The following is a 54,994-nucleotide window of genomic DNA, read 5'->3' as shown; positions in this document are numbered from 1 at the left end:
GGTCGCGTTGAGGATCCTGCGCTCGATCTCCTCGTTGCCGGGGAAGAACGGCTCGGCCCGGGTGGGGATCGTGTTGACGTAGTCCGTGCTGCGCATCTCGGGCACGGCCACGCGCTTCTCGCGGGCCCGCTCGATCAGGCGCAGCATGAGGTAGCGGGCCCGCTCACGGCCCCGCTCGTCCACGGCGGCGTCGAGAGAGTCGAGCCACTCCTGGGTCTCTTCGGGATCGAAGTCAGGAACCTGACTCGGAAGGCCGCCAATGATGATCGGATTGCGATCGGATCCGGAAGCCACGCTGTTCCTTACCTGTCAGAGGGCCACTTTTTTCCTAGTGCCTGCACCGATCCCCATCGTGTACCTCGGGAGGGCGTACGTCATCTCTACCGTGGGGTAACCGAGGCGCGGGTCCGGTCAAAACGCAACGATACGCTCGGGCCGTGACAGGCTTGGCAAACTTGTTCGAGGGTCGTAGTGCCGGATGATTCCGAACGGCGCAAAGCGGGCACATCGGTGTGATGTGGGTTACGACGAATCGGGGTACGGTGCCAGAAGTTGCGACGACACGGCCGGGATCGTCACCGTTTCGGCGGTCTGAACGGCCGGGTACTTGCGCGATCCGTCCCGCCCGTGTGGACTACGGCCAATGCTTCGCGCACGCGCGTGGCTGAGATATTCACCAAGACATGATCAGGAGGCAACCCGTGAGCGCGACCGCGGACCACGCGGAGGAGCGGACTAACCCTGCCGCCAGGCTGGGTTTCCAGCCCGGGCAGGTGGTCCAGGAGATCGGCTACGACGACGACGTCGATCAGGAGCTCCGCGAGGCCATTGAGGAAGCCGTCGAAGGCGACCTGATGGACGAGGACTACGACGACGTGGCCGACGCCGTCGTGCTGTGGTTCCGTGACGAGGACGGCGACCTGACCGATGTGCTCGTCGATGCCACCACGTACATCGAAGAGGGCGGCGCCATCCTGCTGCTCACGCCGAAGACCGGCCGTACGGGGTACGTGGAGCCGAGCGACATCTCGGAAGCCGCGACGACTGCCGGCCTGACGGCGTCCAAGAGCGTCAGCGTCGGCAAGGACTGGAGCGGCTCGCGTCTGGCGACGCCGAAGGCCGCGAAGTCCGGCAAGAAGTAGACCGCCTCGTCCTGAGGACGTCGGACGGGCCGGGAGTACCCGGCCCGTCCGAAAGTCCGCGCTGAACCCGCGGTGATCGCTGCGTAGGGTGGTTCCGAGCGTTTGCTGTGCTCTCACCCGATCAGCCCACCGAAGGGAAGCACTGACGATGGCGATCCAGGTCGGCGACAAGGCGCCCGACTTCGAGCTCAAGGACAACCACGGCCGCACCGTGAAGCTCTCCGACTTCCGCGGCGAGAAGAACGTGGTGGTGCTCTTCTACCCGTTCGCCTTCACCGGCGTGTGCACCGGCGAGCTGTGCGAGCTGCGCGACAACCTGCCGCAGTTCTCGGACCGCGACACCCAGCTGCTCGCCGTCTCCAACGACTCCATCCACACCCTGCGTGTCTTCGCCGAGCAGGAGGGCCTGGAGTACCCGCTGCTCAGCGACTTCTGGCCGCACGGCAACGTCTCGCGTGCCTACGGCGTCTTCGACGAGGACAAGGGCTGCGCCGTCCGCGGCACCTTCATCATCGACAAGGAGGGCGTCGTGCGGTGGACCGTGATCAACGGCCTGCCGGACGCGCGCGACCTGAACGAGTACGTGAAGGCGCTCGACACCCTGTGATCCGGCCTCGGGGCCGACACCTGTGAGTCATCGGGTCCAGGGTCTGCGGGGGGCGGGAACCCGTCACTAGGATCGGCACGTTGATCCCATATCCGAGCACGACGGGGCTCCCCGCCCCTGGACACCACATGGAGGACTCGTGGGAGTCAGCCTCAGCAAGGGCGGCAACGTATCGCTGACGAAGGAGGCCCCGGGCCTGACCGCCGTCATCGTCGGTCTGGGGTGGGACGTGCGCACCACGACCGGCACCGACTTCGACCTCGACGCCAGCGCGCTGCTGCTGAACAACTCCGGCAAGGTCGCGAGCGACCAGCACTTCGTCTTCTTCAACAACCTCAAGAGCCCCGACGGCTCCGTGGAGCACACCGGTGACAACCTCACCGGTGAGGGCGAGGGCGACGACGAACAGATCAAGGTCAACCTGGCCGGCGTCCCGGCCGATGTCGACAAGATCGTCTTCCCGGTGTCGATCTACGACGCCGAGAACCGCCAGCAGTCCTTCGGCCAGGTCCGCAACGCGTTCATCCGCGTCGTCAACCAGGCGGGCGGGCAGGAGATCGCCCGCTACGACCTGAGCGAGGACGCCTCGACCGAGACCGCCATGGTCTTCGGCGAGCTGTACCGGCACGGCGCGGAGTGGAAGTTCCGTGCCATCGGCCAGGGCTACGCCTCCGGCCTGCGCGGCATCGCCCAGGACTTCGGCGTCAACGTCTGATCCCAGCAGGGTTCCAACGCCCATACCGTCCGGCGCCGCACCGTTTACGGGCGGCGCCGGACGCGCAGGACAACCAGGGAAGCACCACAAGGGGAGGACCAGCATCATGGGCGTCACGCTCGCCAAGGGAGGCAACGTCTCCCTCTCCAAGGCCGCACCGAACCTCACCAACGTCATGATCGGGCTCGGCTGGGACGCGCGCTCCACCACGGGTGCCCCCTTCGACCTGGACGCCAGCGCCCTGCTGTGCGGCGCCGGGAACCGGGTGCTGGGCGACGACTGGTTCGTGTTCTACAACCAGCTCACGAGCCCCGACGGCTCGGTCGAGCACACCGGTGACAACCTCACCGGTGAGGGCGAGGGCGACGACGAGTCGATCCTGGTGGACCTGACCAAGGTCCCGCTCCAGTGCGAGAAGATCATCTTCCCCGTCTCGATCCACCTGGCCGACGAGCGCGGCCAGACCTTCGGACAGGTCTCCAACGCCTTCATCCGCGTGGTCAACCAGGCCGACGGCCAGGAGCTGGCCCGCTACGACCTCAGCGAGGACGCCTCCACCGAAACCGCCATGATCTTCGGCGAGCTGTACCGGTACCAGGGCGAATGGAAGTTCCGTGCGGTGGGCCAGGGGTACGCGTCCGGGCTGCGCGGCATCGCTCTAGACTTCGGAGTCAACGTTTCGTAAAGCTGAGTACGGCGCGGGGGAGACCCGTACCAACACGATGGGGTAGCCAGTGCTTCTGAAAACCTTCGGCTGGTCGTTCGCGGTGACCGCGGTCGGCCTGGTCGCTGCGGTCTTCTACGGGGGGTGGGAGGCCTTCGGCATCGTGGCGATCCTCTCCGTCCTGGAGATCTCGCTCTCATTCGACAACGCGGTGGTCAACGCCGGAATCCTGAAGAAGATGAACGCCTTCTGGCAGAAGATCTTCCTCACGGTCGGCGTCCTCATCGCGGTCTTCGGCATGCGGCTGGTCTTCCCCGTCGTCATCGTCGCGATCAGCGCCAAGATGGGCCCGATCGAGGCCGTCGACCTCGCTCTCAACAACAAGGACCGCTACCAGGAGCTGGTCACGGACGCCCACCCGGCGATCGCGGCCTTCGGTGGCATGTTCCTGCTGATGATCTTCCTCGACTTCATCTTCGAGGACCGGGACATCCAGTGGCTGCGCTGGATCGAGCGGCCCCTGGCCAAGCTCGGCAAGGTCGACATGCTGTCGGTCTGCATCTCCCTGATCGTCCTGCTCATCACCTCCTTCACCTTCGCCACCCACGCCCACCAGCACGGCGGCGCCCACGTCGACAAGGCGCAGACGGTCCTGATCGCCGGCGTCGCCGGCCTGATCACGTACATGATCGTCGGCGGTCTCTCCGGCTACTTCGAGGACAAGCTGGAGGAAGAGGAGGAGCGCGAGCACGAGGAGGAGGAAGAGGCCGCCCGCACCGGGAAGAAACGGTCCCCCGTGGTCCTGGCCGGCCAGGCCGCGTTCTTCATGTTCCTCTACCTCGAGGTCCTGGACGCCTCCTTCTCCTTCGACGGTGTGATCGGCGCCTTCGCCATCACCAACGACATCGTCCTGATGGCGCTGGGCCTCGGCATCGGCGCGATGTACGTCCGTTCGCTGACGGTCTACCTGGTCCGCCAGGGCACCCTCGACGACTACGTCTACCTGGAGCACGGCGCCCACTACGCGATCGGCGCCCTGGCCGTGATCCTCATGGTCACCATCCAGTACGAGATCAACGAGGTCGTCACCGGTCTCGTCGGCGTCGTCCTGATCGCCTGGTCCTTCTGGTCCTCCGTCCGCCGCAACCGCACACTGGCGGCCGCGGAGGGGGAAGCGGGTTCGGACGAGAAGGCCGAGATCCCGTCCGGAGTCTGACGTCCGGCGACCCCTGAGCGCCCCCTACGGGCAAGATCAGGGACGTGACGGGGTGTGGCATCCCGTCCGGTGAGGAACGCTCTGTTCGGGGCGGCCGACGTGGTCGGCCGCCCCGACGGCGTTCGGGACGAGTACGTGGGGGCGGGAATGGGGTTCTTCGACGGGCTGCGGGGCGGCCGGGCCGAGTTCGACTCGGGCAGCGCGGCGAGCAACGCGATCGAGCTGACCAGGCGGCACCACCAGGTGTCGCTGACCAAGCAGGACGCGGCCACCGGCCATCTGCGCATCAACCTGACCTGGCGGATGCGGACCTCCGACTTCGACAGCAACCAGCGCACCAGCCTCTTCCGGCACCCCTTCAAGGCACTCAAGCCGCCGGAGGTGCTCGGGCACGGGCAGAGCATGGTCAACGTCGACCTCGACCTTGGCTGTCTGTACGAGCTGACCGACGGCACCAAGGGGGTCGTCCAGCCGCTCGGCGGCTACCTCGGCGATGTCAACGCACCGCCGTACATCAAGCTCAGCGGGGACGACCGGTTCGGGTCGGCGTCCGGCGAGACGATGTACGTCAACCTGGACCACCGGGACGCGATCAAGAAGCTGCTGGTCTTCGTGTACATCTACGACCAGACGCCCGCGTTCGACCGGACGCACGCGATCGTGACTCTTTACCCGAGCAATGGGCCTCGTATCGAGATAGGCCTGGACGAGCGGCATCCCCAGGCCCGGTCATGTGCGGTCGTGATGATCGAGAACGTGAAGGGGGAGCTGGTCGTCCGGCGCGAGGTGAAGTTCGTGTACGGGTTCCAGGGGGAGCTGGACCGGTTGTACGGGTGGGGGCTGACGTGGGGGCGCGGGTACAAGTCCAAAGTGGAGAAGTGACGCCGCGCCGGCTCGGCCGGTCCGCCCAGGAACTCGGGGCGCCTGGTGCGGAGGCGGGTGCGGGTCCGTCGTGGTTTCTCGCGCAGTTCCCCGCGCCCCTGGGTCGGCCGTCCCCTAGCGGCCGATGAATTGTGGCCCCTGAGGGGGCAGGTTGAAGTTCGGGTCCGGGGCTGTCAGGGCCGGCTGGGGATAGCCGTAGGCAGGCTGCTGCGGTGACGTCGGCTGGGGGTAACCGTAAGCCGGCTGCTGGGGTGACGTGGGCTGCGGGTAGCCGTACGCAGACTGGGGCGGGACCGTCGTCGGCTGCTCGGGGGGCAGGGGCTGGGACGTGGTTTCGGGCAGGGGCTGGTGCGCCTCCTCCTCCGGCTCCGACTCGTCCACCGAGATGCCGAAGTCCGTGGCCAGGCCCTTCAGGCCGTTCGAGTAGCCCTCGCCCAGCGCGCGGAACTTCCAGCCCTCGCCGCGCCGGTACAGCTCGCCGCAGATCATGGCGGTCTCCGCGCCCGTCTCCGGCTTGATCTCGAAGTGGGCCAGCGGCTCGCCGTCGACGACGGCGGCGTCGTACAGCACGATGCTCAGGGACGGGACGCGGTCGAAGGACTCGCCGTCCGCGGAGGCGACCAGCAGGATGCGGCCGACGCCGGCCTCGACGCCGGACAGATCTGACTGGATGGTGTCGGTCAGGCCCTCGGTGATCCGCTTCTTGCCCAGCCGCCAGACCTTGCCCGAGGGGTGCCGGGGCTGGTTGTAGAAGACGAAGTCCTCGTCGGAGCGCACGCGGCCGTCGGTGCCCAGCAGCAGCGCCGAGGCGTCCACGTCCGGGACGCCCTGCCCGGGCGTCCAGCGCACCACGGCGCGCACCGTGGTGGCTTCGAGCGGGACGTTCGACCCCTTCAGCATCGCGTGCGTCATGCGGTCATCCTGCCTTCTTGGTCCTGGCCACGACAATGCGGGGGGTGTTGCCGCCGACACGGGGGAGTTACCGGAAATTCATGCCCGAGGGGAACCTCCGACATGGATCCCTACGTACTATTACCGGCCACCCTTTACCGAATCACAAGCTCGGCTTGCGCGCACCGAGGAGTCATATGCGTCATTTCGGGCACATTGCCCCCGAGGTGCGACAGCGCCTCTTCCACCAGGAGCCGTGCGCGTTCACCGCCGGCTCCCCGGCCCGGCTGCTCTCCGCGGCCCTGGGCGCCACGCTGTACAGCCCGGCAACCCGGCCGCGGCTCGCCGACGACATCGTCAGGCAGGCCGGCAACGGCGTGGTCTCGATGGTGCTGTGCCTGGAGGACTCGATCGACGACGCGGACGTCGTGGCCGGCGAGGAGAACCTCGTCCGGCAGTTCGCCGACCTCGACTCCCGCGCGGAAGTGGAACCACCCCTGCTCTTCATCCGGGTGCGCACCCCCGAGCAGATTCCCGACCTCGTACGACGCCTCGGCGCTTCCGCGCGGCTGCTGTCCGGGTTCGTCATGCCGAAGTTCACCGAGGAGCGCGGCCTCCCGTTCCTGGAGGCCCTGGCCGCCGCCGAGGCCGAGAGCGGGCGCCGGCTGTTCGCCATGCCCGTCCTGGAGTCGCCCGAGCTGCTGTACCGCGAGTCCCGGGTGGACACCCTGGAGGGCATCGCCCGCGCGGTCGACAAGTTCCGCGACCGCGTGCTGGCCCTGCGCCTCGGCGTCACCGACTTCTGCTCCTCCTACGGCCTGCGCCGGGCCCCCGACATGACCGCCTACGACGTCCAGGTCGTCGCCTCCGTGATCGCCGACGTGGTCAACATGCTCGGCCGGGCGGACGGCACCGGCTTCACCGTGACCGGACCGGTCTGGGAGTACTTCCGGGTCCCCGAGCGCATGTTCAAGCCCCAGCTGCGGCAGAGCCCCTTCCTGGAGGTCCAGGCGGTCGAGCTGCGCGAGAAGCTCATCGAGCACGCGATGGACGGCCTGCTGCGCGAGATCTCCCTCGACCAGGCCAACGGCCTGCTCGGCAAGACCTGCATCCACCCCTCCCACGTGCTCCCCGTGCACGCACTGTCCGTGGTCAGTCACGAGGAGTTCAGCGACGCCCAGGACATCCTGCGGCCGGAACGCGGCGGCGGGGGTGTACTCCGGTCGGCCTACACGAACAAGATGAATGAAGTGAAACCGCACCGCGCCTGGGCCGAGCGGACCCTGCTGCGCGCCGAGGTCTTCGGCGTCGCACGCGAGGACGTCGGCTTCGTGGAGCTGCTCGCCGCCGGGATACCCGGCTGACCCTCTTCAACCCAAGGAACGCATGAAGAACGCAGTGAACGACGGGGTCTGGTCCGGCACCTGGGTCGCCGAGCGGCTCGGAGTCGGACTCGAGGGCGACGACGGGCTCCAGGCCCTGCTCGGCCTGGCGCTGCGCCGCAACCCCAAGCGGGCCCACCTGCTGGTCTCCCACGTGCTCGGCAAGCACGTACCGCAGTCGCCGTCCGTGGTCTACGGTCACGGCTTCCGCCTCGGCCGCCGGGTCCGCGAGCTGCTCGGCGAGACGGAGGCCGCCTCGGCGGTCGTCCTCGGCTACGCGGAGACCGCCACCGGCCTCGGCCACTCGGTCGCCGACGGCCTCGGCCTCGCCCCGTACCTGCACTCCACGCGCCGCCCGGTGGCCGGGGTCGCCCGGGCGGGCGGCTTCGAGGAGTCCCACTCCCACGCCACCTCCCACCTGCTGCTCCCCGAGGACGCGGGGCTCCTGGCCGGAGATGGGGCGCTGGTGCTGGTCGACGACGAGTTCTCCACCGGGAACACGGTGCTCAACACCATCCGTGACCTGCATGAACGTTATCCGCGGCGGCGGTATGTGGTGGTGGCCCTGGTCGATATGCGTTCTGCTGAGGACTCTGCCCGCCTGGAGCGGTTCGCCACCGAGATCGGCGCCCGGGTGGACCTCGTCGCGGCCGCGACCGGGACCGTACGGCTGCCGGAGGGGGTGCTGGAGAAGGGGCAGCAGCTGGTCGCCCGGCACGAGCCCGCCCAGGAGGCGCCCGAGCCGTCGTACGGCCGGATCACCCGCGTCGACCTCCACTGGCCCCCCGGCCTGCCCGACGGTGGCCGGCACGGGTTCACCCCCGCCCACCGGGCCCGGCTGGAGGCCGATCTGCCCGCCATGGCCGCGCGGGTCGCCGAGGCGCTGCCCGCCGATGCCCGGCGGGTGCTGGTGCTCGGCTTCGAGGAGCTGATGTACGCCCCGCTGCGGATCGCCCGCGAGCTGGAGCAGGTGATCCTCGCCGAGGTGCGGTTCTCCACCACCACCCGCTCGCCCGTCCTCGCGGTCGACGACCCCGGCTACGCGATACGCACCCGCCTGGTCTTCCCCGCCCACGACGACCCGGCCGACGGCCCCGGCGAGCGGTACGCCTACAACGTGGCCGGTGCCGGCTTCGACGCCGTCGTCGCCGTGGTCGACTCGGTCGCCGACACCCCCGCACTGCACGCCCCCGACGGTCTGGCGGCCCGCCTCGCCGCCCACACCCCGCACGTCCTGCTCGCGGTCGTCCCCTCGTACGTCCCCGAGCCCCTCTCCTCCCCCGAAAGGCCGGCCATGCTGCCCGAGCCCCTCCGCGGCCCCGCCTTCTCCTCGTACGCCCCCGAAGAGGTCGGCTGGCTGCTGCAGGACCTCTCGGACGTGACCCTGGAGGCGCCGACCGAGGAGCGCGAGGAGGCCATCCAGAGCGGCGGCGCCCACTACGCCGAGTCGCTGCCGGTCGAGTACCAGCCCAGCGAGCAGTACCAGGAGCTGTTCCACAGCGCCCTGGACGCCTCCGCCGCCCGGATCGCCCAGGCCGTCGGTGTCGTGACCGAGACCGTCATGGCCGAGCGGTCGCCCCGCCCGGTGCTGGTCTCCCTGGCCCGCGCCGGCACCCCGGTCGGCGTGCTCATGCGCCGCTGGGCCCGGTTCCGGCACGGCCTGGAACTCCCGCACTACGCCGTGTCGATCGTCCGCGGCCGCGGTATCGACGCCAACGCCCTGCGCTGGCTCGCCGCCCACCACGACCCGCGGGACGTCGTCTTCGTCGACGGCTGGACCGGCAAGGGCGCGATCACCCGCGAACTCGCCCAGGCCATCGAGGAGTTCGAGGACAAGGAGGGCATCACCGGCTTCGACCCGGAGATCGCCGTACTCGCCGACCCGGGCTCGTGCGTGCGCACCTACGGCACCCGCGAGGACTTCCTCATCCCGTCCGCCTGCCTCAACTCGACCGTGTCCGGTCTGATCTCCCGTACGGTCCTGCGCGCGGACCTGGTCGGCCCGGACGACTTCCACGGCGCGAAGTTCTACCGCGAACTCGCCGGCGCCGACGTCTCCGTGGCCTTCCTCGACGCCGTCTCCGCCCGCTTCCCCGAGGTCGCCGACACCGTCGACGCGGCGGCCAAGGAGGTGATGGCCGAGGACCGCACCCCGACCTGGGAGGGCTGGCGGGCCGTCGAGCGGATCAGTGAGGAGTACGGCATCCACGACGTCAACCTGGTCAAGCCCGGCGTCGGCGAGACCACCCGGGTGCTGCTGCGCCGGGTGCCGTGGAAGATCCTGGCCAAGGCCGGCGCGGGCGCCGACCTGGACCACGTGCGGCTGCTGGCCGAGCAGAGAGGGGTCCCGGTGGAGGAGGTCGGCGAGTTGCCGTACACCTGCGTGGGGCTGATCCACCCCAAGTACACCCGGGGCGCCACGGGCGCCGACGGCAAGGCGGTGAACGTCTGATGCCGGTGCTGGTGGCGAGCGATCTCGACCGTACGCTGATCTACTCCTCGGCGGCCCTCGCGCTGACCATGCCGGACGCGCGGGCGCCCCGGCTGCTGTGCGTCGAGGTCCACGAGAGCAGGCCGCTGTCCTACATGACCGAGACGGCCGCCCAGTTGCTGACCGACCTCGGTGACACGGCCGTCTTCGTGCCGACCACGACCCGCACCCGCAAGCAGTACCAGCGCATCAACCTGCCCGGCCCGCAGCCGGCGTACGCGATCTGCGCGAACGGCGGGCATCTGCTGGTCGACGGCGTGACGGACCGGGACTGGCACGCACAGGTGCTGGCCAGGCTCGCCGACGAGTGCGCGCCGCTGGAGGAGGTCGGCGAGCACCTGATGACCTCCGCCGACCCCGCGTGGCTGCGCAAGCACCGGGTCGCCGAGGACCTGTTCGCCTATCTCGTCGTGGAACGCGAGCTGCTGCCCGAGGAGTGGGTGAAGGAGCTGGCGGCCTGGGCGGAGAACCGGGGCTGGACGGTCTCGCTCCAGGGCCGCAAGATCTACGCCGTCCCCAAGCCGCTCACCAAGAGCGCGGCCGTGCGCGAGGTCGCCCGGCGCACCGGCGCCCACCTCACCCTGGCCGCCGGGGACTCCCTGCTCGACGCCGACCTGCTGCTGGCCGCCGACCGGGGCTGGCGCCCCGGCCACGGCGAACTGGCCGACAGCGGCTGGTGCGCACCTGAGATTAGCGCGCTCCCCGAGCGGGGGGTGCTGGCCGGGGAGCGGATCGTACGCGAGTTCCTGCGGGCCTCCCACCCGAGGGCCTGACCCGCACGGCCGGCGTCAGCCGCAGCAGCCTCCGCCGCAGCAGCCGCCCCCGCCCCCGCCCGCCCGGGGCGCCGGGGCCGGCGCGGCGGACGAGCCGCCCACGGCCACCGTCGACAGCAGCTTGACCGTGTCGTCGTGGCCCGCGGGGCAGGCGGCGGGCGCGCCGGACTCCGCCATCGGACGGCTCAGTTCGAAGGTGTCGCCGCAGGTACGGCAGCGGTACTCATAGCGAGGCATGCGCACAGGTTAACCGGAGTGGTGCTTGTCACAGCACCTCAAAGTTTTATGAGTGTTCGCTTCTGCCCGAAACTTGTGCGGAGGTTTTGAAAAGATCGCTGATAACTTAGCTGAGCCGCGAGGAGCCGTAAGACCGGGGGAAAAGGGGGGCTCACCGTGCCGCGAAGACCTTTGCGGCGGTGTCCACCTTGCTGAGTCTGAACCGCGCGCGCAAGGACCAGTGCGAGGGGAGACGCAGCCTTGGCCAAGTCATGGCAGCGGCCGGAGGGCAACGGGGACGACGAGAGCGCCCGGCCCGGGGAGCGGCAGCCGCAGGAGACGGACGCCACTCTGCATCTGAAGGTCGACGCCCTCCGTGCGGACGTCACCATGCAGCTGCGTGTGCCCCCGCCGCCGGAGTCTCCCGCCACCGGCGGCCGTGCTGACCGGCGGCGCAGCGCCCGCCTCCCGGCGCGCGCCCGCCTCACCACCGCCGGCGCGTCCGCCCTCGCCCGGCTGCGTGCCGCCGCGGGTCCCAGGCTCGCGCCGCTCGCGCCGTACGCCCGTCGCCTCAGGCCGCTGTACCCGCGCCCCGGCCGAATAGGCTGGCGCCGCTGGATACCCTCCTGGCGCCAGTGGCTCGGCGCCGTGCTGTCCGGCTTCGCCGTGATCAGCCTGTCCCTGTTCATCGCCTACGAGATGACGGACATACCGAAGAACCTCAACTCCTTCGCCACCCAGCAGGACAACGTCTACTTCTGGTCCGACGGGACGCCGATGGCCCGCACCGGCTGGGTGCGGCGCCAGAACATGCCTCTCAAGGACATACCCGAGCAGGTCCGCTGGGCGGTGCTCGCCGCGGAGAACGCGAGCTTCTACTCGGATCCCGGTATTTCCGTCAAAGGCATTACCCGCGCCCTGTGGCGCACCGTCGGAGAGGGGGACACCGAGGGTGGTTCCACCATCACCCAGCAGTACGTCAAGAACGTCTACCTGAACCAGAACCAGACCTTCAGCCGCAAGTTCACCGAGGCGATGATCTCCCTCAAGCTCGACAACAAGATGAGCAAGGACGAGATCCTGGAGGGCTACCTCAACACCAGCTGGTTCGGCCGCGGCACCTACGGGATCCAGCGCGCCTCCCAGGCCTACTACGGCAAGGACGTCAGCCGGCTCAACGCCGGCGAGGCGGCGGTGCTCGCCTCCATGCTGAAGGGCGCCGCGCTCTACGACCCCACTCTCAGCGAGGCCAACCACAAGCGGGCCGTCGAGCGCTGGTCCTGGATCCTGGACCGGATGGTCGACATCGGCAAGCTGACGCCGGCCGAGCGGGCCAAGTACAAGACCTTCCCCGAGCCGCTCAAGTCGGGCCGCGTCTACGACACCGGCAAGCAGAGCGACTACCTGGTGGAGCTGGCCCAGCAGTACGCCAAGAAGGCCGCCCACATCTCCGACCGGGACTTCGACCTCGGCGGCTACCAGATCTACACGACCTTCGACCGCAAACGGGAGACCGCGCTGACCGACGCCGTGACCAAGGCCCGTCAGCAGGCGCGGAAGGACCACCCCGAGCAGGCGAGGACCGCCCACTACGGCGCCGCCTCGGTCGCCACCGACGGCCGGATCCTCGCCGTCTACGGCGGCCCCGACCACCGCAAGCAGGGCTACAACGAGTCCAACGCGACCACCGTCAAGGCCGGCTCGGCGTTCCTGCCGTTCGTCTACGCCGCCGGTCTGCAGCACGGAGTCCACAAGACCCGCGGCGGACCCGCGACACCCGTCACGCCCGAGACCGTCTACGACGGCGACAACGGCATCGCCGTCACCACGCCCGAAGGTCCCTACTGGGACCGCAGCGGCAAGAAGGTCGCCGCCAAGAACGACGGCGGGAAGTCCTACGGGCAGATCACCCTGGGCGAGGCCCTCGCCCAGTCGGTGAACACGCCCTTCATGCAGCTCGGCATGGACACGGGCCTGGACAAGGTGAGCGAGACCGCGGTGGCGGCGGGCCTGCTCTCCTCCAGCATGGGTCCGCAGGTGCCCGCACTGTCGATGGGCAACTCCACACCCAGCGCGATCCGGATGGCGAGCGGATACGCCACCTTCGCCGCCTCCGGCACGCACACCGAGCCGTACTCGGTGCGCCGCATCACCCGCAACGGCACCCAGGTGCTCATGGCCACCCCACGCCCGCAGCGGGCGGTCGGCGCGGACGTCGCCGAAAAGGTCGAGCAAGCGCTGACGGAGTCCTTCCGCGTCGCCCACCCGACCTCCCCCGCTCCCGGCTCCGCTCGAGCGGGGGGACCCCCGTCGGCCCAGGTGTCGGGCAAGGCCGGCACCACCGACGACGACAGCGCCGCCTGGTACGTCGGCACCTCCGCGTCCGTGTCCACCTCCGTCGTCGTCTACCGCATCGACCTGACCAAGTCCCTGGAACCCCTGTCGCTCGACGGGCTCGCCGGAACCACCACCGACGGCGTCAACGTCCCGTACGGCATCTGGGCGCACGCCACGGGCCTCGGCTGACCCCCGAGGCCCCGCGCCGACCCCCCTCCCCTCGCACCAGAATGAGCCGACGCATGAACAAGAAGCCGCCGACCGGCCGTCGCCGCCGGGCCAAAGACCGTCCCCGTCCCGTCGGCCTCGGGATGCGGACCCTGGCCGCCCTCCTCGCCGTCGCCTCGGCGATCGCGGGCTACCTGGTGCTCAACCACCGGGACAACACCGCGCCCACCGCCTCCAGCAAGGACACCCCCCGAACCGCCGCGCCGAAGCCCGGCAAGACGCCCGCGTGGGACGGCAAGACGAAGATCATCGGTGACGGCTCCACCTCCTACACCGGCCCCCAGAAAGGACAATTGGTACCCAAGCCGCTCAAGCCCGGTGAGAAGCCTCCCCAGTTCGTCGTCTTCTCCTGGGACGGCGCCCTGGAGGGCAGCGACCATCTCTTCTCGCACTACCGGCAGCTGGCCGAGGACTACGACGCCCACATGACCTTCTTCCTCACGGGCATCTACCTGCTGCCCAAGAGCAAGAAGACCCTCTACCACGGCCCGCAGCACAACCCGGGCGACGCCGCGATCGACTACGCCACCGACGACCACATACGCACCACCCTGGAGCAGCTCCGCGAGGCCTACGACCAGGGCAACGAGATCGGCACCCACTTCAACGGCCACTTCTGCGAGAAGAAGGGCGGCGGCGACTGGAGCGTCGAGGAGTGGAAGAGCGAGATCGACCAGTTCTACGACATCGTGGAGCACTGGAAGACCAACACCGGCTTCAAGGACGTCGCGGCGCTGCCCTTCGACTTCAAGAAGGAGGTCACCGGCGGCCGTGCGCCCTGCCTGGAGGGCCAGAAGAACCTGCTGAAGGCCATCAAGGCCTACGGCTACGGCTGGCGCTACGACGCCAGTTCCACCGGCGACTTCCAGATATGGCCCGCCAAGAAGAACGGCGTCTGGAACTTCCCGCTCCAGCTGCTCCCCTACGAGGGCGGCGACTACCAGGGCCTGTCGATGGACTTCAACTTCCTCGCCAACCAGTCCGACGGCGAGACCGAGGGCAACCCCGCCGACTACCCGCAGTGGGAACAGGAGACCGTCAAGACCTACATGGCGGGCTTCGACCGCGTGTACTACGGCAGCCGGGCCCCGCTGTTCATCGGCAACCACTTCGAGAACTGGAACGGCGGCATCTACATGAAGGCCATCGACCAGGTCGTCAAGAACGTGTGCACGAAGAAGGGCGTCAAGTGCGTGTCCTTCAAGGAGCTTTCCGACTGGCTCGACGTGCAGAAGCCGGCGACCCTGGAGCGGCTGCGCGCCCTTGACCCTGCGCAGTCGCCTCGTGACTGGTCCTCGGTGGTCAAGTGACCTTCGTGCGCCGCAAGTTCCACTTGTGCAACCCCCTTCACAACTGGCGCACATGTCATGCGAAGATGCCCTCGCCCGGTCGGTGTGCCGGTGTAGAGGGGAACATCATTGAAATCAAGAAAACTGAGCCGTAAGGGGCGTCGCGCCGGCATAGTCTCGGTAGCGGCCGCCTCGGTCGTCGCCGGAGTGGCCCTGGTGCCCAACTGGAGCGCGGGTGCGGCGGTCGTGGACGACCCGACGGTGGACGCCGCGACCAAGGCGACCTTCCAGCGGCTGGCCGACGCGGTCTTCACGGACCGCACGGACGCCCTGGTGGACCGGGGTGACCAGCAGCGGGCCAAGCCGCTGGCCGCCGCCTTCTCCGGTGACGTCAAGCTGTCCTCCGGGCAGTCGCGCCAGGAGAACTCCGCGCTGACCGAACTGCGTGGCCGCCAGTCCCGCCTCGCGAAGCTGGGCGAGAAGTACAGCAAGGCCAGCACGCGCGTCACGCTGGACGCGACGCGGGTGACCGGCCGCCAGGCCAAGGCCGACGTCACCGAGACCACGACGCTGACCTACGCGAAGGTCAAGGGCACCGAGCCGAAGACCACCGGCTTCCAGGCCCACCACGAACTGACCTTCAAGGCCGACCAGCAGGGCAACTGGCAGCTGACCGGTGTCCGCGACACGGACGGCGGCTACCTCGCGGTGAACCAGATCGCGAAGCCGTCCTCGGTGAAGGCCAGCCCCGCCGACGACGGCCCGCCCGAGGCGCCCCGCGCGGCCACCTCGTGGCCCGCGCCGGCCAACCCGAAGAACGTCACCACCGGGGCCTACGACTACAAGGCGATGGTGGCGTACGCGACCAAGTACTGGAAGTACTACAACCCGGACTACCCGGACTACAACGGGCAGGGTGCGGGCGGCGACTGCACCAACTTCGTCAGCCAGACCCTGAAGGCGGGCGGCTGGAAGCACGTGCCCGGCTACACGAACGACTTCCACAAGTGGTTCGGCAACGCCGACATCCAGTCGGACTCGTTCGTCGGAGTCAACGAGTTCTCCTGGTTCGCCCTGTCCTCCAAGCGCGTCACCAGCCTGGCCAACGTGTACCAGCTGGACATCGGTGACGTGCTGCAGATGGACTTCAACCGGGACGGGTCCAAGGACCACTCCATGATCGTCACCTACCGCAGCCGACAGGGCGTGCCGTACGTGACGTACCACTCCAACAACACCTACAACCGGTCGGTGGCGAGCCTCGTCGCGTCGTACCCCAGCGCGGCCTTCTACGCCTACCGCACCTGATCCCCGGCCGTACCGGTCCGCTGCCCCGCGTCGGGGTGGCGGGCCCGCCAGTACGGGTTGTCGTGCGGCAGGGTCGAGCCGACCCTGCCGTACATCCCGAACACCATGAGCAACACGCCGACCACGAAGCTGAACAGCACGTTCTGGATCCTGAAGGCCAGGAAGTTGTAGTCGCCGTCGAGCAGGGCCAGGTTCAGGAAGCCGCTCAGGATGAACAGGATGCCCAGCGTCATGTTCAGCGTCGACGCGAAGTTCCCGCCGATCACCATCCCGACGAAGAGCAGCAGCCCGACACAGACGGACAGGACGCTGAGCGTGCCGTTGGTGTTCAGGCCCATGGCGGTGTTCCCGCCGGTGTCGAAGAAGCCGATGTTGTCGGTGAGGCCGAGAACGCCGAAGGCGAGCAGGAACAGGCCCATCAGGCCCGCGCCGATGCGGTAGACCGTGTTCAGGCGGTGATCGACGGGGAGATGGTCGTCGAACCGGATCCGGTTACGCGCTCCCGTGTGCGTGGTGTGTGAGGCCATCTTCGCCTCCTTGTCGGTGCTGGCGGAGGCCCTACGTACCTTTCCCCAATATCCGCCCGGCGCGGCTCGGCGGCAACGGCTCAGTGCCCGGTGCCGCGCTCCTCCCGGATCTGCGCCACCACCCGGGTCGCCGTCTGCCGCACGGCCTCCGTCTCGGTCAGGAAGTGCCAGTAGTCGGGGTGCCGGCCCTCCAGCGTGCCGATCGCCCGCTCCAGCCGCGCCACGGCGTCGTCCAGCGGCCGCGCGTGCCGCGGATCCGGGGTCGTACGGCCGGTCATGGCCAGCCGCTGGGCGTCCCGGATCGCGAACCGGGTCCGCTGGATCTCCTGCTCCGGGTCCTTCTGCACGGCGTTCAGCCGGGTCAGCCGGTCACCGGCGGCCGACACGGCCTCGTCCGTGGTGTTCAGCAGCGCCCGTACCGTCGACAGCAGCGAGGTGGCGTCCGGCCAGCGCTGGGCGTCCCGGGCGGCCTGGGCCTCGCGCAGCTTCAGCTCGGCCTGCCGCACGTTCTCCGCGGCCTGTGTGGGCACCTGCTGCAGGTCCTGCCAGCAGGCGGCCGCGAACCGCCGCCGCAGCTCGCTCAGCACCGGGTCCACCTGGCCCGCCCGGGTGGTCAGAGCCTGCGCTCGCGTGCGCAGGCTCACCAGCCGGTGGTCGATCTCGGCCGCCTTCTCCGGCAGCCGCTCCGCCTCGGCCCGGATCGCCGCGGCCTCCCGCTGCACCCGCTCGGCCCGCTCCAGGGTCGGCGCCACCCCGTGCTGACCGGCTCCCTGGTTCAGCCTGGTCAGCTCGGGCGAGAGCACGGCGAGCCGCGCGGCGAGGTCGTCGGCCCGCAGGCCCTTCTCCCGTACGGCGTCCAGCGCGTTGCTCGCGCCCAGCAGCGCCTGCCGAGCCCGCTCCACGGCCGGGGCGAGCCGGGCCAGCTGGGTCTCGGCCTTGCCGAGCAGCGGCCCGAGCGAGCTGCCGAAACGGTCCAGCTCCTGCTTGACCCGAACCAGTTCGTCCTTGGCCGCGGTCAGCTCGCCGCGCGCCCGGGCGGCCGCCGCGGCCTCCAGGTCGTCCCGGTCCAGGTCATGGGCGTCCACGGCCTGGATGTAGCGCTGACTGACCTCGTCGATCCGCCCGCCCAGCGCCGCGAAGTCGGCCACCGCGCGCCGGGCGGCGGGGGAGTCGTCGACGGCCGAGATGGTCTCGATGGAGATCCGGAGGTCCCGCTGGGCCGTGTCCAGCTCGTAGAACGCGGCCGCCGCGGCGTCCTTCGCGGCCTGCGCCTCGGCCCGCTGGCCTTCCGCGCGGCCGCCGAACCAGCGCCGGGTGCCGCCGCCGGCGAACGCGGCGGGCAGCGCGAGCGCGGCGAGCACCGGCAGGCTCATCAGGGTGAGGGTGTCGCGCAGAGCCGAGGGGACGCCCGAAGGAGGGTACGACCTCGTCGCCGGCGTGCCCGGTGTCGCCGTCACATCCCTCTCCCGTGCTGTTGTTCGCCCTGGGTGCTGTCATTCTCCCACCCGTTCAGGACGAAAACACGGGTCGGTCAGTTCGCCGTGCGCACCGTCACTTTTCCGTCCGGGCGGGAGCCGCCCCGGCCCCGGATACGGTTTGCGGCGCAGCCCCCCGGGCCATGTAGGCTGTCGAACTGTCCCGGGTGCGTAGCTCAGGGGTAGAGCGCCTGCCTTACAAGCAGGATGTCGGCGGTTCGAAACCGTCCGCGCCCACCAGAAGAAGCGAGAGGCCCCCCGACCGGTCCCGGTCGGGGGGCTTTCGTGTCACCCCTTGTCCTCGGCCGCCTCTTCGTGGGCGTGCTTCAGCTTCGTGCGCGCTTCGACCCGCTCCGCCGCCGCGACCTCGGACCAGAAGCGGTGGCCGCTGACGAACACCGCCAGCTCGTGCTCGCGGCGCCGCAGCTTCTCCACCTCGGCCTGCTCGTCCGCCGTCCAGCCCGGGGAGGCGGGCCGCTCCACCTTCCGCCAGCCGTTGTCGTCGCTGAAGCCGTCCATCGGCTCGACCGACCAGGGCAGCCGCTTGAGCAGGGCCGACAGCTCGGCCCGGACCTGATGCAGCTCCTCCTGACCGGCGAGAAGGTCACTGGGGAATTCATAGGTCGTCGCCACGCGGCAATGCTACGCCTGTTCGATTTTGGGTGGCGAGTTCGGTTGTGAGGTTCACGCGAACGAGTAGTGCCCGCGCCCCCCGCCTCAGTGGCCGGCGGCGCGCAGCTCCCGCACCAGGCGGGCCGCCACCGGCACCGGTACCCCGTGCCGGTCCGCCGCGCGCAGCAACGCCCCGCCGATGGCGTCGAGTTCGAGCGGTCGGCCCGCCTCGGCGTCGCGCTGCATGGAGGACTTGGCGGCGGGTGGGAAGGCGTCGTACCGGGCCAGCGCCTGGGCCGGGTCCGTGGGGGCGCCGCAGGCGTGGCTGACCGCGGTGGTCTCGGCGACCAGGGTCTCCAGCTCCTCGCGGTGACGGGTGCGGATCTCGCCGAGGGGGAGGCCGTAGCGGGTGGTGAGCAGGGCGAAGGGTGCCAGGAAGGACATCTTCGACCAGAGGGCCGTCGTCTCGTCCTCGAGTACGCGGGTGGTCACGCCCGCGCCGGAGAGGGTGGCGGCCAGGGCTTCGAGGCGGGGGCGGGGGGTCGTGTCGCCCGTCAGGTCCATGTCCACGAAGTCGCTGCCGTGTTCGATCACGCCGGGGGCCAGGCGGGTCGACTCCACGCGGATCACCGCGGGGGCCACGTGGTCGGGGCGGTAGCGGGTGCGCAGGGCCGCGGGGTGTTCGACGCCGTTCAGGAGCGGTACGACGAGCGCGTCGCCGAGGGCGGCGGGCGGGACGCTGGTGAGGGCGGCGTCCAGGGTGGTGTGCTTCACGGCGATCACGCAGGCGTCCACCGGCTCGCGCAGCTCGGTGTCCGCCTCCACGGGTGCGGTGAAGTCGCCGAACCTGCGGCTGCGGACCTGGATTCCGGTGCTGCGCAGGGTGTCGGCGGTGGCCTGCCGGGCCAGGCAGATGACGCGGTGGCCGGAGCGGGACAGGAGGGCGGCAAGGAGGCCGCCGGTGCCGCCGGGGCCCAGGATCGCCACGGTCTGCTTCGTCATGAGGATGTTCCTCTCGTCGGTCGGCCCCGGGGTTCGGTGGCCGCCTTCGGTGGGATCTTCGCAGGGGCGCGCGCCGTGCGTGAGACTGGGGGCATGTGCCGGAGTATCAAGACGCTGCGTCCGCCCGTACTGCCCGATGAGGCCACCGAGGACGACATCCATGCCGCCGCGTTGCAGTACGTGCGGAAGGTCTCGGGGTTCCGGGCGCCCGCCGCCCACAACCGCGAGGTCTTCGAACAGGCCGTGCGGGCCGTGGCGGAGGCCACGGCGGAACTGCTGGGCGGGCTGGAGGTGCGGGGGCAGTCCGTGCGCGGGGCGGCGGGGTAGGGGCCCGCGTCCGCAGGTGCCCGCGGCGGCGACCGGCCGCCGCCCGGGCCGGTCGCGCTGCCCGTGCCATCGTCGGGCACTTGAGTCTCCCGCAGGGGGAGACCCGAAGGTGGGGTCATGGACGGCGGCACCCTGTACTCGATCGGTGAGCTGGCCCGGCGTACCGGGCTGACGGTCAAGACGATCCGGCTCTACTCCGATCGCGGCCTGGTGCCGCCGGCCGACCGCACGCCCGCCGGTTACCGCCGCTACGGCCCGGACGCCGTCGCCCGTCTCGCCCTCGTACGGACCCTGCGCGAGCTGGGGCTCGGCCTCGACACGATCCGCCGTGTCCTGGACCGGGACCTCCCGCTCGGCCGGGTCGCCGCGGAGCACGCCGCTGCCCTGGACGTGCAGATCGGCATCCTGCGGCTGCGGCGGGCGGTGCTGGTCGCGGCGGCCGGGCGCGAGGCCACCCTCGAGGAGATGGAACGCATGCACCAGCTCGCCACCCTGTCCGAAGCCGAACGCCGGCGCCTGATCGACGACTTCCTCGGCGCCGTCTTCGGCGGCGGGGCGGATCGTACGGGCCCTTCCGCGGCCGCCCTGCGGTCGCTGACTCCCGAACTGCCCGACCGGCCCACGGAGGAACAGGTCACGGCGTGGGTGGAGTTGGCGGAGCTGTCCCTGGACCCGGACTTCCGGGCCCGGTTGCGGGGGCTGGTCGAGGAGCAGGCGGGCGCACGGTCCGACGGCGCCGCCGTGCCGCCACGGCCGGACGTCGTCGCCGTCACCCGTGATGTCGTGGCGACAGCCGTGTCCTCGGGGGTCGATCCGGGGTCGCCGCAGGCCGGGCCCGTCGTCACACGCCTCACCGCGGCCTGCGCGGGCGCCGTCGGCCGGCCCGACGACGCCGAGCTGCGCGCCTGGCTGGTGCGTCACCTGGCCACGGTGAACGACCCCCGCTGGGACCGGTACACCCGACTCCTCTCCCTGATCAACGGCTGGCCCGCCCCGGATCCGCTGACTCCCGTGATCGAATGGGCAGTTGAGGCGCTGAGCACGGGAACGGCCCGGTGACAGGGCCGTCGAGCGATCGGGAGGACCGTATGCCCACGGCACGTCTGGAGGTGGCCGCCGCTCCCTCGGGCCCCGCTCTCCTGCTGAGGCCCTGGTGCCCGGGAGACGCGGCCGCGCTGGTCGAGGCGTACCGCGACGACGCCCTGCGCCGCTGGACCAGCGGGGCGGTGGAGGACGAGGCGGACGCGGCCCGGTGGATCGGGGATCAGGCGCGCGGGTGGCAGGAGCGGCGCCGGTTCGCCTTCGCCGTCGTGGAGTCCGGCCCCGAGCCGGAGCGGGTGCTGGGGCACGCGGTCCTGAAGTTCGCCGAGGCCCCGGGCGCCCCCCTTGCCGAGGTCGGGTACTGGACGGCGGCCCCCGCACGCGGCCGGGGAGTGGCACCGCGCGCGCTGCACGCCTTGACCGACTGGGCCTTCGCGGCCTTCGGCGGTGACGGGCTGACCCGCCTCGAACTGCTCCACCAGGCGGACAACGCGGCCTCGTGCCGGGTCGCGCAGAAGTGCGGGTACGAGTTGGCCCGGCTGCTGCCGGCGGCGCCGCCCGCCTTCCCGCTCGACGGGCATGTGCATGCTCGGGAGTACGGCCAGGAGCGGGCGGCCGTCGCGCCCTGAGTGTGCGTCCATGACCGGAATGACGGACAACTCGGGCCGGTGAAACGTGTCTTGGGGCGGGTGGGGCCAGGGGTCCGCCCGCCCGCCGAGTCCCGGACGGGCATGATGAGGCGGACCGTCCGCTTCCAGTGGGCGGTCTGCTGCCATGCGCCCCACACGCCCGGGAGTCACGCCGTTGTCTGCACCGATCCAGGAATCCCCCACGGTCTCCGTCGCCCTGGTCGGGGCCGGACCCCGCGGAACCAGCGTCCTGGAGCGCCTCTGCGCCTCCGCACCGGAACTCCTGCCACCGGGCGCCCGGCTGACGGTCCACGTGATCGACCCGGCGCCGCCCGGGCCGGGCCGGGTCTGGCGGACCGCGCAGTCGGCCGAGCTGCTGATGAACACCGTGGCGAGCCAGGTGACACTGTTCACCGACGCCAGCGTGGACTGCTCGGGCCCGATCAGCCCGGGCCCCAGCCTGCACGAGTGGGCGGACGGCGAGCTGGGCCCGGACGACTACCCCACCCGCGCCCACTACGGCCGCTATCTGGAGTGGGTGTTCGCGCGGACCGTCCGGGCGGCCCCGCGGGCGGTGCGCGTCGAGACCCACCGGGCCCGTGCCGTACGGCTGGACGACGGCCCGGGCGGTGGCCAGGCACTCACCCTCGACGACGGCCGGGTGCTGCCCGGGCTGACCGCGGTGGTCCTGGCCCAGGGACACCTGCCGACGGCGGCGGACGCGGAGCAGGAGCGGGCGGCCGGACACGCCGAGCGGCACGGCCTGCGCCACATACCCCCCGCCAATCCGGCCGACGTCGACCTCTCCCCGCTCGCGCCCGGTGAACCGGTGCTGCTGCGCGGCCTGGGCCTCAACTTCTTCGACCACATGGCACTGCTGACCACCGGCCGGGGCGGCCGCTTCGTCCGCGCTGCCGACGGCGTCCTGCGCTACCGGCCCTCCGGGCGGGAGCCGCGCCTGTACGCGGGTTCGCGGCGCGGGGTGCCGTACCAGGCGCGCGGTGACAACGCGAAGGGCCCGTACGGCCGTCACCTCCCGCTGGTGCTCACCCCGGAGGTGACAGCGGGCCTCCGCAAGCGCGCCGACTCCGGTGAGGCGCCCGACTTCCTCTCGGAGATATGGCCGTTGGTCGCGAAGGAGGTGGAGACGGTCTACTACGGCGCGCTGACCGGCCGGCCCGACTTCGCCGACCGCTTCCTCGCCGTGCCGCACGGCGATCCGCGGGAGGCGGAGCTGCTGGCGGAGTTCGGGGTCGGTGCCGAGGACCGCTGGAGCTGGGAGCGGGTCTCCCGGCCGTACGGGGACCGGGAGTTCGCGGAGGCCGGGCAGTGGCGGGCGTGGCTGCTGGCGTATCTGCGCGAGGACGCGGCGCAGGCCGCCCTGGGCAACGTACGCGGTCCGCTGAAGGCGGCGCTGGACGTGCTGCGCGACCTGCGCAACGAGATACGCCTGGTGGTGGACCACGGCGGCCTGACCGGCGACTCCCGGCGTGCGCACCTGGACCGCTGGTACACCCCGCTCAACGCCTTCCTGTCCATCGGCCCGCCCCGCCGCCGGATCGAGGAACTGGCGGCCCTGGTCGAGGCGGGCGTGGTCGAGGTGCTGGGTCCGCGTCTCGACGTGCGGGCCGAGCAGGGGGCGTGGGTGGCCCACTCACCGGACGTGCCGGGGTCGTCGGTGCGTGTGACGACCCTCATAGAGGCGCGGCTTCCGGAACCCGATCTGCGGCGGACGGCGGACGAGTTGCTCGCGGGGCTGCTGGCGAGCGGCGGCTGCCGGCCGCACACCGTGGACGGTTACGAAACCGGAGGGCTGGATGTGACACGGCGGCCCTATCGTCTGATCGACCGTCAAGGCCGGGTGCACACAAGGCGGTTCGCGTTCGGTGTGCCGACGGAGGGCGTGCACTGGGTGACCGCCGCGGGCGCCCGTCCAGGGGTGGATTCGGTCACGCTTTCGGACGCCGACGCGGTGGCGCGAGCCGTCCTACGTGCGGCCGCGGCCGAGACGGAACCGCAAGCGGAAGTGGAACCATGGCCAAATGTTGAACTTGCAAGCATGAATTAGGTCCGCCTAACCTGGGTCCCTCGTTCGGTACCGCCGCCCCCACGACCGGCCTGGCACCGCTTTGTCCGGCTACGCCGGACGGCCTGGCCGGCCCGACCGACACCGAAGAGGAGCACCCCCCCATGTCCGCACGTCTCAACTCCGCTCAGCCGTACGTCATCGGCCTCTTCCGCATCGTCATCGGCCTGCTGTTCGCCGTGCACGGCGCCGCCTCGCTCTTCGGCGTCCTCGGCGGCGCCGCCGGCACCGACGGCGGCACGATCCCGTCCGGCACCTGGCCCGGCTGGTACGCGGCCGTGATCCAGCTGGTCGCCGGCGGTCTGGTCCTGCTCGGCCTCGGCACCCGCGGCGCCGCGCTGATCGCCTCCGGCTCGATGGCGTACGCGTACTTCGACGTCCACCAGCAGGCCGCCCTGTGGCCGATCCAGAACGGCGGTGAGCTGCCGGTCCTGTTCTGCTGGGCCTTCTTCCTGCTGGTCTTCACCGGCTCCGGCGCCTTCGGCCTGGACCGGCTGTTCACCCGGCGTACGGCCCGGACGCGGCAGTCGGCCGCGGAGCGGGCCCTGGTGGCCTGACCGCCCCGCCCCGCCTCGCCCGGCGACGGCGCCCTTCTCCTGCTGCGCGGGGAGGGGCGCCTTCGCGCATGAGGGGAGGCGCACCATCGCGCACGAGTACGCGCGTGAACACGCTGTGTCGATCACATGTGCCCCCGCGAACCTCCTGTCACACCCCCGGCGTACGCTGTATGGCTGTCATGGGGGAGCAACGGGGGAGTTGTTGTGTGGGAGAGCGTGGGGGCACTGACCGCCGGCCCATGGATCTACGCCATGGTGGCCCTGTCGGTGCTGCTCGACGTGTTCGTGCCCGTGCTGCCGAGCGGAGTGCTCGTGATCACGGCGGCCACGGCGGCGGCGGCGGGTTCGGGCGCGGCGACGGGTGACGTGCCGGACATCTTCGCCCTGATCCTCTCCGCCGCGACCGCCTCGGTCCTCGGTGACCTGGTGGCCTACCGGCTGGCCTGGCGGGGCGGTGAGCGCCTGGACCGCGCGATCGCCCGGTCCCGCCGCCTGACCGCCGCGCAGGAACGTCTCGGCGAGGCCCTGTCCCGGGGCGGCGGTGCCCTGGTCGTCCTGGCCCGCTTCGCCCCCGCCGGCCGCTCGGTCGTCTCGTTCTGCGCGGGCGCCGCCCACCGCCGCGCCCGCGACTTCGTCCCCTGGTCCGCCCTGGCGGGCCTGTCCTGGGCCGCCTACAGCGTCGCCCTCGGCTACTACGGCGCCCGCTGGCTGGGCGCCACCTGGCTGGCCACGGGTGTCTCGGTGGCGGCACTGTTCGGGGCCGGGGCCGCGGCCGGCTTTCTGGTGCGGCGGCGGCCGGCGTAGTCGTCCGGACAGCCGGCCGCCCTCCGCGACGGCCCGCCCGCGGGCGGTGGTGGCGAAGGGCGGAGGAGCGGCAGCGATCAGCAGTTCGCCAGGTAGTTCGTCAGCGCGGTCTTCTCCGCGGAGTCGACCGAGAGGTCGTAGTAGTACTTCACCTGGACCCAGGCGCGGACGTAGGTGCAGCGGTAGGACGTGACCGAGGGCATCCAGGTGGCCGGGTCCTGGTCGCCCTTGGCCTGGTTCACGTTGTCGGTGACGGCGATGAGCTGCGGGCGGGTCAGGTCGTTGGCGAAGGCCTGGCGCTCGGCGGTGGTCCACCGGCTGGCGCCGGAGTCCCAGGCCTCGGCGAGCGGGACGAGGTGGTCGATGTCCAGGTCGGAGGCTGCGGTCCAGGTGGCGCCGTCGTACGGGGAGTACCAACTGCCGCTGGTGGCCGCGCAGGAGGAGTCGGTGACGACGTTCGAGCCGTCCCGCTTGAGGACCGTCTCGCGGGTGTTGCAGGAGCCGCTGATGGTGATCCAGTGCGGGAACAGGGAGCGGCTGTAACCGGTGCGGTCCTCGGTGGCCACGGTCAGCTGGGAGAGGTAGCTGCGGGCGGTGGCGGCGCTGACCGGGGTGGGGAGGGCGGCGGAGGCGCTCGGGGAGTTGAACAGGGCGGCGGAGGCTATGAGTCCGGTAAGGGTGGCGAGTATGCTCAGGCGTCGACGCGCGTAGAACTTCGGCATGCGAACTCCCTGGTGGGGTGGGGGTGTTGGAGCGCGAGCGAGGGAATGCTCGCGGTGCCGTGTTGCCAGAGGGTGAGCGCTCGGTAAGAACTTAGTGACGTGTTCATGACACGACAAGCTTTACGGCGGAACTTTCGTGTCCCGTACTATGGGATGCGCAGAAGGGGAGTAGCTCTTCGCCGGACCGTCGACATACTGCTCAGCCAGCCTGAGCCGGCGCCCGGAGGCGGATCCTTCCAGGACCGCCCAGCGAGACCTTCGGCAAGCAGTGCACGCCCGTGCCCCACGGCACGGGCGCCGAGTGTGCTGCCATGCCGAGGTGTCTCATGTGAGGTTCAGCACTCTCGGTGGGGCAGCTCCCCGACCGATTGAGGAATGTTGATCAGCATCACCGTGACGGCGCTCGTGTTCGGTGTCGTCTTCCTTGCCGAACTGCCGGACAAGACCGCGCTCGCCGGGCTCGTCCTCGGCACCCGCTACCGCGCCTCGTACGTCTTCGCGGGCGTCGCCGCCGCCTTCCTGCTGCATGTCGTGCTCGCCGTCGCGGCCGGCAGCGTGCTGACCCTGCTGCCCCAGCAGATCGTGCACGCGCTCACCGGTGTCCTCTTCCTCGGTGGTGCCGCGATGCTGCTGATGCAGAAGGGCGGGGTCGATGACGACGAGAAGATCCGCAGGCCGGCCGACCAGTCCTTCTGGAAGGTCGCGGGCACGGGCTTCATGCTCATCCTCGTCGCCGAGTTCGGTGACCTCACCCAGATCATGACCGCCAACCTCGCCGCCCGTTACGACGCCCCGATCTCCGTCGGTCTCGGCGCGGTCCTTGGGCTGTGGGCGGTGGCGGGGCTCGGCATCGTCGGCGGAAGGGCCCTGATGAGGCGGGTGCCGCTGCGGCTGATCACGCAGGTCGCGGCCCTGCTGATGCTGGGGCTCGGCGTGTGGAGCCTGTATGAGGCCGTGGCGGGCTGAGGTCGACCACCCGTCGCTGAAGCGGCGGGTTCGCGCAACGGGCATCGGCTGAAGCGGCGGGTTTGCGCAACGGGCACCGCTGGCGAAGTTCCTCAACGTACCCACCCGTTCGGCTGTCCGCTGCACGTTCCCTCGCCAGAAGCTGTTTGAACGTTCGGTGAACCCTCGCGGGATGCGGTGGCGGGACCCGGCCAGGTTTTGTACCGTGGGGGAACAAAGTGGCTCCCGCCCGTTTTCCCTGACCGGCGGGCGGGGCCGCCTTGTTCCGTTCTCCCCTTTTGGAGCTGCCGATGCCGGCCACCGCCCTCACCGTCCTCACCGCCCGCGCCCTCCTGCTCGACATGGACGGCACCCTCGTCAACTCGGACGCCGCGGTCGAGCGCATCTGGCGGCGCTGGGCCGAGCGGCACGGGCTGGACGGCGACGAGGTGATGAAGGTCGTCCACGGGCGGCAGGGTCACGCCTCGATGGCGGTGCTGCTGCCCGACCGGCCGGTGGAGCAGAACCTCGCCGACAACGCCCGCATGCTCGCGCAGGAGACCGCCGACGTGGAGGGTGTCGTCGAGGTCCCGGGTGCGGCCGCCTTCCTCGCCTCGCTGCGGGGCGTGCCGCACGCGCTGGTCACCTCCGCCGACGTCGCCCTGTCCACCGCGCGTATGGCTGCCGCCGGGCTGCCGTTGCCCGAGGTGCGGATCACGGCCGAGTCGGTCGGCGCGAGCAAGCCCGATCCCGAGGGGTTCCTGAAGGGGGCTGCCGAGCTGGGGATCGATCCGGGGGACTGCGTGGTCTTCGAGGACTCCGGTGCGGGTATCGCCGCTGGGCGGGCCGCCGGGATGCGGGTGGTGGGGGTGGGGCCGCGGGCCGGCGTCCACGGGCCCGATGTCGTCGTGCGGGATCTCACGCAGGTGCGGGTCGAGGCCGTGGGGGACGGATCCATCCGGCTGCACGTGGGCTGAGGCGGGTTTCGCCCGCTTCTCGACCTTGCTTCTCGCCCTCGAACGCCGGACGCGCTGACAGCGCAGCTCACGGCTGCGTCGTCTCCGACTCCAGGCTCTCCCGGGTGGCCGGACCGTACACGCCGAGAGGGTCGTCGGTGATGCCCCGGGCCCACTGGTAGGTGCGCACCGCGTCCTCCACGGAGCCCGTGAAGACGCCGTTCACCTGGTCGTCGTAGAGGTTCAACTGCTTGAGGCGGAGCTGGAGTTCCGTGACCTCGGGACCCTGGTCGCCGCGCCGCAGCACCGGCGCGGAGGCGGTGGGCGCCGCGTTCGGGGTGCCCCTGACCGTCGTCGAGGGGGTGGGGGAGGCGGAGGGGGACGGGCTGTAGGAGCGGGTGGGGGTCGGAGAAGCGGACGTGGCCGTCGGGGTCGGGGTCGGGTCCGGCGACGGGGGCGCGGGCGGTGAGGAAGGGCGGGGCCGGGCGGGTGGCGCGGGGGCCGATGAGGTGCCCGGTGTCGTCGAGTCCGGGACGCTCGGGCGAACCTCCTGGGCCGCCCGGTCCCGGGCCGGCGGGTGGTACGAGAACAGCCCGCTCGCCATGCCGGCCGCCGCCACGACCGCGATCGCCGCACCCGCGACGGACAGCAGGACCGTACGGCGGGAACGGCGCCGGGGCTCCTCGTCCGGCGGGCTCGCCTCGGGCTCGTGCGGTGGCTCCTGCTCGAAGAGGCTCAGGTCGGCGGCGCTCGCGCCGGGCATCGGGCGCAGGGGAAGAGTGGCCTCGACAGCCGGCACCGGGCGCGTCTGCGCCGCCGCGCCCTCGTCGGAGGCGTCCGCGCCCGCGTCCGCGACCTCGACGTACGGGCGGATGCGCAGCGGGTTGAAGTCCTCCGCCGCTGCCGCCTGCGCCGTACGCTCCTCGCGCAGGGCGTCGGACGCCCGCTGGGTGCAGTCGCAGGACGGGGTGTTGTCCGCCCCCCTCGGCGCCCCGCATTCCGGGCAGGTGTGGCCCGTCGGTTTTGTCACGCGTAAGTCCCCTCCCCTCGGGAACTCCCGAGTTTATGCAGACGTCCTCCACATCCGCCGAACCGGGACACGCGGCAAACCGGCCACAGAGGGACCTCAACAGGCCATAAACGGCCACACCGCCGAGGATGGTAGGAGTGCACCCGAGATCCCGGGAGGTCTCCATGCCCCTGGACACGCACGACGCGGCGAAGGGGATGAAGGCCGCCGAGCAGGTCCCCGGCAACGTCCTCGTCTCGATCGGTGCCCTGCTGCTCGGACTGCTGCTCGCCGCGCTCGACCAGACCATCGTGTCCACCGCGCTGCCCACCATCGTCAGCGAGCTGGGCGGGCTGGAACATCTGTCGTGGGTCGTCACCGCCTATCTGCTCGCCGCGACCGCCGCCACCCCGCTGTGGGGCAAGCTCGGTGACCAGTACGGGCGCAAGAAGCTGTTCCAGACCGCGATCGTGATCTTCCTCGTCGGGTCCGCGTTGTGCGGCATGGCGCAGAACATGCCGCAGTTGATCGGCTTCCGGGCGCTGCAGGGGCTGGGCGGCGGCGGGCTGATGGTGCTGTCGATGGCGATCGTCGGCGACATCGTGCCGCCGCGTGAACGCGGGCGCTACCAGGGGCTGTTCGGAGCCGTGTTCGGTGCGACCAGTGTGCTCGGGCCGCTGCTCGGCGGGTTGCTCACCGAGCATCTGAGCTGGCGCTGGGTGTTCTACGTCAACCTGCCCGTCGGCATCGTCGCCCTCGCCGTGATCGCCACCGCCCTGCACATCCCGCGCCGGGCCGCCCGCCACGTCATCGACTACCTCGGCACCTTTCTGATCGCCGCGGTCGCCACCTGCCTGGTGCTGGTCGCCTCCCTCGGCGGTACGACGTGGGCGTGGGGCTCGCCGCAGATCATCGGGCTCGCCGTGCTGGGCGTCGCCCTCGCCGCCCTGTTCGTCGCCGTCGAGCGGCGGGCCGCCGAACCCGTCCTGCCGCTGGGGCTGTTCCGCATCCGCACCTTCACCCTCGCCGCCGTCATCAGCTTCATCGTCGGCTTCGCCATGTTCGGCGCGATGACCTATCTGCCGACCTTCCTCCAGGTCGTGCACGGCATCTCGCCGACCATGTCCGGCGTGCACATGCTGCCGATGGTGATCGGCCTGCTGCTGTCCTCGACCGCCTCCGGGCAGATCGTCAGCCGCACCGGCCGCTGGAAGGTCTTCCCGATCACGGGCACCGCAGTCACCGCCTTCGGCCTGCTCCTGCTGCACCGGCTGGACGAGCACAGCTCGACCGCCGAGATGAGCGTCTGCTTCTTCGTGTTCGGCCTGGGCCTCGGCCTGGTCATGCAGGTACTCATCCTCATCGTGCAGAACGCGGTCTCGTACGAGGACCTGGGCGTCGCCACCTCCGGCGCCACGTTCTTCCGCTCCATCGGTGCCTCCTTCGGCGTCGCCGTCTTCGGCACCGTCTTCGCGAGCGGTCTCGGCGACAAGCTCGCCGACGCCTTCCGGGGCGTGCGCCTGCCGCCCGGTGTCTCGGCCGACTCGCTCCAGTCCGACCCGCGCGGCATCGCCGCCCTGCCGGCCTCGCTGCGCCCGGCGGCCCTGCACGCGTTCTCGTCCTCCATCACCGACGTCTTCCTGTACGCCGCCCCGGTCGCCCTCCTCGGCTTCGTGCTGGCGTGGTTCCTGAAGGAGGACCGGCTGCGCGGCTCGGTCACCGCGCCGGACGTCTCCGAGACCATCGCGCCCAACCCGGTCGAACGCTCCTCCTACGACGAGGTGTGCCGCGCGCTGTCCGTGCTCGGCACCCGCGAGGGACGCCGCGAGATCTACCGGAAGATCACCGAGCGGGCCGGGTACGACCTGCTGCCCGCCGCCGGCTGGATGCTGCTGCGCATCCGCAGGTACGGCTCGGTGGAACCGGGGCAGCTCGCCGAGCGCACCGACGTCCCGGTGCAGGCCGTCCTCGCCGCCGAACGCCAGCTCGAGGAGCGGCACCTGGTCGCCCGCTGGGGCCTGGACCTGACGCTCACCGAGTCCGGCCGCGAGGTCGCCGAACGGCTCGCCGAGGCCCGCGAGGAGTCCCTGGCCGAACTGCTCGGCGACTGGTGGCAGCCGGGCCGCTCCACCGACCTGGTCCAGCTGGTGAAGGAACTCACCGGCGAACTGTGCGGCTCGGAGCGCGAGCGGCCGCGTGACGGGGCGGCGACCGAGCTCAGCTGACGGTCTCGGGGGCCGACAGGTCCTTGCGGAACCAGTGTTCGGCGTACTGGTCGTCGTTGTGGGGCCCCGTCTCCGTGTAACCGAGGCGGGCGTACAGGGCGCGGGCCTCCACCAGGTCGCTGCGCGTGTCGAGGATCAGCCGCCGGGCACCCAGGGCGCGGGCGGCCTCCTCGGCGGCGGCGACCAGGAGCGCGGCCCCGCCCCGGCCGCGCATCCCCTCGTGCACGAACACCCGGGTGAGTTCTGCCGTGTCCGCGTCGAGCAGCCGTACGCCCGCCGAGCCGGCCGGCGCACCGTCGTACCGGGCGATCAGCAACCGCCCGGCGGGTGGGGCGAGTTCGGCGCCGGTCGCGGCCGCGATCTCACGCTCCAGCTCGTCCGGGTCGGTACGGTGCCCCTCGTGCAGGAGGTACCAGCGGTCGCTGACCTCCGTGTAGTACGCCCGCCACAGTGCGGCGGCGGCCGGGCAGTCGTACGGTTCCGGGGTGATCGTCCAGGTCATGCGGGCCATTCTCGGGCGCCGTCGCGGACCCTCCGCAAGCGAATATGGGTGACCTGCGGCGAGTCCAGCACCCGCGTCCCGCGCCACTCGATGTGCTCCTCGCCGAGGTCGCCCGGATCACCGGACAGCCGCCGGCCGCCTCCCGGGCCGGTTCCAGGGCGCGCCGCGGACCCCAGGTCTCCTCACCCCCGCGTCACCCTTGTGCCGAACGGGCCGCCGCGGAATCGACACGCCGGTCGCGGGAAATTCCGCAGACTGTCCGTCGTGAACCGAACCGACCGTCTCTACGCCCTGGTCGAGGAGCTGCGCGCCGCTGCTCCCCGGCCGCGCAGCGCCCGTGCGCTGGCCCGGCGCTTCGAGGTCAGCGTCCGCACCATCGAGCGGGACCTGCTGGCCCTGCAGCAGTCCGGGGTGCCGATCCACGCCGAGCCGGGCCGCACCGGCGGGTACGTCCTCGACCGGGAGCGCACCCTGCCCCCGCTGACCATCACCCCGGCCGAGGCGACCGCCCTGGCCGTCGGGCTGCACGCCCTCGCCGGGACGCCGTTCGCGGCGGACGCGCGCAGCGCGCTGCACAAGATGCTGGCCGTGATGCCCGGCCGGGAGCGGCGGGCGGCGGCGGAACTGGCCGGGCGGGTGCGGCTGCTCGTACCGGCCGCGCGCCCGGCCCGGAGCGCCGAGCCGGTGGTGCCCGCCGTGCTGCGGGAGGCGCTGTCGGCGGGGAAGGTGCTGCGCCTGGAGTACGCCGACGCGGCGGGCGCCGCCTCCGCCCGCGACGTCGAACCGCTCGCCTTCCTCGGCGGCGAGGAGCACTGGTACCTGGCCGCGTGGTGCCGGCTGCGGGACGCCCCGCGCGGCTTCCGCCTCGACCGCATCCGTACGGTCACGGCCCTCGACGAGCGGGCCCCGGAGCGCGCCGTCGACCTGGCCGCGCTCGACACCCTCGGCTCGGACCTCGTCCCCCTCGGCGAGCTGGGAATGTGACGGCAATCACCGACAGGGGGGTGTCGCGGGCGGGGCGGAGGCTGGTGCCCGTTCCGATCAGCGAGACCCACACCGGAGGCACCAGTCATGACGACCACGACATCCCCGACGGCCGGCACCCTCACCCCCACCACCGGCAGCACCCTCTTCGACCGCTGGACCGCCCTGTGGAACGGCGACTACAGCGACCCGGAGGCCTTCCTCGCGCCCGACTTCCGCATCCGCTTCGGCAACGACCCCGACAACGCGGCCACCGACGAGATCCACGGCCCGGCCGGCATCGTCGCCTTCATCTCCGCCTTCCGCACGGAAAGGCCGGGGCTGAGGTACGCCGTCGAAGGGACCCCGCTGGTGGACGGTGCCCTGGGGCAGGCCGCCTGCCGCTGGTACGTGACCGGGCCGGGCGGGGTCCACAAGAGCGGGATCGACCTGTTCGAGGTGGTGGACGGGCGCATCGCGACCGTGTGGTCGGTGACCGGACTGCGCCGCTTCGCGCCCTGACGGCCGTTTGTGGCCCGCCTGCCGGGGTCACCCGGGGGGAGAGACGGCCGAAGGAGAGGTGGGCCATGGTCAAGGACTGGGAGACCGGGCCCGTGCGGCCCGCACCCGCTGCGGAGGGCCTGACGGCGGATGCGCGTGGGGAGCAGGCCCCGGGTAGTGTCACGCCGCATCGGGAGGCCGGCGCGGTGGACGACGAGATGCCCGAGGACGGGCTCGGCGTGCCCTCCCCGGGTGAGATCACCGGACGTGAGGCGGCGACGACGGAGGGCCGGGCGGCGGACGCCTGGCCGGCGCCGCCCGGACCGGAGGGCATCGGGCTGCGGGTCCCGCTGCTGCCGCACGCGGAGCGGGAGCAGTGGGAGACCCGGCTGCTGCAGACGGCCGCCGGGTTCGTCGACGCGCCGCGCGCCGCGGTCGAGGAGGCCGACCGGGAGCTGGAGGAGATCGCCACGCGGTTCACCGAGGCCGTGACGCGGCGCCGCCGGACCCTGCGCATGTCCTGGCAGGAAGGAGTGGAGAGCGACACCGAGCAGTTGCGCCTGGCCCTGCGGGACTACGAGGAGCTGGCCGGACGCCTGCTGCACTTCTGACCTGCTATCCCGGCGACCCCGGAACGTCCCCCGTGGCGGCAGCCCTCCGCTGCCGCCACTCCCGTACGACCTCCTCGACGTCGTACGGCTTCTTGCCCAGCGGCGGTCCGGGCGGCGGCTTGAACATCATGTCGCGGATCTTCACGTTGACGTCGGTGATGATCTTCCGGACGATCCGCTCCGAGGGCGCCGCGTAGGCCGCCGCGAGCGCGTCCTCGGCCTCCTTGCGGAGCGCCAGCGCCGGGGGCAGCACCGCCAGCCCCTCGCGGGCCATCTTCCGCTTGACCCACCACAGTTCGTCGTACGTGGAGTCGACGTCGGCGGGCAGCGGCTCGCCCGCGCCCCGCAGATGATCGAACTCCCCCCGCTGCTGGGCGACGCGGATCTGGTGATCGACCCAGGACTCGAACGGGACACCCGGTGGCTTTCGCTCGGTCATGAACCCATTGTGCCGGACGCGGCCCGGCCGGGCGTTTTATCATGCGGCGGCGGTGCACGCAGACACCGCACAAGGACGTTTCCGACGTCTCAGCTTCTTCGGGTCCTCCAGGGGGAACGCACGTGCTCGAACTGACCATGGCCACCGTCTCCGGGGCCGACGCGGGCGCCACGGCCGGCATGATGATGGCCGACGCGCCCAGCGAGCCGGGCGCCGTGCTCCGGGTGGGCCGGGACGCGTCCGTGTGCCGGCTGGTCACGCCCGAGGACTGGCTGTTCGTCTCCCGGGTCCACCTGGAGTTCCTGTGCGGCCCCGACGGCGGCTGGCAACTGTCCTGGCTGCGCGGCTCGCAGGCCGAGCCGTCCGCCGAAGTACGGCTGATCGTCGGCGAGTACGCGCAGACCATCGCCTACGGCGGGGTCGTGACGCTGCCGCGCGGCGGCTCCGGCGAGGTCATCGTGCAGGACCGCACCGCGCCGCGCAGCATCAACGTGGGCTTCTACCACGAGGCGTGAGCCCCGGCCCGCAACGGTCCGGTGGCTGTCAGCCCAGAACCCGGGCCAGCGCGAAGCCGTCGTACCCCTTGCTGCCCACCGTCTGGACCGCCGTGCCGGTCAGCCTCGGGTGGGCGGCGATCAGTTCGATGGCGGCCCGGGTGCCGACGATGTCCGGATCGGTGCTGTCGGCGTCGGCGATCCGGCCGCCGCGCACCACGTTGTCCACGACGATGAGGCTGCCCGCGCGGGAGAGCCTCAGCGCCCACTCCACGTAGTGCCGGTTGTTGGCCTTGTCGGCGTCGATGAAGACCAGGTCGAAGGGGGCCGGGTTCTCGTCGGCGAGCTTGGGCAGCGACTCCAGGGCCGGGCCCACCCGCACCTCCACGATCCGGTCCAGGCCCGCCCGGGCGATGTTGCGGGTCGCCACCTCGGCGTGCTTGGCGCTGTACTCCAGCGAGATCAGCCTGCCGTCCTCCGGCAGGGCACGGGCCAGCCAGATCGTGCTGTAACCGGCGAGCGTGCCGATCTCCAGGATGTTGCGGGCACCCTGGATCTCGGCGAGCAACTGGAGGAACTTGCCCTGGGGGGCAGTGACACCGATGGGCGGCAACCCCGCGGCCTCGCTGTCGCGCAGGGCCGCCTGGAGTACGTCGTCCTCCGGTGAGAGATGGCTGGTGAAGTAGAAGTCGACGTCGTCCCAGAACTGCGACCCGCTCATCGCCTGCTGCCTTTCCCGAGTGTCCCCTCGAGTCTCTTCCCGAGGTTCCTTGGCTACACCTTGCATGGTCTCAGCCCAGCGGCACGGACGGGGGCAAGGGCGGTGGGGAGTGCACGGGCGGCGGGGGAGTCACCGACCGTCGCGAGCGTCGTACGACGACCAGCGCGACGACTGCGAGCACCGCCGGCACCCCCCCACCGACAGTGATCAGCCACGCCGGGATCCCGGCCACCTCGCGCAGCCGGTCCTCGTAGATCACGTTCTGGACCCGGGTGTCGACGGCCGCGCGGCGCAGCTCGTGGTCGCCGGAGATCCGGGCCGGGTCCGGGAACTGCTGGGTCAGGGCCGTCAGGTACGGCGTCCCCTTGGCGAGCCTGCCCAGCGTGCCGCCCGGCTTGTCGAGACGGCCCGCGAACACGACCTCGGGCTGCACCCCGCCGATCGTCGTGCGCGTCGCCATACGGTGGGCGGCGAGCACGTACAGGCCGAGGGACTGAGGGGTGCGGGCCAGGCGGGACAGGCGCATCGGGTAGACCGCGCGGTCGCTGGCGAACGTGAGGTGGAGCGGGTCGAGGGCGCCGTAGAGCGGGGTGTGCGAGGCCTTCGGGGCGAGCCGTACGGCCACGTACTCCCAGTTCCGGTCGACGTACGGCTGCAGTGCGGTCCTCAGCCTCGCCGGGAACGTGAAACCGTGCTCGTGCAGCCAGGTGTCCAGCGCGGCCGGGTCGGTCGCGGTCAGCCGGGCCACGTCGAAGGGGCCCAGCCGCTGCCGGCCGACCACGCCGACGCCGCCCGCCGCGGGGGGCGGGGCCGCGCCGACGGCCTCGTCGTGGCTGTCGAAGGGCCAGTCGCCGTTCTCCGGCCAGAAGTGGTACCGGGTGCGGCGCACCGGGGCCGTGGCGGCGGCCAGCTGGTCGAAGAGGGCCGGGTCGCCGAGGCGGACCGTCGCCCGGTGCGGGACCGGCATGATCCAGGCGGCGCGGTCGGCGTCGCCGCCCACCGTCAGCCGCATGACGATCTGCTCCTGCCGGCCGTCCCAGCGCAGTACGGACTGCTCGCTGGAGACGGCGATCCGCTGCGAGGGGTAGGGGACCATCGCGCCGCACCCGCAGGCGTAGGCGGGGGCGATGAACCAGCCGAGCTGTACGCCGAGAAGGGCGAGGACGACTGAGAGCAGGCGGGCGCGTTTCACGGGGCTACAGACGGCACCGGTGCGTGATCGGTTCCGCCGCTGGGGCCGGCCGGGGGCGGGTCTCGCTCACCCGCGCCGACGGGGTGCCGCTGCGCCTGAGCAGGGGACCCCCATCGCCCCAGAGGCACGACTGCCCGCAGCTACGTGGGGACGCCGGGCCGCTGCTGGCTGCGGCTGTGCGAGCACCTTGCGGCCGACGGGACTGCAACTCCCCCGGGGGCGCGGGGAACTGCGCGACCAGCTCCCGCGGACCCGCACTCAGGCGACCACCCGCAGCCCAACGGCGCTTACCCCGCCGCTTCGACCGACGGTGCCGAACCCGGCAACGGCCGCCCCGCCGACTCCGCCATCCGCCACACCGCGAACCCGCCCACAACAGCCGCGGCCATCATGTAATAAGCGGGCATCATCATGTTCCCGGTAGCACCGATCAGCGCCGTGACGACCAGCGGAGTCGTCCCGCCGAACAGGGACACCGAGACGTTGAACCCGATGGACAGGGAGCCGTAGCGCACCCGGGTCGGGAAGAGAGCGGGCAGCGCGGCCGGCATGGCCGCCGTGAAGCAGACCAGGAGCAGACCCAGCGCCCCCATACCGAGCGCGACGGCGAGCAGGCTGCCCTGACGGATGAGCAGAAGAGCCGGGACGGACAGCAGCAGGAAGCCCGCGCAGCCCGCCGCGATCACCGGGCGGCGGCCGACCCGGTCGGTCAGCGCACCGGCGAACGGCTGCACGATCATCATCAGCGCCATCACACCGAGCACGACCAACAGCCCGTGACGTCTGCGTGGGCCTAGGGGCACTTCGCCCGATTACGTGGCGTACGCGAATCGATGCAGAGTGCACCTGAATGCGCTGTACCCAGCAACGTGTGCCCGCTCCCGCGGCCGTAACCGTGCCCCCGACTGTGATCCTTGTCGCGCCCGGCTGCGGCAACCTGACACTCTCGGCGATTGGGTGAGCTCCCGGGGGGCGGTGATTGGAAGACTTGGGCCAGGGTGCGCAGGAAAGAACCAGGTCAGGCGATGGAGAGGCGGTCGGGGGCGGACCGAATCTGCCAATTACCCCGCTCCTGTGACGGATCCGCTATGGAGAGCAACGCGTTCCTCGGTTGGACTACAACCGCTGAATGATCGTCCCGGTCGCCAGCCCACCGCCCGCGCACATCGTGACCAGCGCGAACTCCTTGTCGGTGCGCTCCAGTTCGTGCAGGGCGGTGGTGATCAGCCGGGCCCCGGTCGCCCCGACCGGGTGCCCGAGCGCGATCGCGCCGCCGTTGACATTGACCTTCTCCAGGTCCTGCTCGAACACCTGAGCCCAGCTCAACACCACCGAAGCGAAAGCCTCGTTGATCTCGACCAGGTCGATGTCCTTCAGGGACATGCCCGCCTTGCCGAGCACGGCCTTCGTGGCGTCGATCGGCCCGTCGAGGTGGAAGTGCGGGTCGGCGCCCACCAGCGCCTGGGCCACGATCCGTGCCCTCGGCTTCAGCTTCAGCGCGCGGGCCATCCGCTTCGAGGCCCACATGATGGCCGCGGCGCCATCCGAAATCTGCGACGAGTTGCCGGCGGTATGAACCGCCGTCGGCATCACGGGCTTCAGCCCCGCCAGCGCCTCCATCGACGTGTCCCGCAGCCCCTCGTCCTTGTCGACAAGGCGCCACATGCCCTGCCCGGCGTGCTGCTCCTCCTCGGTGGTGGGCACCTGCACGGCGAAGGTCTCCCGCTTGAAGCGCTCCTCCGCCCAGGCGTGGGCCGCCCGCTCCTGCGAGAGCAGGCCCAGTGCGTCCACGTTCTCGCGGGTCAGCCCGCGGTGCCGGGCGATCCGCTCGGCCGCCTCGAACTGGTTGGGCAGGTCGACGTTCCACTCGTCGGGGAAGGGCTTGCCCGGGCCGTGCTTGGAGCCCGAGCCCAGCGGTACGCGCGACATGGCCTCGACGCCGCAGCTGATCCCCACGTCGATCACGCCCGCCGCGACCATGTTGGCCACCATGTGCGAGGCCTGCTGCGAGGAGCCGCACTGGCAGTCGACGGTCGTCGCCGCCGTCTCGTACGGCAGTCCCATGGTCAGCCAGGCCGTGCGCGCGGGGTTCATCGACTGCTCGCCGGCATGGGTCACCGTGCCGCCGACGATCTGCTCGACCGCGTCGGCGGGGATGCCGGTGCGGCCGAGGAGTTCACGGTAGGTCTCGCCCAGGAGGTAGGCGGGGTGCAGATTGGCGAGCGCGCCGCCGCGCTTGCCGATCGGGGTGCGTACGGCTTCGACGATCACGGGTTCGGCGGCCATGGGTGCGGGTCCTCTCCGAGAGGGCTCTCCTCCAGAACTAGAACGCGTACTAGTTCTCTGTGCAGTCTGCTGACGTGATGTCCATCACCGCAAGGGTCTTGCAGGTGTCGAAGTCGCGATCTGCACGAACTCCGCACGGATTGGGGGTGCCGTACCCCTTGCCAGTTTTAGAACCCGTTACTACGTTCACGGCACTTGCTGATGGACCGTCAGATGGCTGGGAGTCGCCCATGCACTGCCCCGCGCTGCCCGACGGGTTCGACTTCACCGACCCCGACCTGCTGCACCACCGTGTGCCCCTCCCGGAGTTCGCCGAGCTGCGCCGCACCGAGCCGGTCCGCTGGATCCCGCAGCCGCACGGCCTGGCGGGCTTCGCCGACGACGGCTACTGGGCCGTGACCCGGCACGCGGACGTCAAGTACGTCTCCACGCACCCCGAGATCTTCTCCTCGACCCTCAACACCGCGATCATCCGCTTCAACGAACACATCGAACGCGACGCGATCGACGCCCAGCGGCTGATCCTGCTGAACATGGACCCGCCCGAGCACACCCGGGTGCGTCAGATCGTGCAGCGCGGCTTCACGCCCCGCTCCATCCGCGCCCTGGAGGAGCGCCTGCGGGCGCGCGCCGGGGCGATCGTCGAGGCGGCCCGCGCCCGATCCGGCCCCTTCGACTTCGTCACCGAGGTCGCCTGCGAACTGCCCCTGCAGGCCATCGCGGAGCTGATCGGCGTGCCGCAGGAGGACCGGTCCAAGATCTTCGACTGGTCCAACCGGATGATCGCCTACGACGACCCCGAGTACGCGATCACCGAGGAGGTCGGCGCGCAGTCGGCCGCCGAGATCATCGCCTACGCGATGAACATGGCCGCCGAGCGCAAGCAGTGCCCGGCCCACGACATCGTGACGACACTGGTGGCCGCGGAGGACGAAGGCAACCTGAACTCCGACGAGTTCGGCTTCTTCGTGCTGATGCTGGCGGTGGCGGGCAACGAGACGACCCGCAACGCCATCACCCACGGCATGCACGCCTTCCTCACCCACCCCGACCAGTGGGACCTCTTCAAGCGCGAGCGCCCGGCGACGACGGCCGAGGAGATCGTCCGCTGGGCGACCCCGGTCAACTCCTTCCAGCGCACGGCCACCCAGGACACGGAACTCGGCGGGGTGCACATCAGGAAGGGCGACCGGGTCGGCCTCTTCTACGCCTCCGCCAACCACGACCCGGAGGTCTTCGCCTCGCCCGACGCCTTCGACATCACCCGTGACCCCAACCCCCACCTCGGCTTCGGCGGTGGCGGCCCCCACTTCTGCCTCGGCAAGTCCCTGGCGGTCCTGGAGATCGACCTCATCTTCACCGCGATAGCCGCCGCCATGCCGGACCTCCGCCTGGTCGGCGACCCCCGCCGGCTCCGCTCGGCCTGGATCAACGGCGTCAAGGAACTCCGGGTCACCACGGCCTGACCCACCGGTCGGGGCCGACGGCTCCCGACGCCGCCGGCCCACCCCGAGGGGGGCAGGAACACCCCGTCCCCCGGTTCCTGCCTCCCCCGACATGGATCCCACGGACCCTGCTCTGCACCGACAAGTACCCAAGTTCAAACTCCCGTTCGGTGACAACGCTGGAGTCCGGGCCGGATGGATCGCCCTGGGGCGGCGATCCCGGTCACCGGGGGAGTGCGCACGTGGGGAATCGGGCGGCGAGACACGGGGTGCTCGTCATGATCGCGGCTGTTCTGGTCGCAGGGTGCGGAGACGGGCAGGGGCGGCCGAGCACGACCGGGGCGGCCCGGGCGCGTGCCTCTCATGCCGCGGATGGAGCGCCGCTGAGCCTTCGTCAGCTCAAGACCCTCACCTTCCGCGACGGAGAAGTGCCTCAGGTGCGGGGCGGTGAGGTTCCGTTCGAGCCGAGCCGTGCGGAAAAGGGCGGCGGGGGCAGGACGTTCCCTCCGGTGTCGGATCCGGCGTGCCAGGTCGTGATCGACGCCCGTGACGCGAAGGGGTCGTTCGCCCAGGTCGCGCAGATCAACTGGAAGAACAGCATCTGGCCGGGCAACTCGACCCCCGCGTCCTACGAGGGCGGGAAGACCGGCACGGCCTTCGGGCGTCTTCAGGGTGGGCTGAAGACCTGCCGGTCCTACACCGGCACCGGTTGGGTCGGCCCGTACAAGGCGCAGTTGACGCCTGAGAAGGCGCCCCGCCTGGGGGACGAGGCCGTGCGTTACCGGCTCGCCATCCCCATGCCGGAGGACCGCCGGCTCAACCAGTGCCAGTACACCGTGGTGCGAGTGGGCTCCGTAATCGTCACCTTCAAGGCACAGGACCTCGGCGAGCACGCCTCGTTCCCGGCCGACCTGATCCGGAAACAGGTCGAGCGGCTCAGCGCCGCGCAGCGCAATCGGTGAAGTCAGCACAGCCTTCCGAGTGGTCGGCTACAGGACCGCTTCCGTGGATCCGCTGTTCAGATACGTGAATCCATACTTCTCCCGTGCCTGCTCCCATTCGGCATAAGTTGGTTCCGTCTGCTCTCCCCCCGGAGTCTCCAGAGAGGCGACCAGTGGTGTGATGGGGGTGCTGCCGTCCTTACCCAGCACCCACCACAGAGTGATACGCCTGGGTCTTCTCGTGAAGTTCAGGATCTGATTGCTGTAACGGACGGGCACCTGGTACCTGACGTAGTCGGAATCGGCGTCCGCCCCCGCGTAGTCCGTGACCCACTTGGGAACGTTCTCTCCCTTGCCGGACCATGAGTAATAGGTGACCGGGGCGGCGTCGTAGGTCATTCTGTCCTTCCTCAGCAAATAGGCCTCGCTTTGGACCTGGACGGCCCGGAACGTCTGGGTGGGCAATTCGATGGTCTTCTCTTGTACGTACTTTTCGCCGGGATTCAACTCGTAATCACCGAGCGTCTGGAGCAGTCCGATGCTGACGGTGTAAGGCTGCGGCTTGTCGGCATACGTATGCAGATCGGTCAGTGCGTCAGTGTCTATGTCCTTCTCCCACTGCTTCAGTTTTCTGGGTTTCTGGTAAACCGACTTCCAGTCGAGCCCGGTGAGCGAGTAGCTCGCCCCGACCAGGTACGCGGCTACCTTGCCGGTGTTCTCCAACTGGAACGTCACCGGCACATACGTGGTGACCTCGTCTTTGTGAATAGCTCCGATCTTCGCGGAGATGATGACCGTCATGGGAGACGAATAGGGCTCGTAGATCTGCGAGTAGACGAAGTTGGCGGCGGTGATAAGCGCGGTGAAGGAGACAACGGCCGCGAAGTTGCGTCGAAAAGTTATTTCCCGCCACGCTTGCCGGCGATGAAGGAGATCCCAGAGTGCCCAGCACGCCCACGCTATGAGGGCGAGCCAGAGCCAGAGCCAGAGCGTGTACTCCCCGATCTGAACCGTCAGAAGGAGCAGGCCGGCAGCCAGTACGGCCAGTGCTCCGAAGAGAGTGATCGCGGTCGTGTACTTCGTTCCGCGTCCGAGGAGCCTGTCCACGACGACGCAGACGGCCGCGGCGAGGGCCGTCAGTCCCGCGGCGACAAAAAGGCCCCCGGCAAGCCGGCCGGCGTAGGACAGTGCATGAATGATGTCCTGCCGTCCCAAGCAGATGAGCACGGCCGAAGCCGTGACGAGGCCGACGAGCATGAGGGCGCCGGATATCTTTCCGCGGAGATTCGCGAGAGGGCTGAGTCCCATGGCGCCATGCTCATGCCCTACAGCTCGGTGCGCCCGGGGTACTAGTCCGAACAGTCGAGTCACTCCCGGCCCGACGCCACCACCGCCAGCAGGCCCGAGGCGAGCGCCGCGAGCAGCAGCGGAATGCCCAGGCCGCGGTGGAGCACCAGCCAGGCGCCGAGGGCGGCGCCCGCGAGCATCGCGATCACCGACGCCGTACGGCGCGGGGAGCGGTGGCCCGTGGCGTCGCCGAGGCGGGACTCGGAGGCCAGGCCGGTCAGGGTCATCGTGAGGACCGTGGTCGTCAGGTCGGGGATGCCCAGTTTGCGGACGGTCGCGTTGCGCAGGCCCATCGCGAACGCGGTGAGGGCGATAAGCGCGTAGCGGGTGTCGGTCGTGTCCGGCCAGGTGAAGGCCACCGCCGCCGACACGCCGATCAGGAGTGTCTCCGCCACCAGGGTCAGCCGGGCCCACCTGCGCCGCGAGCCCTTGCCGTACCGGGCCGCCACCCGGCCGCCGGCCACCGCGCCCAGCAGGAAGGCGGCCAGCGAGGTCGCGGTGTGCGGGACGGAGAAGCCGGGCGCGCCGGCCGCCGCGAAGCCGAGCACCACCACGTTGCCGGTCATGTTGGCCGTGAAGACTCGGCCCAGGCCCAGATAGCTGACCGCGTCGATCAGGCCGCTGACCACGGTCAGCACCAGGAGTACGACCACCAGCCGCACCCCGCGTGCCTCCGGGTCGGGCGGGGGCGGTGACGGCGTCGTCATGCTTCCTCCGGTCAGCCGGACGGACAGGGTGGTGACAAGTCCACCACGGGCGCGGGGGACTCTCGGATGCCCCGGCGAAGCGTGCGTCCGTAGCGTTCGGGACATGACAGAGGACACGCGCAAATCAGCGGAAAAGCAGCCCGGTTGGCGTATGCGGAAGGGGGGTGCGGTCGCGGCCGTCGCGCTGCTCGCCGGCATCGCCGCCGCACCGGCCGCGGTCGCCGGGCCGCGCGGCGGCCATCGGGGAGAGGTGGCGTCCGTCGTGCCGGTCGCCCGGCACAGCCGTGCCGAGGTCGCCCGCGGCCTCCAGGAACTTCGGGTGGGGACCGATTCGCTGCGGTACGGCGTCCGTGCGTACCGGGTGACGTACCGGACCGTCGACCCGTACGGGCGGCCCACCACCGCCACGGGGCTGCTGACCCTTCCCGAAGGCGGCGGCCGCACCCTCGACCTCGTCTCCGACACGCACGGGACCATGACCGACCGCGCCTACGCGCCCTCCGTCGCGGAGGACGCGCGGGCGCAGTCGTATCTCTTCGCCTCGGCCGGGCACGCCGTCGCCGCGCCCGACTATCTGGGGCTGGGCAAAGGGCCGGGCCGCCACCCGTACATGGACACGCGGTCCGCCGTCACCGCCTCGGTCGACATGCTGCGGGCGGCCCGGACGGCGGCGGGGCGACTCGGGCGCACGGTGAACGGGGATCTTTACGCGACCGGCTTCTCGCAGGGCGGGCAGGTCGCGATGGCCGTGGGGCGGGCGGTGCGGCACGGGGACGCGCCCGGATTCCGGCTGAAGGCGCTGGCGCCGGTGGCGGGGCCGTACGACCTGGCGGGGACCGAGGTGCCCGCGCTCACGGACGGGCGGGTCAACGACATCAGCGGGGTGCTCTACATCTCCTACTTCCTCGTCGCGCAGAACCGGCTGCACCCCATGTACAAGGACCCCTCGGAGGTGTTCCGGGCGCCGTACGCGGACCGGGTCGAGGGGCTCTTCGACGGGCGGCACGAGGAGGAGGACATCGTCCGGCAGCTCGCCCCGAACGTGCGGGAGCTGCTGACGGACGACTTCTACCGGCAGCTCACCCGGCCGACGGGCGCCTTCCGCGAGGTGCTGCGGGCCAACGATCACACCTGCGACTGGAAGCCCGACGTGCCGGTGCGGCTGTACGCCGGCGACAACGACACCGACGTGCCGATCGGCAACGCCCGGACATGCGCGCGCACCCTCGCCGAGCAGGGGGCGAGGGTGCGGGTGCTGGATATGGGGCCCGTCGACCACGGGGGGTCGTACCGGGCGGCGCTGGCCGGCATCGCGCGCTTCTTCGGAGGCGCGGTGGCCTAGCGCGGGGTGGCCTGGGGCCGGGTGGCCCGGGGCCGGGGGGCCGGGAGCCGGGTGGCTCAGTACCAGCCGTTGGCCTGCCAGAAGCTCCAGGCCTGGACCGGGCTGCCGTAGCGGGAGTTCATGTAGTCCAGACCCCACTTGATCTGGGTGGCCGGGTTGGTCTTCCAGTCGGCACCGGCGGAGGACATCTTCGAGCCCGGCAGGGCCTGGACCAGGCCGTAGGCGCCGGAGGAGCTGTTGGTGGCGGAGGGGTTCCAGCCACTCTCGTGCTCGACGATCTTGCTGAAGGCGTTGAACTGCGCGGCGTCCGGGATCATCTTGTGCGCGATCGCCTGGGCGGCGGAGGCCTGCGTGGTGGCGGCCTGGGCGGGCGCCGCGGTCAGGGCCAGACCGGCGGTGGCGGCGGCCACGGCGGCGGCGGTGAGGGCCTTCTTCGGGGAAGCGATGCGGCGGATGAAGGAGACGGACACGGAGAACCTCTTACGTCGGGGACAGGAGATCGCCTGTATGTCGCAGCCCCGTGTGTGGGGGCCTGCCGCATACGTCGGCGCCGCGACCCGTTCGGGCTCGTGGCGCCTGGCGACGTCGTCTACAGAAACAGGCTCGAGGCGGGTCCGCAATGACCCCTTTTACTAGTTGTGGCCGGATCGGGAGGAAAGGTCGCTTGTGTGGCGTGGGTCTCAAAGCGCAGGTCAGAAGGGGTGCATGAATGGACGAATCGGACATAGTGAACAACGACCCCGGATCGTAGGTGACCTGCGTCATGTGGGGTGCTTCACCGGGGAGCTGACAGCCCGGATACGACTCCTCACGCAGCGGGTGCGTCGAATGTGACCGCGGTCTCGAAAGCGGCACGCCGGGTGGCCCGGCGGAGCGCGCGCAGCAGCGCCGGGCCGAGGACCAGGGTCAGGACGACCGTGCAGACCGCCCGGCCCAGGTCCCAGCCCATGGACGTGGTCAGGCAGTAGGCGACGAACCGGGCCAGGTTGGCGGAGACCGTCCCGTCCGGATCGAAGGCGATGTTCGAGGTCAGGGCACCCATGAAGGGCCAGCCGGCCAGGTTCATGACCGTGCCGTAGGCGAAGGCCGCGAAGAAGCCGTAGGCCGCCAGCAGCAGCCGCTCGCCACGCCCGCGCAGCCGGACCTGGCCCGGGAGGAGCCCGGCGCCCATGGTGAACCAGCCCATCGCCAGCATCTGGAACGGCATCCACGGGCCGACCCCGCCCGTGAGCAGCGCGGACGCGAACATCGTCACCGAGCCGAGCACGAAGCCGAAGCCGGGCCCGAGCACCCGCCCGCTCAGCACCATCAGGAAGAACATGGGCTCGATCCCGGCCGTGCCCGCGCCGATGGGGCGCAGCGCCGCCCCGGTCGCGGCCAGCACGCCCACCATGGCGACGGCCTTCGGGCCGAGACCGGACTCGGAGATCGTCGCCGCCACGACCGCGACCAGCAGGATCAGCAGGCCCGCGAACAGCCAGGGCGCGTCCTCGGCGTGCGCGCCGATCTGTGAGGTGGGCGGGGCGAGGAAGGGCCAGAAGAAGCCGACCACGCCGACCGCGCTGACCAGGACCAGGGCGGCGAGGGAGCGGGGTCCGAGCCGGACGGCGCGGACCCGGGCCCGCGAGGTGGTGGTCATGCCAGGGCCTCCCGGACCTCGGAGACGGTCAGCCAGGGCTGCGGGGCGAGGATCTTGGTGACCTGCGGGGCGAAGGAAGGGGAGGAGACCACGATCTCCGCCGTCGGGCCGTCTGCGATCACCTCGCCGTCGGCGAGCAGCACCACCCGGTGCGCGATCTCGGCCGCCAGCTCCACGTCGTGCGTGGCCAGCACGATCGCGTGCCCCTCTGCGGCCAGCGCGCGCAGCACGGTCACCAGGCGGGCCTTGGCCGCGTAGTCCAGGCCCCGGGTCGGTTCGTCGAGCAGGAGAAGGGGAGGCCGGGCGGTCAGCACGACCGCCAGGGCGAGCGCGAGACGCTGGCCCTCGGAGAGGTCGCGGGGGTGGGTGTCGTCCGTGATGTCCGGCAGCAGCTCGGACACCAGGGCCCGGCAGGTGCCGGGCGCGGCCCCCGCGTCCCGGTCGGCGGCCGTGCACTCGGCGGCCACCGTGTCCGCGTACAAGAGGTCCCGCGGCTCCTGCGGGACGAGCCCGACCCGGCGCACGAGGTCCCGGGGCGGAGTCCGATGCGGTACGGCCCCGCCCACGCGGACGGAACCGGCGGTGGGCTCCACCAGCCCGACCAGGGAGCCGAGCAGCGTGGACTTCCCGGCGCCGTTGCGCCCCATCAGCGCGACCGTCTCACCGGGGGCCACGGTCAGGTCGACATGCCGCAGGGCCGTGATCCCGCCCCGGCGGACGGCCAGGGAGCGGACCTCGGCGATCTGTGGGGCAGCGGTGGCCGCGGGAGCGGTGGTTCGCCGGAACATCCGCTGCCAGCGGGACGGCGTGGGGGCGGGGGGCGCCTCGGCTTCGCCTTCGGCACGGATCTCGTTCCTACCCGCACCACCCGTACGGGTCTCGTCGTCCGGTGCGGGTGGCCCCTGTGGGGCGTCCCCGCCGTCGGCGGCCACCGGCTCGTCCGCCGCAGCCACGACCTTCTGGGACGCCACCTCGGCGGGCGGCTCCGGCCGTGCTTCGGGCGCGGGCGTCGGCGCTTGGGCCAGGAGTTCCCGGAGTCGGGCTGCCCTGCGGCGGGCGTCGCGGACGGTCAAGGGGAGGGGGGACCAGCCTGCCAGGCGGCCCAGGTCCACCACCGGTGGGTACACCGGGGAGACGGACATCACCTCGGCCGGGTCGCCGTGCAGCGGGGCGGCGCCCGGGGAGGGCATCAGCACGACCCGGTCGGCGTACTGGATCACGCGCTCCAGGCGGTGCTCGGCCAGCAGGACCGTCGTACCCAGGTCGTGGACCAGGCGCTGCAGCACCGCCAGGACCTCCTCCGCGGCGGCCGGGTCGAGCGCCGAGGTCGGCTCGTCGAGGACCAGCACCCGCGGATGCGGGGTGAGCACCGAGCCGATCGCGACCCGCTGCCGCTGTCCGCCGGAGAGCGTGGCGATCGGGCGGTCGCGCAGGTCGACCAGGCCCAGCAGGTCCAGCGTCTCCTCCACCCGGCGCCGCATCACCTCCGGCGCGAGCCCCAACGACTCCATGCCGTAGGCGAGTTCGTCCTCCACCGTGTCCGTCACGAAGTGCGCGAGCGGGTCCTGCCCCACCGTGCCGACCACGTCCGCGAGTTCGCGCGGCTTGTGGGTCCGGGTGTCCCGGCCGGCCACCGTGACCCGGCCGCGCAGGGTGCCGCCGGTGAAGTGCGGGACCAGCCCGCTGACCGCGCCCAGCACCGTCGACTTGCCGACCCCGGAGGGGCCGACGAGCAGCACGAGTTCGCCCTCGGGGACCTCGAAGTCCACGCCCCGGACGGTCGGTTCGGCCGAGCCCTCGTATGTGACGCTGACCTCCTCGAAGCGGATCACGACGGCTCCTTGGGGTGCTTGGATTCCTTGGGGACGACGAAGGCGGGCAGCAGGGCCAGCAGGACCGCGGCCGCGGGCCACAGGGGGAGGGTGGGGGCCACCAGGGGTACGACTCCGGGGTGCAGCGCGTCCGGATCGCGTACGGAGGCGAGCGCGAGCAGCGCGGCGACCGCGGCACCCGAGCCCGCGACCAGCCACGCGTGCACACCCCACGGCTCCGGGCGGTACCGGGTGCGCGGGGTGCGGCGGCCGCCCAGGCGCAGGCCCGCGAGCGCCGCGACGACCCCGGCCCCCAGTACCGGCAGCCCGTACGCGCCCCCCTCCGCGGTGAGCAGCCCGTACGTCCCCGCACACACGCCGAGCAGGCCGCCGAGGGTGAGCGCGGTCGTCGTACGGCGCACGGGGGCGGGGACGGCGGCGGTACGGCCGTAGCCGCGGGCGTCCATCGCGGCGGCGAGGGCGACCGAACGCTCCAACGCGCCCTCCAGAACCGGCAGTCCGACCTGGAGCAGGCCTCGTACCCCCCGGTCCGGGCGGCCGCGCAGCCGGCGGGCGGCGCGCAGCCGCTGGACGTCGGCGATCAGGTGCGGTGCGAAGGTGAGCGCGACGACCACGGCCACGCCGATCTCGTACAGGGCGCCGGGCAGGGACTTGAGCAGGCGGGCCGGGCTGGCCAGGGCGTTGGCGGCGCCGACACAGATGAGGAGGGCGGCGAGCTTCAGGCCGTTGTATCCGGCGAAGAGAAGCGCTTCCGCGGTGACTTCGCCACCGAGCTGGATGCCCTGCGCCCAGTGGGGGAGCGGCACTTCGGGGAGGGTGAGCAGGACGTGCGTACCGGGGACGGGGGAGCCGAGGACGACCGTGAACGCGAGGCGGATGAGCAGCACGGCGGCGGCGAGCTTGGCGAAGGCGGTGTAGGAGCGGGCCCAGGGGGCGCTGGAGCGGTGGGTGGCCACCACGTAGCCCGCTGCGGCTATGAGAAGGCCGAGGAGGAGCGGGTTGGTGGTCCGGGTGGCGGCGGTACCGAGCCCGAGCGACCAGAGCCACCAGGCGCCGGGGTGGAGTGGTGCCACCCGCGCCGTGAGGAGGCGCGGGCTGTATCGACTTGCGGCTCCGCCGCGTGGGCGCGGCCAGCCCGCACCGGCCCGCACCCGGGGACTACGCATTCCCGCGCCGCCGGGCCTGCCACACCGCCGCTCCGGCCAGGAGAACGACCGCGCCCACTCCGATCGGCAGGCCGAGGGAGGGGCCGCTGTCCTTCTGCCGGGGCTTCTCGCCGGCAGCCGTCGGCTTCTTCTCCGTGCCGTCGGCAGACACCTGCTCCCCGCACCCCTTCCGGGGATACCCGGCGATCGCGCACAGCAGGGCGTTGGTGTCGTAGCGGAGGGGCTTGGCGGTGGCTGCCAGGGCCTCGGCCGTCGTCGCGTCGGGGGAGACGCGGGCGCAGGCCGTGCGGCGGGTGGGCGGGGTCTCGCCGGACGGGGCGTCCGCGGGTGTGCCGAAGTCGATGACGAGGGCGACTCGCTTCGTACCCGGCTTCGCGGGCGTCCCCGCGCAGATCGTGGCGAAGTCCGCCGTGCCGCGCGGCCGGCTCGCGTCCGCGGAGTCCACGCTCACCGCGAAGCGGAAGCCCTGGACCGCACCGTCGTCGGGACGGGCGGTCGAGGGGCCCTCGGTGGCGTACGTCCAGTGGCCGCCGTCCCGCTCCCAGAACGACCAGTAGCGGTAACCGGCGGCGTGCGCCTGGGCGGCACCGGCGACGAGGACGAGCGCGGCGACCAGCAGGGCCGCGGCACGGCGGACGGCGGTCACAGCTGCTGCCGCTTCCGGCGGCCGCTGAGCAGGATGCCGATGCCGACGCCGAACACGAGGCCGGCCCCGACGATCCACCAGACACCGATGCCCGAGCCGTGTTCGGCGCGCTTGCCGGGCTCCGCGGTGGCGGCGGCCTTCTGCGGCGCCGGGCCCGTCGCGTTGAGCGCCTGCACCAGGTCCGTGCCGCCGAAGTCGTGCGGGTCGTCACCCATCGCGTGCGCGGCGAAGACCAGCTCGGCGTAGGCGGCCGGGCCGCTCTGCCGCGCCCACTTCACCGCGTTCTTCTCCAGCCAGGCGTACGGCTTCTTCGCCAGGCGGGTCCAGCCGGTCGCGGCCAGCGCGACGACCGAGTCCGCGGTGTTGCCGTAGTCGGGCTGGTCCTTGGCCCCGGGCATGGCGGACTTCAGGTACCCGTCGTCGGTCATGGCCTCCCCCAGGTAGGCGGAGCCGTTGCGCGCCACCTCCGCCGAGGTGAGCGGCTTGTCGGAGTTGCCGCAGATGTAGCCCTGCCCCGGGGCCTTCCCGGCCTTCGGCGCGAACCCCTTGCCGAGCGCGCCCAGCACTCCGGCCGCCGTCGCGTCCGCGTTGGCGACCAGCTTGCCCTTCTTGTCCGGCTGGTAGGCGAGCGCTCCGCCCCCGGCGTCGTCGCACGGCAGGGACCACTCGGCCAGCAGGTCGTACGGGCTCTTGCCCCGAACGTGCAGCTGGGCGGGGTCCTGGCCGACCGCGGCGAACGCGCCGGCGACGACGCCGGTGGAGTTGGTGTCGCTGGGGGCGCCGGGGAAGTACCCCCAGCCGCCGTCCTTGTTCTGCAGCGTCGTCAGCCAGACCAGGGCCTTGCGGACCTCGGCGTCGTGACCGCCGGCCGCCTGCAGCGCCTGGACGGCGGCGGCCGTGCTGTTGGTGTCGGGCTGGGCGCCGCCCTTGCCCTCACAGGGCTTGGCGGTGTCGGCCCGGAACGCGGCGAAGCCGCCCTTGTCGCACTGCTGCCCGACCAGCCAGTCCACGGCCGAGGCGGCCGGGCGGTAGCCGAGCGTCCGCTGGGCGATCAGGGCGAGCGACTGGCGCCAGACACCGTCGTTCGTGGGGTCGGTCCTGCCGAACAGCCCGGCCGGGATCGTCACCTTCGGGGAAGCGGACGGGGACGGGCCGGCGGCCATGGCGGGTGCGGCGGCGGCCAGCACACCCAGGGCGGCGAGAGCCGCGGCACTGCGGCGGACGTTCATGGTCGGCGACTGCCTCTCCTGCGGGGAACCGGCAGCGCACGGGAACACCCCGGGCGGCTCGGCTCCGTAAACCTCGACGGTGCCGTGCGCTGCGGATCGCCGCGCACGCGAGCCGGTCAACGTCCCGTGCGAGGCAGTCCGGCTCACCGTCCGGGGATGGCGGACGATTTACGGTTGCGGGTCAGCGCCGGAATTGCACCGGCTTCCCCCCGTACGGGTGTGATGACGACGCCGCCACTTTACCGGCAGCCGTACGCGGCCTGAGGGGTGGCTGTGGGCACACGGAGACGGTGACCGGGGTCACGGTCATGGCGGTTGGGGGGAGAGCGCGGGAAGCGTGGCGCTCGGTCGGCGTGCACGAGATCGAAGGGGCCTGGCTGTCGCGGGTGTTGGCCCGCCTAGGCCGCGTACGGCCGGGCCGGCGGGGTGACGGCCACGGTCAGGTGGCGGGCCATGCGGCGCAGGGTGTGCGCGCAGTCGGCCGGGGTCTCGCCCTCCGCCACCCAGTGCGCGAGGCGGTCTTCGGGGTCCGCGTGGGCGGCCGCCGTGACGTGGTCGCCGGGCTGCCCGGTGAGGACCATGCGCTCGGCGGACGGCTCGTAGGCGGCGGCCGGGTTCATGTCGAGGTGGGTCAGCCGGCCGGTCGTGGCCGGGTAGGCGAACTGGATCGAGGCCGCCAGCTGCCGGGTCGGCGCCACGTCCGGGAGCCGGCCGACGGCCAGCGCGGCGGCGGCGCGGGCCAGGTCGACGCCGGTGGCCCGCTCGACCAGCAGCGGGATCAGATCGCCGGGCAGGTGCGGGACGACGTCCGTGACACGGGGGCCGCGGGCGGTGAGCCGCAGGCCGATGTGAACGACGGTGTGCGCAAGACCGAGCGCGCGCACGGTCCGCTCCACGGTCTGCCGCAGGAAGCGGTTGTGCAGCAGCCCGTCGTGGGCGTGCACGGAGTGCCGCAGCGGCTGCCGGGCGGGCGGCGGGCCCGGGGCCGTACGCGTCAGCGCGGCGATGCGGACCTCGTCGTCCAGGACGACGGTCTCGGCACGGACGAGCGGGGCATCGGCGTCCTCCCGGCCGGCCGGGGGAATCCCGTGACGGGCGAGCAGCACCCGTGACGCGGCCGGGTCGGCGCAGGCGACGGCCGTCTCGTACGGGACGCCGGGTACACCCAGCCGGGCCGCGATGCGTGCGGCGGCGGGCGCGTACTGCCTGGTCCAGGTCAGTACGCCGCTCACGCCGAGCCGTAACGCGTAGCGCGCGACCGCCTCGGCGGCGGCCGCGTCCTGGCCGGGGTCCGCCGCGATGTGGCCGGCCAGGTACGGGCGCGCCCAGAGGGGCAGGGCCGTGTCGACCAGCACCACCGGGTGGACCGCCGCGATCCGCTCCAGCGGGTACGCGTCGTACGCGGCCCGGTGGCTCACTCCGAGGAGAAGGACGGCGTGCGGCATCGGAGGCTCACCTTCGTGGGGAGAAGGCGGACAGAGGTACGCCCCGGATGCTGCTCCCCCATAGGCAGCACCCGAGGCGGGTCGATCTTGCTCTCTGTGTCCCGATCTTCACCCACCGCACCCTCAACTGTCAACGATTGCTGCCTATTTCCGCAGCCTGGGTTGTCATGTCTGGTCGGTGCACGGGCGACCGGGTAGCCTCGCGTCAGCTCAGCCACGGAACGGACGACACGCCCAGGGGGGACCTCGGTGAGTGACGCCTACGCCCCGCTGGCCGACGTACTCGACCGCCTCGGCGAGCTGACCGGCCGGCCCGGCCGGCTGCCGGAGGTCCTGGACGTCGCCGGCCTCTCCCACCGCACCGGCATCCCGGTCGGCGTCGTCGTCGAGCTGCTCTCGGGCGGCCGGGTGCCGGAGGACCGCCTCGCCCAACGGGTGCGGCAGCGGCTGGATTTCATCCGTGAGACCCGGCGCCGGCCCGACGGCAAGCGGTACTCGCTGGACGAGCTGGCCCGGATCGCCGGAACCAGCAGGCAGTGGCTGAGCGAGTGGCGCAAGAGCGGCATGCCGAGCCTCGAACACACCGACCGGCTGCGCAGGTTCTTCGGTCTGCCCGCGGGCTTCTTCACCGCGGACGAACAGGAGGCGCTGCACGAGGCGTTGCAGCCGGTGCTGCAGGTCCTGGAGGCGGAGGCGGACCCGTTGCTGCGGCTGCGGGAGAGCGGGCTGGTCCGGCTGGCCGCGCGCGCACCACAGATGAACGCCCGTCAGCTGGCCACGCTCGCGGACCTGGCGGAGATGATCATCGCGTCGGAGCAGGCCGGAGGTGCCGGGGGCGCGACGGGTGCCGAGGAGGCGAAGGGCGCGGACCTGAGGGGCGCCGGGCGTGCCTGATGCGCTTCCGGCCGTACCTGATCCAGTTCTGGCCGTAAATGATCGTTGCGGGTGCGGGGACGTGCCGATACCGTCTTCCCCGCCCTATGGTCGCCGCACGCCCGCCGACCGCAAGGACGACGTATGAGCCCCGACAGATCGCCGAAGTCCCGCAGACCGACCAGGTCACCGAAGCGGTTCCTCGACCGGCTCGTCCGTGACACCGCCCGGACGCTGACTCCGCCCACCGAGCCGAAGGCGTTCCTGCACGCGGTCTGCGCCACGCTCAGCCCGCAGCTGGACCGTCCGGTCCGCCTGAAGTTCGTCAACTTCCCGCCGGGCCTGGACGTCTCCGGGGTCACCTTCGCGATGGACGAGCAGTACGTCGTCGTGGTCGAGGACATGGCGCCCGACGAGCACAAGTTCGTCATCGCGGGGCACGAGATCGGCCACATCCACTACCAGACGCTGGACGTGCACTACCCGGCCGGCATGCCCGCCGCGGCGCGCCGCCTGCTGTCCCAGGCCGAGGAGGACATCCCCTGGGACCAGGTGGTCGGCATGGCCACCCGGTCGCCCGCCGCGGCGGCGGCCGCGGCGGAGTGGGAGGCCGAGGAGTGCGGGCTGCGGCTGGCGGCGAAGTTCTCCAAGGTCGTCGGTCCGGGCGCGGCGGCCGGGCGCGCGACCCAGGACACCCTCACCGGCCGGCTGTCGTCCTCGCTGGGCAACATCGGCGGGCCGTGATGCGCTGGGACATGGCGGGTTCGTTCGCCGCCTACGCCGTCCCCGCGGCGCTGCTCGCGGTGGCTTTCGTGATCAAGCTCCCGCTGCTGCGGCGGGCCTGGCAGGACCCGATCCTGCGGGCCACCGCGCTGCTGCTCGGCATCGGCGCGGTCGTCTTCGCCTCGCTGCCGCCGGGCAACCTGCACCGCATCAACGAGATCACCGGCGTCCCCAACTTCGCGGGCCTGTGGGTCTATTCACTCCTGACCGCCTACTGCGGGGCCTGCCTCTGGCTGATCATCACCTGGCGCGAGCCCCCGTCCGCGGTGCGCACCCGGCGCACCCGCACCGTCTGGATGGTCTACGGCGCCATCGTCCTCGGCCTGTGGGCGACGTTCCTGCTCGGCGACCACCAGGTGGAGCGGCTGCGGGACCTCGACACCTACTACGCCAACACGCCCTGGATGCGTGAGTTCGCGCTGCTCTACCTGGTCGCGCACATGGTGTCCGCGCTGGTCGCGGCGGGCATCCTGTGGGCCTGGTTCAAGGAGGTCGAGGACACTTGGCTGCGCCGGGCCGTGGTCTTCCTCCAGGTCGCCTACGCGCTCGGGCTCATCTTCGACGTCGCCAAGCTCGCCGCGATCGGCGCGCGCTGGAGCGGCCGTGACTGGGACTGGCTGTCGACGTACGTCGCCCCGCCGTTCGCCATCGCCGAGGCGGGACTGGTCGCCGTGGGCTTCATCGCAGGGCAGGCCGGCCCGGTCGTCGACGAGCACCGCGACGTCGTCCGCACCCACCGGCGCCTCAAGCCCCTGTGGCAGGCGATGCTCACCGTCACACCCCCGGCCGCCCCGGCGACCGGCCGGGTCAGCGGCGCCGCCCTGCGCCTGGA

54 protein-coding genes, 1 tRNA gene, 1 pseudogene and 1 riboswitch (2 of these 57 running past the window's edge) are annotated in these 54,994 nt (G+C 71.5%); of the genes and pseudogenes, 32 read left to right on the top strand and 24 right to left on the bottom strand.

What is annotated here, in order from left to right; translation table 11 throughout:
• A protein-coding gene (aceE, locus tag ACWC5O_RS21720; protein ID WP_450588872.1) for a pyruvate dehydrogenase (acetyl-transferring), homodimeric type crosses the window boundary here: on the bottom strand, window positions 1–294 show its beginning. 2,454 nt of this gene lie to the left of the window's left edge; 294 of the gene's 2,748 nt are visible here — the first part of the coding sequence; the start codon lies at window positions 292–294; its stop codon lies beyond the left edge, outside the window.
• 407 nt (window positions 295–701) lie between these two features.
• Here aceE and ACWC5O_RS21715 point away from each other — a divergent pair, with 407 nt between their 5' ends.
• The 6 genes from ACWC5O_RS21715 to ACWC5O_RS21690 all read left to right on the top strand — a co-directional run bounded on the left by ACWC5O_RS21715 (window position 702) and on the right by ACWC5O_RS21690 (window position 5,226).
• Window positions 702–1,142 (top strand): DUF3052 domain-containing protein, encoded by a 441-nt coding sequence (locus tag ACWC5O_RS21715; RefSeq protein ID WP_386572190.1) that lies wholly within the window; start codon window positions 702–704, stop codon window positions 1,140–1,142.
• 148 nt (window positions 1,143–1,290) lie between these two features.
• Entirely contained in the window at window positions 1,291–1,749 is a 459-nt protein-coding gene (locus ACWC5O_RS21710; protein ID WP_390850520.1) for a peroxiredoxin, read from the top strand.
• A 139-nt stretch (window positions 1,750–1,888) separates the two neighbouring features.
• Window positions 1,889–2,464, top strand: a complete 576-nt coding sequence (locus ACWC5O_RS21705) for a TerD family protein (protein ID WP_450588875.1) — start codon at window positions 1,889–1,891, stop codon at window positions 2,462–2,464.
• A gap of 106 nt (window positions 2,465–2,570) precedes the next feature.
• Entirely contained in the window at window positions 2,571–3,149 is a 579-nt protein-coding gene (locus ACWC5O_RS21700; RefSeq protein ID WP_450588876.1) for a TerD family protein, read from the top strand.
• Between the two features lie 49 nt (window positions 3,150–3,198).
• A complete protein-coding gene (locus ACWC5O_RS21695; RefSeq protein ID WP_450588878.1) occupies window positions 3,199–4,344 on the top strand; it encodes a DUF475 domain-containing protein in 1,146 nt (381 codons plus the stop codon).
• A 147-nt stretch (window positions 4,345–4,491) separates the two neighbouring features.
• Window positions 4,492–5,226: a TerD family protein gene (locus ACWC5O_RS21690; RefSeq protein WP_450589118.1), complete on the top strand. Its 735-nt coding sequence runs from the start codon at window positions 4,492–4,494 to the stop codon at window positions 5,224–5,226.
• A 114-nt stretch (window positions 5,227–5,340) separates the two neighbouring features.
• Here ACWC5O_RS21690 and ACWC5O_RS21685 read toward each other — a convergent pair whose 3' ends face one another.
• On the bottom strand, window positions 5,341–6,138 hold the full coding sequence (locus ACWC5O_RS21685) for a TerD family protein (RefSeq protein ID WP_450588880.1): 798 nt from the start codon (window positions 6,136–6,138) through the stop codon (window positions 5,341–5,343).
• Window positions 6,139–6,314: 176 nt separating this feature from the next.
• Between ACWC5O_RS21685 and ACWC5O_RS21680 the strand changes: the two genes are divergently transcribed.
• Genes ACWC5O_RS21680 through ACWC5O_RS21670 form a run of 3 tightly spaced genes read left to right on the top strand, consistent with a single transcriptional unit; the run spans window position 6,315 to window position 10,763 of the window.
• The gene (locus ACWC5O_RS21680; RefSeq protein ID WP_450588882.1) at window positions 6,315–7,481 is read left to right on the top strand and encodes an HpcH/HpaI aldolase/citrate lyase family protein; all 1,167 of its coding nucleotides are present in this window, start codon (window positions 6,315–6,317) and stop codon (window positions 7,479–7,481) included.
• Between the two features lie 22 nt (window positions 7,482–7,503).
• Window positions 7,504–9,951, top strand: coding sequence for a phosphoribosyltransferase (locus tag ACWC5O_RS21675; protein WP_450588883.1), 2,448 nt, complete (start codon window positions 7,504–7,506; stop codon window positions 9,949–9,951).
• Window positions 9,951–10,763, top strand: coding sequence for an HAD family hydrolase (locus tag ACWC5O_RS21670; RefSeq protein ID WP_450588885.1), 813 nt, complete (start codon window positions 9,951–9,953; stop codon window positions 10,761–10,763). Before ACWC5O_RS21675 ends, ACWC5O_RS21670 begins: the two co-directional genes overlap by 1 nt.
• Before the next feature lie 15 nt (window positions 10,764–10,778).
• Here ACWC5O_RS21670 and ACWC5O_RS21665 read toward each other — a convergent pair whose 3' ends face one another.
• Window positions 10,779–11,000, bottom strand: coding sequence for an FmdB family zinc ribbon protein (locus ACWC5O_RS21665; RefSeq protein WP_450588886.1), 222 nt, complete (start codon window positions 10,998–11,000; stop codon window positions 10,779–10,781).
• A gap of 240 nt (window positions 11,001–11,240) precedes the next feature.
• Between ACWC5O_RS21665 and ACWC5O_RS21660 the strand changes: the two genes are divergently transcribed.
• The 3 genes from ACWC5O_RS21660 to ACWC5O_RS21650 all read left to right on the top strand — a co-directional run bounded on the left by ACWC5O_RS21660 (window position 11,241) and on the right by ACWC5O_RS21650 (window position 16,141).
• On the top strand, window positions 11,241–13,505 hold the full coding sequence (locus ACWC5O_RS21660; protein WP_450588887.1) for a transglycosylase domain-containing protein: 2,265 nt from the start codon (window positions 11,241–11,243) through the stop codon (window positions 13,503–13,505).
• 53 nt (window positions 13,506–13,558) lie between these two features.
• Complete coding sequence (locus ACWC5O_RS21655; protein WP_450588888.1) at window positions 13,559–14,854, top strand: hypothetical protein; 1,296 nt, start codon at window positions 13,559–13,561, stop codon at window positions 14,852–14,854.
• Window positions 14,855–15,040: 186 nt separating this feature from the next.
• The gene (locus ACWC5O_RS21650) at window positions 15,041–16,141 is read left to right on the top strand and encodes an amidase domain-containing protein (RefSeq protein ID WP_450589120.1); all 1,101 of its coding nucleotides are present in this window, start codon (window positions 15,041–15,043) and stop codon (window positions 16,139–16,141) included.
• Here ACWC5O_RS21650 and ACWC5O_RS21645 read toward each other — a convergent pair.
• Complete coding sequence (locus ACWC5O_RS21645; protein ID WP_450588889.1) at window positions 16,129–16,668, bottom strand: DUF4383 domain-containing protein; 540 nt, start codon at window positions 16,666–16,668, stop codon at window positions 16,129–16,131. The two genes, ACWC5O_RS21650 and ACWC5O_RS21645, sit on opposite strands and share 13 nt — an antisense overlap.
• Window positions 16,669–16,748: 80 nt before the next feature.
• A complete protein-coding gene (locus tag ACWC5O_RS21640; protein WP_450588891.1) occupies window positions 16,749–18,125 on the bottom strand; it encodes a hypothetical protein in 1,377 nt (458 codons plus the stop codon).
• Window positions 18,126–18,308: 183 nt separating this feature from the next.
• Here ACWC5O_RS21640 and ACWC5O_RS21635 point away from each other — a divergent pair.
• Window positions 18,309–18,383 (top strand) — tRNA-Val (locus ACWC5O_RS21635).
• A gap of 48 nt (window positions 18,384–18,431) precedes the next feature.
• Here ACWC5O_RS21635 and ACWC5O_RS21630 read toward each other — a convergent pair.
• Together ACWC5O_RS21630 and ACWC5O_RS21625 are read right to left on the bottom strand one after the other, a co-directional pair.
• The gene (locus ACWC5O_RS21630; RefSeq protein WP_450588893.1) at window positions 18,432–18,776 is read right to left on the bottom strand and encodes a hypothetical protein; all 345 of its coding nucleotides are present in this window, start codon (window positions 18,774–18,776) and stop codon (window positions 18,432–18,434) included.
• 84 nt (window positions 18,777–18,860) lie between these two features.
• Window positions 18,861–19,757 carry a ketopantoate reductase family protein gene (locus ACWC5O_RS21625; RefSeq protein ID WP_450588895.1) on the bottom strand — a complete coding sequence of 299 codons (897 nt, stop codon included), beginning with the start codon at window positions 19,755–19,757 and terminating at the stop codon, window positions 18,861–18,863.
• Between the two features lie 93 nt (window positions 19,758–19,850).
• Between ACWC5O_RS21625 and ACWC5O_RS21620 the strand changes: the two genes are divergently transcribed.
• The 6 genes from ACWC5O_RS21620 (at window position 19,851) to ACWC5O_RS21595 (ending at window position 25,201) form a co-directional block, all read left to right on the top strand.
• A complete protein-coding gene (locus tag ACWC5O_RS21620; protein WP_450588897.1) occupies window positions 19,851–20,084 on the top strand; it encodes a DUF2277 domain-containing protein in 234 nt (77 codons plus the stop codon).
• Between the two features lie 117 nt (window positions 20,085–20,201).
• Window positions 20,202–21,143 (top strand): MerR family transcriptional regulator, encoded by a 942-nt coding sequence (locus tag ACWC5O_RS21615; protein ID WP_450588899.1) that lies wholly within the window; start codon window positions 20,202–20,204, stop codon window positions 21,141–21,143.
• Between the two features lie 29 nt (window positions 21,144–21,172).
• A complete protein-coding gene (locus ACWC5O_RS21610; protein ID WP_450588901.1) occupies window positions 21,173–21,754 on the top strand; it encodes a GNAT family N-acetyltransferase in 582 nt (193 codons plus the stop codon).
• 145 nt (window positions 21,755–21,899) lie between these two features.
• Entirely contained in the window at window positions 21,900–23,822 is a 1,923-nt protein-coding gene (locus ACWC5O_RS21605) for an FAD/NAD(P)-binding protein (protein WP_450588902.1), read from the top strand.
• Between the two features lie 122 nt (window positions 23,823–23,944).
• Window positions 23,945–24,397 carry a DoxX family protein gene (locus ACWC5O_RS21600; RefSeq protein ID WP_450588904.1) on the top strand — a complete coding sequence of 151 codons (453 nt, stop codon included), beginning with the start codon at window positions 23,945–23,947 and terminating at the stop codon, window positions 24,395–24,397.
• A 252-nt stretch (window positions 24,398–24,649) separates the two neighbouring features.
• A complete protein-coding gene (locus tag ACWC5O_RS21595; RefSeq protein ID WP_450589122.1) occupies window positions 24,650–25,201 on the top strand; it encodes a DedA family protein in 552 nt (183 codons plus the stop codon).
• Between the two features lie 77 nt (window positions 25,202–25,278).
• Here the strand turns inward: ACWC5O_RS21595 and ACWC5O_RS21590 are convergent, their stop codons facing one another.
• Window positions 25,279–25,923 carry an HNH endonuclease family protein gene (locus ACWC5O_RS21590; protein WP_450588906.1) on the bottom strand — a complete coding sequence of 215 codons (645 nt, stop codon included), beginning with the start codon at window positions 25,921–25,923 and terminating at the stop codon, window positions 25,279–25,281.
• 378 nt (window positions 25,924–26,301) lie between these two features.
• Between ACWC5O_RS21590 and ACWC5O_RS21585 the strand changes: the two genes are divergently transcribed.
• Window positions 26,302–26,889 (top strand): TMEM165/GDT1 family protein, encoded by a 588-nt coding sequence (locus ACWC5O_RS21585; protein ID WP_450589124.1) that lies wholly within the window; start codon window positions 26,302–26,304, stop codon window positions 26,887–26,889.
• A gap of 290 nt (window positions 26,890–27,179) precedes the next feature.
• On the top strand, window positions 27,180–27,845 hold the full coding sequence (locus ACWC5O_RS21580) for an HAD-IA family hydrolase (protein WP_450588907.1): 666 nt from the start codon (window positions 27,180–27,182) through the stop codon (window positions 27,843–27,845).
• 67 nt (window positions 27,846–27,912) lie between these two features.
• Here the strand turns inward: ACWC5O_RS21580 and ACWC5O_RS21575 are convergent, their stop codons facing one another.
• Window positions 27,913–28,854 carry a peptidoglycan-binding domain-containing protein gene (locus tag ACWC5O_RS21575; protein ID WP_450588909.1) on the bottom strand — a complete coding sequence of 314 codons (942 nt, stop codon included), beginning with the start codon at window positions 28,852–28,854 and terminating at the stop codon, window positions 27,913–27,915.
• A 164-nt stretch (window positions 28,855–29,018) separates the two neighbouring features.
• Between ACWC5O_RS21575 and ACWC5O_RS21570 the strand changes: the two genes are divergently transcribed.
• Entirely contained in the window at window positions 29,019–31,058 is a 2,040-nt protein-coding gene (locus ACWC5O_RS21570) for a DHA2 family efflux MFS transporter permease subunit (RefSeq protein ID WP_450588910.1), read from the top strand.
• Here the strand turns inward: ACWC5O_RS21570 and ACWC5O_RS21565 are convergent.
• Window positions 31,051–31,569, bottom strand: coding sequence for a GNAT family N-acetyltransferase (locus tag ACWC5O_RS21565; RefSeq protein WP_450588911.1), 519 nt, complete (start codon window positions 31,567–31,569; stop codon window positions 31,051–31,053). The genes ACWC5O_RS21570 and ACWC5O_RS21565 overlap by 8 nt on opposite strands.
• Before the next feature lie 255 nt (window positions 31,570–31,824).
• Between ACWC5O_RS21565 and ACWC5O_RS21560 the strand changes: the two genes are divergently transcribed.
• From ACWC5O_RS21560 to ACWC5O_RS21550, 3 genes are all read left to right on the top strand, one after another.
• Window positions 31,825–32,544 (top strand): helix-turn-helix transcriptional regulator, encoded by a 720-nt coding sequence (locus ACWC5O_RS21560; protein WP_450588913.1) that lies wholly within the window; start codon window positions 31,825–31,827, stop codon window positions 32,542–32,544.
• Between the two features lie 87 nt (window positions 32,545–32,631).
• Window positions 32,632–33,045 (top strand): nuclear transport factor 2 family protein, encoded by a 414-nt coding sequence (locus ACWC5O_RS21555; protein WP_450588914.1) that lies wholly within the window; start codon window positions 32,632–32,634, stop codon window positions 33,043–33,045.
• A 65-nt stretch (window positions 33,046–33,110) separates the two neighbouring features.
• Window positions 33,111–33,635 carry a hypothetical protein gene (locus tag ACWC5O_RS21550; RefSeq protein WP_450588915.1) on the top strand — a complete coding sequence of 175 codons (525 nt, stop codon included), beginning with the start codon at window positions 33,111–33,113 and terminating at the stop codon, window positions 33,633–33,635.
• Between the two features lie 4 nt (window positions 33,636–33,639).
• Here the strand turns inward: ACWC5O_RS21550 and ACWC5O_RS21545 are convergent, their stop codons facing one another.
• Window positions 33,640–34,074: a DnaJ family domain-containing protein gene (locus tag ACWC5O_RS21545; RefSeq protein ID WP_450588917.1), complete on the bottom strand. Its 435-nt coding sequence runs from the start codon at window positions 34,072–34,074 to the stop codon at window positions 33,640–33,642.
• Window positions 34,075–34,196: 122 nt separating this feature from the next.
• Here ACWC5O_RS21545 and ACWC5O_RS21540 point away from each other — a divergent pair, with 122 nt between their 5' ends.
• A complete protein-coding gene (locus tag ACWC5O_RS21540; RefSeq protein ID WP_450588919.1) occupies window positions 34,197–34,589 on the top strand; it encodes a hypothetical protein in 393 nt (130 codons plus the stop codon).
• Between the two features lie 28 nt (window positions 34,590–34,617).
• Here the strand turns inward: ACWC5O_RS21540 and ACWC5O_RS21535 are convergent, their stop codons facing one another.
• The 4 genes and pseudogenes from ACWC5O_RS21535 to ACWC5O_RS21520 form a co-directional block, all read right to left on the bottom strand.
• Window positions 34,618–35,289, bottom strand: coding sequence for an O-methyltransferase (locus ACWC5O_RS21535; RefSeq protein ID WP_450588920.1), 672 nt, complete (start codon window positions 35,287–35,289; stop codon window positions 34,618–34,620).
• 70 nt (window positions 35,290–35,359) lie between these two features.
• On the bottom strand, window positions 35,360–36,481 hold the full coding sequence (locus ACWC5O_RS21530) for a DUF2330 domain-containing protein (protein WP_450588921.1): 1,122 nt from the start codon (window positions 36,479–36,481) through the stop codon (window positions 35,360–35,362).
• A gap of 287 nt (window positions 36,482–36,768) precedes the next feature.
• Window positions 36,769–37,260 (bottom strand): annotated as a pseudogene (locus ACWC5O_RS21525) (MFS transporter); the annotation flags it as partial.
• 337 nt (window positions 37,261–37,597) lie between these two features.
• Entirely contained in the window at window positions 37,598–38,767 is a 1,170-nt protein-coding gene (locus tag ACWC5O_RS21520; RefSeq protein ID WP_450588923.1) for a steroid 3-ketoacyl-CoA thiolase, read from the bottom strand.
• Between the two features lie 230 nt (window positions 38,768–38,997).
• On the opposite strand from ACWC5O_RS21520, the gene ACWC5O_RS21515 reads away from it, so the two are divergent.
• Together ACWC5O_RS21515 and ACWC5O_RS21510 are read left to right on the top strand one after the other, a co-directional pair.
• Window positions 38,998–40,233, top strand: coding sequence for a cytochrome P450 (locus tag ACWC5O_RS21515; RefSeq protein WP_450588924.1), 1,236 nt, complete (start codon window positions 38,998–39,000; stop codon window positions 40,231–40,233).
• A gap of 488 nt (window positions 40,234–40,721) precedes the next feature.
• Window positions 40,722–41,174 (top strand): hypothetical protein, encoded by a 453-nt coding sequence (locus ACWC5O_RS21510; protein WP_450588926.1) that lies wholly within the window; start codon window positions 40,722–40,724, stop codon window positions 41,172–41,174.
• A gap of 27 nt (window positions 41,175–41,201) precedes the next feature.
• Here ACWC5O_RS21510 and ACWC5O_RS21505 read toward each other — a convergent pair whose 3' ends face one another.
• Window positions 41,202–42,461 (bottom strand): hypothetical protein, encoded by a 1,260-nt coding sequence (locus ACWC5O_RS21505; RefSeq protein ID WP_450588928.1) that lies wholly within the window; start codon window positions 42,459–42,461, stop codon window positions 41,202–41,204.
• Window positions 42,462–42,520: 59 nt separating this feature from the next.
• Entirely contained in the window at window positions 42,521–43,207 is a 687-nt protein-coding gene (locus tag ACWC5O_RS21500; RefSeq protein WP_450588929.1) for a YoaK family protein, read from the bottom strand.
• A gap of 103 nt (window positions 43,208–43,310) precedes the next feature.
• Here ACWC5O_RS21500 and ACWC5O_RS21495 point away from each other — a divergent pair, with 103 nt between their 5' ends.
• Window positions 43,311–44,549 (top strand): alpha/beta hydrolase family protein, encoded by a 1,239-nt coding sequence (locus ACWC5O_RS21495; protein ID WP_450588931.1) that lies wholly within the window; start codon window positions 43,311–43,313, stop codon window positions 44,547–44,549.
• Between the two features lie 56 nt (window positions 44,550–44,605).
• Here the strand turns inward: ACWC5O_RS21495 and ACWC5O_RS21490 are convergent, their stop codons facing one another.
• The 7 genes from ACWC5O_RS21490 to ACWC5O_RS21460 all read right to left on the bottom strand — a co-directional run bounded on the left by ACWC5O_RS21490 (window position 44,606) and on the right by ACWC5O_RS21460 (window position 52,506).
• Complete coding sequence (locus tag ACWC5O_RS21490; RefSeq protein ID WP_450588933.1) at window positions 44,606–45,019, bottom strand: aggregation-promoting factor C-terminal-like domain-containing protein; 414 nt, start codon at window positions 45,017–45,019, stop codon at window positions 44,606–44,608.
• A 338-nt stretch (window positions 45,020–45,357) separates the two neighbouring features.
• The gene (locus ACWC5O_RS21485; protein ID WP_450588934.1) at window positions 45,358–46,188 is read right to left on the bottom strand and encodes an ECF transporter S component; all 831 of its coding nucleotides are present in this window, start codon (window positions 46,186–46,188) and stop codon (window positions 45,358–45,360) included.
• Entirely contained in the window at window positions 46,185–48,020 is a 1,836-nt protein-coding gene (locus ACWC5O_RS21480; RefSeq protein ID WP_450588936.1) for an ABC transporter ATP-binding protein, read from the bottom strand. The genes ACWC5O_RS21485 and ACWC5O_RS21480 overlap by 4 nt, the downstream gene beginning before the upstream one ends.
• Window positions 48,017–49,186 carry an energy-coupling factor transporter transmembrane component T gene (locus tag ACWC5O_RS21475; RefSeq protein ID WP_450588938.1) on the bottom strand — a complete coding sequence of 390 codons (1,170 nt, stop codon included), beginning with the start codon at window positions 49,184–49,186 and terminating at the stop codon, window positions 48,017–48,019. Before ACWC5O_RS21475 ends, ACWC5O_RS21480 begins: the two co-directional genes overlap by 4 nt.
• Window positions 49,179–49,832, bottom strand: coding sequence for an SCO2322 family protein (locus ACWC5O_RS21470; protein ID WP_450588940.1), 654 nt, complete (start codon window positions 49,830–49,832; stop codon window positions 49,179–49,181). Before ACWC5O_RS21470 ends, ACWC5O_RS21475 begins: the two co-directional genes overlap by 8 nt.
• Window positions 49,829–51,061 carry a prenyltransferase/squalene oxidase repeat-containing protein gene (locus ACWC5O_RS21465; protein WP_450588941.1) on the bottom strand — a complete coding sequence of 411 codons (1,233 nt, stop codon included), beginning with the start codon at window positions 51,059–51,061 and terminating at the stop codon, window positions 49,829–49,831. Before ACWC5O_RS21465 ends, ACWC5O_RS21470 begins: the two co-directional genes overlap by 4 nt.
• A 93-nt stretch (window positions 51,062–51,154) precedes the next feature.
• Window positions 51,155–51,270: riboswitch (cobalamin riboswitch) on the bottom strand.
• Window positions 51,271–51,459: 189 nt separating this feature from the next.
• Complete coding sequence (locus ACWC5O_RS21460; RefSeq protein ID WP_450588943.1) at window positions 51,460–52,506, bottom strand: hypothetical protein; 1,047 nt, start codon at window positions 52,504–52,506, stop codon at window positions 51,460–51,462.
• 249 nt (window positions 52,507–52,755) lie between these two features.
• Here ACWC5O_RS21460 and ACWC5O_RS21455 point away from each other — a divergent pair, with 249 nt between their 5' ends.
• The 3 genes from ACWC5O_RS21455 to ACWC5O_RS21445 form a co-directional block, all read left to right on the top strand.
• On the top strand, window positions 52,756–53,400 hold the full coding sequence (locus ACWC5O_RS21455; RefSeq protein ID WP_450588945.1) for a helix-turn-helix domain-containing protein: 645 nt from the start codon (window positions 52,756–52,758) through the stop codon (window positions 53,398–53,400).
• A gap of 123 nt (window positions 53,401–53,523) precedes the next feature.
• Complete coding sequence (locus tag ACWC5O_RS21450) at window positions 53,524–54,123, top strand: hypothetical protein (protein ID WP_450588946.1); 600 nt, start codon at window positions 53,524–53,526, stop codon at window positions 54,121–54,123.
• On the top strand, window positions 54,123–54,994 hold the 5' portion of the coding sequence (locus tag ACWC5O_RS21445; protein WP_450589126.1) for an MAB_1171c family putative transporter. Its footprint extends 385 nt past the window's final position; 872 of the gene's 1,257 nt are visible here — the first part of the coding sequence; it begins with the start codon at window positions 54,123–54,125; the stop codon falls past the right edge of the window. The genes ACWC5O_RS21450 and ACWC5O_RS21445 overlap by 1 nt, the downstream gene beginning before the upstream one ends.

The sequence above is a fragment of the Streptomyces sp. NPDC001450 genome (genome assembly GCF_053597295.1).
Note: the sequence above shows the minus strand (reverse complement) of the source record. Positions and strands in the feature narration are given on the sequence as shown.

What these genes read in the sequence shown, in the direction of transcription:
- ACWC5O_RS21535 (WP_450588920.1), bottom strand. Translation starts at nt 35,289, where the DNA reads ATGAGCGGGTCGCAGTTCTGGGACGACGTCGACTTCTACTTCACCAGC.
- ACWC5O_RS21710 (WP_390850520.1), top strand. Translation starts at nt 1,291, where the DNA reads ATGGCGATCCAGGTCGGCGACAAGGCGCCCGACTTCGAGCTCAAGGAC.
- ACWC5O_RS21550 (WP_450588915.1), top strand. Translation starts at nt 33,111, where the DNA reads ATGGTCAAGGACTGGGAGACCGGGCCCGTGCGGCCCGCACCCGCTGCG.
- ACWC5O_RS21645 (WP_450588889.1), bottom strand. Translation starts at nt 16,668, where the DNA reads ATGGCCTCACACACCACGCACACGGGAGCGCGTAACCGGATCCGGTTC.
- ACWC5O_RS21665 (WP_450588886.1), bottom strand. Translation starts at nt 11,000, where the DNA reads ATGCCTCGCTATGAGTACCGCTGCCGTACCTGCGGCGACACCTTCGAA.
- ACWC5O_RS21700 (WP_450588876.1), top strand. Translation starts at nt 2,571, where the DNA reads ATGGGCGTCACGCTCGCCAAGGGAGGCAACGTCTCCCTCTCCAAGGCC.
- ACWC5O_RS21655 (WP_450588888.1), top strand. Translation starts at nt 13,559, where the DNA reads ATGAACAAGAAGCCGCCGACCGGCCGTCGCCGCCGGGCCAAAGACCGT.
- ACWC5O_RS21555 (WP_450588914.1), top strand. Translation starts at nt 32,632, where the DNA reads ATGACGACCACGACATCCCCGACGGCCGGCACCCTCACCCCCACCACC.
- ACWC5O_RS21520 (WP_450588923.1), bottom strand. Translation starts at nt 38,767, where the DNA reads ATGGCCGCCGAACCCGTGATCGTCGAAGCCGTACGCACCCCGATCGGC.
- ACWC5O_RS21670 (WP_450588885.1), top strand. Translation starts at nt 9,951, where the DNA reads ATGCCGGTGCTGGTGGCGAGCGATCTCGACCGTACGCTGATCTACTCC.
- ACWC5O_RS21450 (WP_450588946.1), top strand. Translation starts at nt 53,524, where the DNA reads ATGAGCCCCGACAGATCGCCGAAGTCCCGCAGACCGACCAGGTCACCG.
- ACWC5O_RS21600 (WP_450588904.1), top strand. Translation starts at nt 23,945, where the DNA reads ATGTCCGCACGTCTCAACTCCGCTCAGCCGTACGTCATCGGCCTCTTC.
- ACWC5O_RS21515 (WP_450588924.1), top strand. Translation starts at nt 38,998, where the DNA reads ATGCACTGCCCCGCGCTGCCCGACGGGTTCGACTTCACCGACCCCGAC.
- ACWC5O_RS21460 (WP_450588943.1), bottom strand. Translation starts at nt 52,506, where the DNA reads ATGCCGCACGCCGTCCTTCTCCTCGGAGTGAGCCACCGGGCCGCGTAC.
- ACWC5O_RS21465 (WP_450588941.1), bottom strand. Translation starts at nt 51,061, where the DNA reads ATGAACGTCCGCCGCAGTGCCGCGGCTCTCGCCGCCCTGGGTGTGCTG.
- ACWC5O_RS21500 (WP_450588929.1), bottom strand. Translation starts at nt 43,207, where the DNA reads ATGACGACGCCGTCACCGCCCCCGCCCGACCCGGAGGCACGCGGGGTG.
- ACWC5O_RS21505 (WP_450588928.1), bottom strand. Translation starts at nt 42,461, where the DNA reads ATGGGACTCAGCCCTCTCGCGAATCTCCGCGGAAAGATATCCGGCGCC.
- ACWC5O_RS21570 (WP_450588910.1), top strand. Translation starts at nt 29,019, where the DNA reads ATGCCCCTGGACACGCACGACGCGGCGAAGGGGATGAAGGCCGCCGAG.
- ACWC5O_RS21545 (WP_450588917.1), bottom strand. Translation starts at nt 34,074, where the DNA reads ATGACCGAGCGAAAGCCACCGGGTGTCCCGTTCGAGTCCTGGGTCGAT.
- ACWC5O_RS21625 (WP_450588895.1), bottom strand. Translation starts at nt 19,757, where the DNA reads ATGACGAAGCAGACCGTGGCGATCCTGGGCCCCGGCGGCACCGGCGGC.
- ACWC5O_RS21675 (WP_450588883.1), top strand. Translation starts at nt 7,504, where the DNA reads ATGAAGAACGCAGTGAACGACGGGGTCTGGTCCGGCACCTGGGTCGCC.
- ACWC5O_RS21475 (WP_450588938.1), bottom strand. Translation starts at nt 49,186, where the DNA reads ATGCGTAGTCCCCGGGTGCGGGCCGGTGCGGGCTGGCCGCGCCCACGC.
- ACWC5O_RS21610 (WP_450588901.1), top strand. Translation starts at nt 21,173, where the DNA reads ATGCCCACGGCACGTCTGGAGGTGGCCGCCGCTCCCTCGGGCCCCGCT.
- ACWC5O_RS21620 (WP_450588897.1), top strand. Translation starts at nt 19,851, where the DNA reads ATGTGCCGGAGTATCAAGACGCTGCGTCCGCCCGTACTGCCCGATGAG.
- ACWC5O_RS21495 (WP_450588931.1), top strand. Translation starts at nt 43,311, where the DNA reads ATGACAGAGGACACGCGCAAATCAGCGGAAAAGCAGCCCGGTTGGCGT.
- ACWC5O_RS21485 (WP_450588934.1), bottom strand. Translation starts at nt 46,188, where the DNA reads ATGACCACCACCTCGCGGGCCCGGGTCCGCGCCGTCCGGCTCGGACCC.
- ACWC5O_RS21580 (WP_450588907.1), top strand. Translation starts at nt 27,180, where the DNA reads ATGCCGGCCACCGCCCTCACCGTCCTCACCGCCCGCGCCCTCCTGCTC.
- ACWC5O_RS21565 (WP_450588911.1), bottom strand. Translation starts at nt 31,569, where the DNA reads ATGGCCCGCATGACCTGGACGATCACCCCGGAACCGTACGACTGCCCG.
- ACWC5O_RS21680 (WP_450588882.1), top strand. Translation starts at nt 6,315, where the DNA reads ATGCGTCATTTCGGGCACATTGCCCCCGAGGTGCGACAGCGCCTCTTC.
- ACWC5O_RS21595 (WP_450589122.1), top strand. Translation starts at nt 24,650, where the DNA reads ATGGTGGCCCTGTCGGTGCTGCTCGACGTGTTCGTGCCCGTGCTGCCG.
- ACWC5O_RS21615 (WP_450588899.1), top strand. Translation starts at nt 20,202, where the DNA reads ATGGACGGCGGCACCCTGTACTCGATCGGTGAGCTGGCCCGGCGTACC.
- ACWC5O_RS21590 (WP_450588906.1), bottom strand. Translation starts at nt 25,923, where the DNA reads ATGCCGAAGTTCTACGCGCGTCGACGCCTGAGCATACTCGCCACCCTT.
- ACWC5O_RS21605 (WP_450588902.1), top strand. Translation starts at nt 21,900, where the DNA reads ATGCGCCCCACACGCCCGGGAGTCACGCCGTTGTCTGCACCGATCCAG.
- ACWC5O_RS21690 (WP_450589118.1), top strand. Translation starts at nt 4,492, where the DNA reads ATGGGGTTCTTCGACGGGCTGCGGGGCGGCCGGGCCGAGTTCGACTCG.
- ACWC5O_RS21685 (WP_450588880.1), bottom strand. Translation starts at nt 6,138, where the DNA reads ATGACGCACGCGATGCTGAAGGGGTCGAACGTCCCGCTCGAAGCCACC.